Raw genomic sequence first — 57,671 nt, 5'->3', positions numbered from 1 at the left:
CGCAACGACGTTCGCGATCTGAGGGTGGCCATCAACATCTCATCGCTGGAGCTCAATAACCCGAAACTGCCAGCCCAGATCATCATGCTGGCCAACCGCCATGACATTGACCTTAACACTCTGGATCTGGAACTGACCGAAACCGGGCTGGTGAGTCACAAACCCAGCGGGCTGAAGATGCTGACCGAACTGAGGCAGCACGGTATACGCATCATTCTGGACGACTTTGGTACCGGCTATACCGCCTTTAATCAGTTACAACACTACCCCATCGATCGCCTCAAGATTGACCGCAGCTTTGTCAACGAATTGAGCCTCAGTGGTCAGGCCCACACCCGCTCATTGGTGGATGTCATTCTGAGGGTGGCTGAAATCTATGGCATTCCAGTCACTGCCGAGGGGGTGGAAACCCAGGAGCAACTGAACTATCTGGCCCAGCGCGGCTGCCACTCGTTTCAGGGCTACTATTTCAGTCCGCCGGTGGCACTCAGTGAACTCATTAGTACCCGCCGCCAGCAGAAGCAGTCCGTCGAACACGCCTGCACTATCGCAAATGCTGTCCCCGATTCAGCCTAATCAACCGATCCAGGATTCGATAACCGTCCATGCGAATGCCGTTGTGCTCGTATTCTGAGGTACGCCAGGCGTTGAGGTTGGCCACCTGCGCCAGGGTCTCTTCACTGTACGCGTACTCCACAAACATGTCTTCGGTGTACACCGCCGCCGCCACCGGCACCGGGTTCACCGCCAACCGGTCAAGATCGTACAGTTCCGGCCAATCGGCCTTAGTAGCTAGCGCCTGAGCCAACGGTTGCAGAGGCCGCAACCGGGAAAATTGCTCAAACATCCAGGGGAAAATCATCTCACCGGTAAAACACAGCGGCTTACCGGGTTGATAGCAGAATTGCGGCAACCCCTGCCGAACTCGGTGTGCGGCCCAGTCTGAGGCGCGTTGCTGGTTGTAGATGGGTTCATGCAATATCGAAAACAGCGGGTTGGTATCGTAATCGAGCATCTGCATCACCCCATGCAGGAACAGCGGGTTGATGATCTCGCCCGCCGCTGTGGGCAGCAATGCCTGCTCGAGCAGATAATACAGTGCCTCCGGCCCCTCCTCGACACCGAGGTGAAGTCCCAGCAACTGAAATCGTTCCACCGTCAATCGCTCACCATCCGGCAGGCAGACTCGGTGTTGATCCAGGTAGTCGGCGATGCGATCGGCCATCCCCTGCGCCTTGGGGAAACGCCGGAAAAAGGCTCGATTCTTATCCGCCACCCGTTGAAACGTGGCCTGATACACCTCATCGGCACTGCGCTGCAACGACGGAATGCCGCCGGTTATGTAGGCCTCGGTCAGAGACTCCGGCGCATAAGAGAGATAACGAAGTACGCAGAAACCACCAAAGCTCTGCCCCAGAATCGTCCAGGGGACATCCCCTATCAACTGCTGGCGTATCGCTTCCGCATCCCGGACGATGTTGTCGGCCCGATGCTGACTCAGGTAGGCCACCTGCTGAGGTAGGCTCATGCTGGCCAGGGCTTCCGCGTGGATCGGTGTCGACAGGCCGGTGCCGCGCTGATCCAGCAACAGCACCCGGTACTCCTGAAGGGCCCGATCGATCCAGCCACTGCGGGAAAGCGGCCGTACCGCGGCAAAACCGGGGCCTCCCTGAAAAAACACCAGGTAAGGCAGACGCTCACTGGCCCGCTCAGGGTCGCACAACTCCCGGGCAAACACCTCCAGGGTCTGACCCTGAGGCTGGGTATAATCCACAGGCAGTTGAAAGCGGTGTTCTCGGGTTATCAGACCGGCAACCGTGGTATCGCGCATCGTCCATGACTCCAAAATAGACAGGGCGATAATTGTATACAATTATCGCCCTGTACGACACCACTGCCACAACAGCTCTAGGTGTCCGTTCGCCCCGAGTGCAGTGCCAGTCGGTTACCCTCGCTGTCGAGAATCAAGGCCCGGTAGCCGTGGGGGCCGATCTGGTGTGCCCCCTCGAGCACCGTGCCACCCATCGCCGTAACCTCGTCCAGGGCCTCTCCGAGGCGGCCATCCACGTTCAGGTACAACAATGGCCCTTGCTGGCTGCTGATGCGAACCTCATCCACCACCAGGCAACCGCCATTACCAAACTCATGGGCCAGAACGGCAAACCGAAAACCGTCCTGCTCCTCAAAGCTAACGCCGACGTTCATCACTCGGGAGTAAAACGCCGCGGCCCGATCCAGATCGGCGACCGGAATGTCAAACCACACCGCCCGGTTGTAGGTATTATTAAACTCACTCATCCCTCGCCTCCAAAGCACACTCTCTGTGCGCACGCGCTCCCGGTTGGCCCTCTGGGGCCTTGATTGTCGCTATTGTTCCGGGGACGGCGTCCATCATCCATTAAAACCGGTTACATTGTGTTAAAGCATGGGCAATAATTCCAGCAACTCTTATCACAGTCGCCGGTGAATTAAGTCCGCCACAATAAGCTATTGAAATTCGCTAAACCCACGCCAGCACTGGCTTGGCTCCCTTTCCCTGGTCAAACTTACACCAAGCTGACGAGGTAAGACCACATAAAATACCGATAACTAACCGGATGAATGCACGTTATATTCGAATAATCCATTTGCAGCATGGAACGTAATAACTTCATGAATTAAACAGTTTTTTTATCTATATTAGGGTTAAGGAAGACCAAGGAGATCCGCAATGATCAAGGTGCACCAGGTCAATCTGTACCGAACTCAGGGACGCAGCCAACGGCAGATTTTGGATCACTGCGACCTGGAGGTGGCCTCCGGCGAACGGTTGGCCATCATGGGGGAAAGCGGTGCCGGTAAATCCACGCTGCTGCACCTCATCGCCGGTCTGGAGCACCCCGACAGCGGCCACATTCAGGTCGACGGTGACACTCTGGAGGGCCGCACTCCAGCCCAGTTGTGCCAGTACCGCAAACGCATCGGATTGGTGTTTCAGCAATTCAATCTGTTACCCACCCTGACTGTCGCCGACAACGTGTTGTTTCAACACCGCCTCAATGCGCTTAATAACGAACGCGCCGTCAAAGACACCATTGCCGCGCCACTGGGGTTGATGCCGCTGTGGGATCTGTACCCGGATCAATTGTCTGGCGGCGAACAGCAGCGCGTCGCCATCGCCCGCGCCCTGGCTCACCAGCCGACACTGATCCTGGCCGATGAACCCACCGGCAACCTCGATGAGCAAACCGGTGACGAAGTGATGACGCTGTTTGCCCAGCTCACCCGGCAACTGGGACAAACTCTGGTGATGGTCACCCACTCCAGCCGGGTTGCGGCCACCCTGGAGCGCACCCTTCATCTTCGCCAGGGCCGGTTACATGATTGAATGGCGCTGGGCCCAGCTTACCCTCACCTCCCACTATCGCCGCCACCCCTGGCAGTTGCTGTTTCTGCTGCTGGGCCTGGTGCTCGGCGCCAGCCTGATGGTCGGGGTAGAAACCATCAACCAGGAAGCCAAAGCCCGTTATGCCCTCAGCGAGCAACAGGCTCAGGCCGGCACCGGCTGGCAGATCGAGCCGAGGCAACGGGAGGGCTATCTGCCTCAATCCTTGTGGGTGTCACTGCGACGCCAGGGCATCGATGCCAGCCCGGTCCTCAATGCCAAACTGATCGACGCCCAACATCGACCGCTGCTGATCCGCGGCATCGACCCACTGGCGTACCTGGCCCAGTTGGGCACCGGCAACGCCACCGAACCAGAGTCATCCCGAGCCTGGGTTGACCGTCAATTTGCCAACAGCAGAGGCTGGCAGCAAGGGACACAGGTTGAGCTGGACAGCGGCGCTACTATCGGCCCCATCGCCCTGGTGCCGGACCTTGGCCCCTGGATACTGATGGACATCGCCGACGTCGCCAGTCTCACCGGCAGCCAGGACCGCGTCAGCTATCTGACCCTGCCTACTCTGGCGGCAATGACCCGAACCGAGATCCGTCAGCAACTGCCGGCCGACGCCACCCTGAAAGCGCAGGGAGAAGCCACCCAGTTCGGCCAGCTGTCGCAGTCGTTTCACCTCAACCTGACCGCTCTGGCGCTGATGGCCCTGGCGGTATCGCTGTTCCTGGCGTTTAACGCCCTGCGCTTCAGCCTGAGTCAACGGGCCCCGCTTATCGCGCAGTTGCGGAGTCTGGGCGTGAGCCAGCGGGCCATTATGACCGCGGTGATCGTCGAATTGATGCTGGTGGGTGTGCTGGCGGTTCCCATCAGTGCGGTGCTGGGCAGCTACTTCGCCAGCGCCTGGATTCCCCAGGTACAGATGACCCTGGCCTCCCTGTACGGTTTTGAAGACCAGCTCAGCGTCCAAAGCCTGTGGATCCCGCTGCTGCTGTCCGCCTTGGTGACCTTTGGCGCCGTAATGCTGGTGTTGCTATCGCTCTATTTCGACCCCAAGGTGGCCCTGAGCCTTGGCATTCGCACCCGTCAGCGTCAACAGCAGCAGCAGGGACGATGGCTGCTGGGACTGGGGCTGATCTTGCTGTTGGCGCTGGTAGTATTGGCCCCCCGGGTCAACACCACCGCTGCCGCCCTGTCCCTGTGTGGGCTGTTGTTATTCGCCGGTGCCGCCATCACCCCATCCTGGTTGCAGGCCTGCTGCCGGGCCGTGGCCACCCTTCCCCTGCCGGGAGTCATGGGCCGGTGGATCATGGCCGATCTCGATGAACAGCAACGGACCACCCGCGTCGCCATGATCGCCATTATGCTGGCGCTGGCCGCCGCCGTCGGCATGCGCATGGTGGTCGGCAGTTTTGAGCTGGCTCTGACCGGTTATCTGAACCAGAGGATCAGCGCCGATCTCTATGTGCGGCCACCGCCAGGGGAACATTCAGCGTGGTTGCAGCGGCTGAATCAGATGCCCGAGATCACCCGCATCACCCCGTTTCAGCACCAGCGAGCCCGCATCGCCGGCGTGCCTGGCAGCATCGCCAGCCTGGGGGACAGCGGCGAGCACTATGGCCACCTGCCGCTGAAAACTGCCCTGCCCCAGTGGCAGAGCCGACTGTTTGAAGGCGGCTGCCTGGTCAATGAACGCAGCGAGTTAATGGCCGGGCTGACGTTGGGACAGGCCATCAACATCGACGACAGCGGCCACCCCGAGTTTCAGTGCCAGCTGGTCGGGGTATTTTACGACTACGGCAACCTCAATGCCCAAAGCTTCATCAGTCCGGCCATGATGCAGGCACAACTCGGCGACGTGCCCTTTGCCGGCTACAGCCTCAACGTACAGCAGGGACAGATCGACGCCGTCTATCAACGATTGCTGCAGTGGCTGTCGCCGTCACAGGTAATTCAACGCAAGAACATTCGCGCCATTGCCACCAGCATGTTTCACCAGACCTTTGCCGTGACCACCGCATTGAACGTGCTGACCCTGATGGTGGCGGCGGTGGGATTGTTTGCGGCGCTGTCGTCGGTGGAGCACCACCGCCTTAACCAACTGGCCACCCTGATGGCGTTGGGCGTCAGCCGCACCCAACTGTTGCTGGCCCAGTTGGCACAGCTGCTGATCATCGCGGTGTTTGCGCTGGTGGTCGCCCTGCCCCTGGGCGTCGGTTTGGGCTACCTGTTGCTGCAACTGGTCAACCGGGTCGCCTTTGGCTGGACCATGCCGGTCCACTGGCTGGTTGGCGACTGGCCCGGGCTGCTGGCCAGTCTGTTGCTGGCGTTGGCACTGGCCGCCCTGTGGCCCCTGTGGCGTCTCTCCAACAGCCCGATATCGAAACTACTGAAGGGGGTCACCTGATGAGCCGATCTGTTTTGGGTCTGCTGACCATGGCGCTGTGTGCCTGCCAACCTGACGCATCGCCGCCACCAACAAGCCAAGGCCTTGGCTGGCATCAATCGCTGCATCCGCAACTGCGACAGGTCACGCCGGAATACCGACTGACCTTTCCCCTGGATCACGGTGCCCACCCCGAGTACGGCCTGGAATGGTGGTACCTGACCGCCAACCTGAACGACCCGCAAGGCCAGCCTCTGGGACTGCAATGGACCCTGTTTCGCAGCAAGGTCTCCGCAGACACCGACACCAGCTGGAATGACGGCCAGCTGTGGTTCAGTCACCTGGCCATCGAGTATCAGGGCCGCCATCATGCCATCGAACGTTGGGCCAGGGGCGGCAGTGGCCAGGCCGGGGTTCGCGCGGCTCCTTTCTCGGCCTGGCTGGATCACTGGCAACTGGCCTCCAGCGGCAGCGAATTTCTGCCACTGCAATTAAGCGCCGATAGCCCCATGGGCAAGCTGAGCCTGACCCTGTCTGACAGCCCGCTGGTGCTGCATGGCCGTGACGGTTTCAGTCAGAAAACCCCCAACCCGGATCACGCCTCCCACTATTACAGCCTGCCCCACCTGTCTGCCACCGGGCAGTTCACCCCCAATGAGCAGACCAAGGCGCTGGCGCTCGAGGGCCAAGCCTGGATGGACAGGGAATGGTCCAGTCAGCTGATGGCCAGCGACTATCAGGGCTGGGACTGGCTGTCGCTTCACCTTGAAGATGGACGCGCCTTAATGGTGTTCCGCATGCGCAGCCCGGCGCTGGACGACTACTTTTCCGGTAGTCTTATCGAGGCCGACGGAAGGGTGACCCCGCTCAAGGGGGAGCAGATCCGCTGGGACGCCGATGCCTGGTCGACCCTGGACGGCGTCCGCTATCCGGTGGGCTGGCAACTGAGCCTGCCCGAACATCAACTCAGCGGCCGCATCGAGACCCGCATGAGCGATCAACGTAACCGGCTGAGCATCCCCTATTGGGAAGGGCCGGTCCAGGCCGACGGTAGCCTGCAGGGCGAAGGATTCATTGAGATGACCGGTTACTGACGGAAACGGCTCTGAACCAGGCTCCAGGGCCGAGTCTGAGTCATGTCGGTCACCAATGCCTCACCACAACTTTGCCTGAGCCGATCCAGCGCCTCGGTCACCCGCGGCGGACGTTTGTCGATTCGATGGCTGTCGGTGGCCAGGTACCAGTAGCCCCCTTTGTCCAACAGCTCCCAGGCGACCCGCTTCACCGCATCGCCGAACTGCCCCACAAATGCGCCAACCGTTCCCTGCAGGTAGGCACCGGTGGCCTTCAGGCTTAGCGCCAATGGCGGATGGGCCATGATCTCACGATTGCGCTCCGGGTGGGCAATCACCGGTAGCACCCCCTGTCCCAGCAACCACCGCAGCAGTTGCTCGGTGCCCGCCGGCACATGACTGTAAGGCATCTCCAGCAGCAGCACCCGGCGGCCTTGAGGGCAAGTACCCAGGCTAGGCAGAGACTTCCAGGCATCATTGAGCAGCAACTCCGGCGCCATTCTCACCTCCGCCGCCAACGCGATCTGCAACGGGCAGCCGCTGCTATGCAAGGCCTGTTGCAAGGCCTGAAACGGTCCTTTCAAGCTGTCGAGGCTATTGGGGTAGCGGCGCAGATGAATGTGGGGCGTCATTACCACATGGGTAATGCCCTCCTCCCAGGCCATGCGCGCCATCTGCAGTGCCTCCTCCATCGTGCGGGCACCGTCATCCACTTCAGGCAGCATGTGACAGTGGAGATCGATCATCCGTTATCGCTCCCGGTGCCGTAATAGCTTTGATAGCGCTTGTAGGTGGCCAAGTCTTTGGGCACCGCATTGAGCACCACGCCATCGACCCTGGCCTGGGCCGTGAACAACCGGGCCAGTGAACGATTAATGAGGTCACTGCGCACCTTGCCGCACTTAACCACATACAGGGTGGAATCGACCCGGCGCGAGATCACCAGCGCATCACTGACCACATCCACCGGCGCAGTATCGACAATGATTCGGTCAAATTGAGGCTTGAGTTTTTCCAGCATCTGCTTGAACGCCTGCGATGCGATCAACTCCAGTGGATTGGACACCGGCGTGCCGGCAACCATCACATGCAGTTGGGTATCCGGCACCTGAAACAGGCAATCGGACAGCTTGTGGGTGCCGGTGATCAGGTTCGACAACCCCGGCTGGTAGTTCGGCAGGTTGAGCATGCCCCCCATCACCGGCTTGCGCAGATCGGCCTCGATCAACAGCACCTTTTCCAACTGCGACAGCGCCAGTGAAAAGTTGTACGAGGAGGTGGTTTTGCCCTCTCCCGGCACCGTCGAGGTGATGCACAGGGTGTGAGCTTTGTCTTCGAGGTGCGACAGCAGATAACCGGTTCGCACCGTACGCCAGGCTTCGGAAAAGCTGCTGGCCTCCTTGGTAAAGAAGTGTTCCGGATCCAGCCGCCCCCGGTGTTTCTGCAGCGGAATCACCCCCAGCAACTTGCTGGACAGCTTGCTCTCGACCTGATCCCCGGAGGTGATGGTGTCGGTGATGGCGTTGTGAACCAGGGAGATCAGACAAGCGATGATCATCGACATCGCCAGAGCCCCGACGGCAATGGCTTTCTTGTTGGGTTTAGCGGGGTACAGGGGCGGCGTGGCATAATCGGTAAAGCGGGCGTGGGCGGCATTAAAATCGGCCACCGCGCCGGTTTCCTTCATTCGATTGAGGAAGGTTTCATAGATTCGACGGTTGGACTCCACCTCCCGCTGCATCTCCCGGTATTCCACCTCAACCCGGCTCTGTTCCTGATACTTGCCTTTCACTGCCGCCATCTGCTTTTCCAGCGCCTCGGCACTGGCGGCCACGGTCTGATACTCCTGCTCGATGCCTCTCACCAGCTTTTTCACCTGACCACGCATGCTGGCACGCACATCCGCCAACTGGGCTTTGGCGGCGATCATCTTGCTGTGTTTGGGGCCATAGCGCTTGGACAACTCTGCCACATTGGCGGCGGCGGTGACCTCAGACTTGCGCACCTCCTGGATCATTCGGTGACCACTGATCTCCGCCAACCCGTCTAAGCTGTCGATGTTATTGCTGCCTTTACGGCGCACCAGGTCCAGCAGCGACTTGGCCTCTTCCCGCCGCTGACGGGCCAGCGACAATTGCTCAGACAGCTCGGTCATCTCTTTGCTGACCAGGCCAACGGTACCATCGATGTCGAGCAGGCCCTCGCGCTCGCGAAAACTCTGCAGCCGCTCCTCCGATAACCTTAATCCCACCAGCAGCTCATCGAGCCGGGCACTGAGCCACTCCGAGGCTTTGCGGGTCACCGCCAGCTTGGCATCCAGGTGGTTTTCGATGTAGATCTCGCCCATGGTGTTGGCCACCTGGGCCGCCAGGTTGGGATCGTGGGCGTAGAAGCCGATGTCCACCAACTGGGTGTTGGCCACCGGGGCCACCACCAGCCGTTTGCGAAACTCATTCAGCAGCAGTATCTGCTGGGTCGCCAGCTTCTGGGCTTCGTCCACCGGCTTAGGCGTGAGATCCATCGGCACCCAATCAAACCAGCCTCTGACCACCTCCATGGGGTCCTGGGCCGGCGCGGTGGGCACATAAGACAGCAGTTTCTGCAGCCAGGGCGCGCGCTCATCCACCACAAACTCCGGGTGACGCACCAAATCCATCCGTTCGATAACCCGCTCCGCCAGTTTGCGGGATTTGATGATCTCAAACTGAGTCTGCAGGTACTCATCCTTGGAGGAGTCCAGGCCATAAACGTCCTCGATGGACACCGCCTTGGCCTGCTCAGATTCGATAAGCAGCCTGGCGCCCGCCAGGTAGGACGGCGACACGGTCAGCAAAATGGCCACCACCACCGAAGTCACCAAGCCGGAAAACAGCAGGATGCGCCATTTGTATCGCCACAGCACGTGAAAGTACTGAGCCAGATCGATGTCCTTTTCCTGGGAAAAAGCGTTCTTTTCCATCTGAATCGCCATGTTGGACATTCGGTCTCCACTCAAAAGAAGCTGTCTTTAATCAGGATCGAGTCGTCCGGGTAGACCGTACTGGACATGGTTACCTTTAACGTCGATGCGTTTCGATTGATGGTCATGTCACTTTTAGATGCCCGCTCCGTCAGGCCGCCGGCCAGTGCCACCGCCCGCTCAACGGTCAGCCCCGGTTGATAGGGGTAACCTCCGGGCTTATTGACCTCGCCATAGATGTAAAAAGGCCGGTACTCGAGAATGCTGACATGAACGCTGGGGTTAATCAGGTAGTCGCCCTTTAAGCCGGTCACCAGCTTGCGTTCCAGCTCCGCCACGCTCAGCCCTTTGACCCGAATCATGCCCAGGTAGGGGTAGTTGATCACCCCGGACTCTCCCAGACGGGTCTCCAGGGTCAGATCCTCCTCACCATAAACATGGATGGAGATCATATCGCCAGAGCTAAGCCGATAATCGGAGCTGGCGGCCACCGCCTGCGTGGCACACAGCAGGCCGATGACCAGCAGCAGGCCTCTATAAAGAGACGCGCATCGATACCAGGAACACGTTTTTGTCATAGGTCACCAGTTGAATGTTGGAGTCCTGCTCGGCGTAACGGTACACCAGCTCCGTTGACAGCCAACGTCGCCAAACCAGGGTCGCCCCCACCGACGCTTCAAGCCGTTCATCATCACGGTCAATACCAGTATAGCTATCATCCACATAACGAATTCTGGCACTGGTGGAGAAACGCTGGCGCCACTGGTGCTGCCAGTTCACACCATAGGTTTGCTCCTCCACGTAATCGCCGAAGGTATCCGGGTCTTTGGCCCGGGCACCCGTTTCAAAGGTGAATTTGGAGTAGGTCCTGGGTAACCAGTCGATGGCCGCCTGCCAGGCCACACCGCTGAAATCTTCGCGGCTGCCGTCATCGAAGTTACGGTCTTCGTAACCGATCTTTACCTCACCGGAGGTCTTGCTGGTGGCATCCCACTTAAAGCCCGCCAGCAGCTGCTGATCGACGCTGTCTCTGGAGGTTTCGCCCACCGCGTTGCGGTCGTAGCCCTTGTCTTCACCATTCCACTCCAGCAACAGCGACGATTTGGCCCCAAGGCGCCAGTACAAGGTGGTCCGGGCTCGTATGGAGTCGTAATCTCTGAACTGAGAGATGGCCTCTAGGTTGGTGTAATCCTTATCATAGAAACCAAGCTCAAAGTCGGCATTGATGGTGGCGCTGGGCACCCCAAAGCCATAGATAATGGACGCATCGTGCAAGTTGAATTCGGCCACCGTATCGAAACTCTCACCTCGCCCTTCGGTGATGCCGGTGCCCCGGGCTTCGTGATCGCGGAAGTAGGTGTAATTGAAATCGATGCGATGGCGGCGGGTAAACTGGTGGTTCACATCCACCTTAAACCGATGATCGGTATAGTCGTCTTCACTGCTGTCGAAGTAGTTGCCGTCGGTCAGAAGGTAGCCAATCTTGTAGCCGCTGACCTCGTTGCCCGCATGCACCAGAAACTCCGGCGTGACCTCCCAAAACCAGCTGTCGATGCCAGAGCCCGATGAGTAGGCGGTGTTATCGTCGTAACCGATTCCGGCGCTGAGCTGAGGCGTGAACTTCCAGCCTTTGCCCATCTCAACATTGGCGGGTTGATAATCATTGGCGGCCGCAGACAGCGACACGCAGGAGGCCCCTGCGATCAACATGGACAGTAGAGTTCTCATTCCCTTCCCCTTCCTTAGTAAGCGTTCGAGCCAGTAAAGCCCTGAAAAACAGTCTTAAAGACAATTTTTATGTCAAACCACACAGACCAGTTACGAATGTAGGCAAGATCAAACTCCAAGCGCTTTTCCATCTTCTCAAGCGTATCGGTTTCACCACGCCAGCCATTAATTTGTGCCCAGCCGGTGATTCCCGGCTTCATGTGATGACGCAACATATAGCCACTGATCAAAGACCGGTATTGTTCGTTATGGGCCACCGCATGGGGCCGAGGCCCCACTACCGACATCTGTCCCTGCAATACATTGAAAAACTGAGGTAACTCATCCAAAGAGGTGCGCCTCAGAAAACCACCAAACCGGGTTACCCGCGGATCGTTTTTGGTGGCCTGAACCACCTTGCCGCCATTCTCCATGGTGCGCATGGTGCGAAACTTCCACACCATGATCTTGCGGCCATCCAGTCCATAACGGTGCTGCTTGAACAGTACCGGCCCGGCAGAGGTCAACTTGATGATCAGCGAGATCAACAGCATCGGTACAGACACCAGAGTCAGGATCGCACAGGACAATACGATGTCCTCCACCCGTTTCACCCACGTGGCCAAGCCGTCCAACGGCGAGTCGTACACACTCAGGGACTGAACATCGCCCACCTCGTGCCATCGAGCGTGCAGCAGGTTATAGACAAAGAAGTCCGGGATGATGTGCACCGCTGCGGTACTGTCTCCGCACAGCATCAAAATCTCGGTAATGCGCTCCTCGGCCCGCATCGGCATGGCGATGTACAAAATGTCCACCGCATTGCTGCGCGCCAGCTTAATGGCCTGATCGACACTGCCCAGCAGCGCCGGGCCATGTTCCTCTTCCAGCTCAATCCGCTCCGGTGCCCGGTCATCAAAAAAGCCAATCAACCGAATCCCCAGTTGCGGGTTGTCTTCCAGATTGCGGGCCAGTGCTACCCCGGACTTGGTGATTCCCAGGATCGCCGCAGTCTGAGTATTAAAGCCGCGCCGCCGTAGCGAAAAGATCAGGTGGCGACACACCAACCGGAACAGGCCAAACACCACAATGCCCAGCACACCCCAAATCAACATGGTCTGCCGATCGATGGCCACCTTGTTGGGCATAAAATAGGCGCAGATCAACAGAAACATCGACGCCAACATCCAACTGAGCCAGTTGGTCAGCAGCAGCTCTGCCAACCGGGTTGACCGCCAGGAACGATACAGCGCCATGGATTCGGCAAAAAACATAAAGCCGACAGTCGCCAGGATCGCCACCAACATCTCATTGCTGCCCAAATCCTTGCCACTGAACCACAGCGCCACCTGCATGGTGACCTGAACAATGGCGATGTCGGCCAACCGAAACAGCACGGCAAACCCATGAAAGCGGGAATGGACGAATCCTTGCTGTTCCGGTGCTGTCTGCGACATAACCCCTCTTCCACTCATTACTGCTCGACCAGCCTCGGGGCGCATCCCTGCCCCGGCACCGGCCTGTTATGATTGCTTACCTCGGGTTCCGTCCGTGCATTTCGGTTTTCTAAAGCGTAGTTCAAGATTCGACAATCAAACCAACAGATAACGGATAAGAAACAGCAACATTGAAACCGGTCCCGGCCCAAAACCGCCAGCTCCCCCTGCCAAAAGCCAAAATACTGGCTTTTTCATCTTCGCCAATCCAGACGGAAAGAGGGTGTCACTGTTCCTCGCTGCTCTTTGTCTCTACACCTGTAACAACCGCACCAATGCCTGGGTCTGGCGCTGCATCAACGCCTGATCGCCCCGGGCTTCCACATTCAGACGTACCACCGGCTCGGTATTGGAGGAGCGCAAGTTAAAGCGCCACTCGCCATCGCCATCACAAAAGTTCATGCTGATGCCGTCGGTGTGATCGACTTCCCGGGCAAAGGGGGTCAGTTCGGTCACCACCCGCTCAATGGCCTCGCCCGGCGCCGACAACCGAAAGTTGATCTCGCCGGAGGAGGGAAAGGCGGCGATGCGCTCCGCCACCATCTGCGACAGTGGCTGACCGGTCACCCCCATCAACTCGGCCACCAGCAACCAGGGAATCATGCCGCTGTCGCAATAGCCAAAGTCTCGAAAATAGTGATGCGCGCTCATCTCGCCACCGTAGATGGCGTCCTCTTTGCGCATCCGTTCCTTGATAAACGCATGGCCGGTCTTCGACATCACCGGTTGACCTTGCGCTCCCTGAACAATCTGCTGGGTATTCCAGATGAGCCGAGGATCGTGAATCACCTTGGCACCGGGGTGCTTATCCAGAAACGCCTGGGCCAGCAGGCCAACGATGTAATAGCCTTCGATAAACTCCCCGCGCTCATCGAACAGGAAGCAGCGATCAAAATCGCCGTCCCAGGCAATGCCCATGTCGGCCTGATGCTCAATCACCGCCTGACGGGTATCGGCGCGGCATTCCGGCAGCAGGGGATTGGGGATGCCATTGGGAAAACGGCCATCGGGCTGGTGATGAATCTTAATGAACTCCACCGCTACCCCCTGCCTGTTCAATACCTGCTCGATGGCATCGATGACATGACCGGCGGCGCCGTTGCCAGCATTCACCACCAGTTTCAATGGCGGCAGCTTGGCGGGTTGGATGTAGGTCATCAGGTGCTGAACGTACTCCGGCAACAGGTTGCGGTAGTGGTACTGGCCCTGAGTGTCGGCCGACGGCGGGGCAAACTGATTGCGCTCCGCCAGCTCACGGATGGCATTAAGACCGGAGTCACCGGAAATCGGTTTACTCTCCTCCCGCACCAGCTTCATGCCATTAAAATCAATGGGATTATGAGAGGCGGTCACTTCGATGCCACCATCGACCTGCAGGTAACGGGTGGCGAAATAGATCTCCTCGGTGCCCACCATGCCGATGTCGATGACATCGACGCCGCTGTCCATCAGGCCTCGCGCCAGCGCTTGCTTAAGCCCCTCTGACGTGGGCCGAATGTCGGCCCCCACCACCACACAACTCGGTTTCAGAAACTCGGCAAAAGCGCGGCCAATTCGGTACGCCACCGCGTCATTGAGTTCAGTGCCCAACTGGCCACGAATGTCGTAGGATTTAAAACAGGTTAAGCTTTCCATCATCATGCCCGTCCATATTTATCATCGAAGCGAACGATATCGTCCTCGCCCAGGTAGGTACCCGACTGCACCTCAATCAGTTCCAGCGGCACCATGCCGGGGTTTTCCAGCGCATGCACCACCCCGATGGGAATGTAGGTGGACTCGTTTTCGGTAACAAAAAACGTGCGCTCGCCATTGGTCACCTTGGCGGTACCGGACACCACCACCCAATGCTCGGCGCGGTGGTGATGCATCTGCACACTGAGCTTAGCGCCGGGTTTTACCGTGATGTGTTTGACCTGATAACGCTGACCAAAATCGATGGAGTCGTAATAGCCCCAGGGCCGGTACACCTTGCGATGCACCTGAACTTCCGAGCGCTCATCCCCTTTCAATTTCTCGACAATGTGCTTCACCTCCTGCGCGCGGCCGCGCTCGGCCACTAACACCACATCCTGGGTATCCACAATCACCATGTCATCCAGCCCCACCGTGGCAATCAGCCGGTCTTCGCCTTGAATCAAACAGTTGTGAGTGTCATGGGTCACGGCGTCGGCGCGAATGGCGTTGCCGTTATGATCTTTGTCCCCCACTTGCCACAATGCCGACCAGGAGCCGATGTCATCCCAGCCGGCATCCAGCGCCATCACCACCGCATCGTCGGTGTGCTCCATTACCGCATAGTCGATGGACTCATCCGGGCAGTCGATAAACGCCTGTTCATCCACCCTGACAAAATCCAGATCCTGGCTGACGTCCGCCACCGCCTGGCGGCAGATCTGCACCATCTCAGGCCGGTGGCGTTGCAACTCCTGCAGATAGCGACTGGCGCGAAACAGAAACATGCCGCTGTTCCAGTAGTACTGACCCGAGTCCAGGTACCGCTGGGCAGTGTCGGAATTGGGTTTTTCCACAAACTCACTGACCTCAAAGCCGCTTCCGCTGGCCGGGCCGCGACGAATGTAGCCGTAGCCGGTATGAGGACAATGGGGCACCACCCCAAAGGTCACCAGCTTACCGGCCTCAGCCAGAGGCACCGCCGCCGACAACACCGTCACAAAGGCCTGTGGGTCTTCGATGACGTGATCCGCCGCCAGCAGCAACAGCAGCGGATCCTCTTCATCCTGAGTCAACAAGGCCGCCAACGCCGCCGCCGGGGCGGTATTGCGCCCCACCGGCTCCAGCACAATCTGCGCATTCACCTCCAGGGCGCGCATCTGTTCGGCGACGATAAAGCGATGGTCCTCGTTGCAGATCACCACCGGATCGGTGGTGTCGACGCCATCGAGACGCCTAACCGTGTCCTGCAACATGGAGTGTTTACTAGAAAGAGGTAAGAATTGTTTTGGAAACAAGGTCCTGGAGAGAGGCCATAAGCGAGTACCTGAACCACCTGCGAGAATAACCGGGACAATGCTGACCATAGTGATTTCCATCCTGAGAAGCCGCGGCTTGCGGTGCGCCCCGGGCAATTCAAAACCTAAAGAATAGCAGCACATAGAAAAGCCGAAGGTGTCATTGGCATTTTGCGGAGCAAGATAGAGCATCAGGGTCTAAGCTAAAAAATCAGACATTTGGATTCGCACAGGGTTACATCACCCTGATCGGGGTTGTTGAGGGGCGGCAGTTGAAAACACAGGTGATCGTTTCCACTGTTGATCAAGGGATACTCAGTGCGTTTAACTTTGCCCTGAATCTGGCTCTGATTAAGCTGTGGCAACCGGCCGAGTTTGGGGTCTACTCCATTGTCTTTATGCTCAGCTATGTGCTCATCAGCCTGCAAAATGCGCTGATCAATACCCCCTACTCGGTGCTGGTACCGGCCTCCGACAACCCGGATCACCTGCGCAGTACCCTGTCTCTGAGCAATGGCCTGTTTCTCGTCAGCCTGACCCTGATCTGCTATGCCCTATTGCATCTCCCCCTATTGCAACAGGACTTTTCCGGCAACCTGGCCATTACCACCTTCTTCGCGATTCGACTGCTGAGGGAGTTTCTTCGATGCCGCTGGTCATCAGAATTGATCCTGATGCCCGTGTTGGTGGCGGATCTGCTGTTCGTGGTGTTTTTTCTTGTGCTGATGGGGATCTGGCAGTCGCAACACCCGCTGCACCAGTTCTCGCTGGAGCACCTGCTGTGGTTTCTGAGCCTGAGCCAGCTGTTGGGAATGGTCTATCTGCTTAAGCAGGAGTTTCCGCTGTTTACCCTGACCCGCTGGTCGGCGCTGCCTCGCCACTATGCGCCGATCTGGGATCAGTCCCGCTGGTCACTGGTGGGCGTCATCACCACCGAACTGCAAAACCGAGGCTACATCTTCATAGTCGGCCTGGCCTTTGGCCCCACGGTTGTCGGCTTCATTCAGGCCGGCCGAGTGTTTTTCGGGCCGCTGAACATCATCACTTCGGCCTGGACCCGCATCGCCAAACCGACACTGGCCAAGTTGCATGCCCAGGGAGAAAGGCAGCAATTCCAAACGCTCACCAACCAAGGCGCCCTGGGGTTTTTGCTGTTCAACCTGGTGTTTGGCGTGCTGCTGTGGCTGGCGTGGCCCTGGTTGCAGCCCCAGCTGTTCGGTGACCAGTATGCCGGCATCGGCTTCGTGGTCGCCCAATGGGCCATCGCCACCTTGCTGTTTCATCTGCGCTCTACCTACAGCGCCGCCATTCAGGCACAGAACCGCTTTAAGCCATTGGCCATGGCCACCATCTGGGGCGCATCGCTATCGCTGGGAATCCTGACCATTCTGGCTCTGGCACAGGCCTCTAACTGGGTCATCTTCACGGTGATCTTTGGCGAGATCGTCGCCTTTGGCTACATTCTGCTGCTATTTGCCCCTCAGCTTCAGCCTCGCTGGCTGCCGGAGCGCCGATGATACTACGGCGGCTATTGAACTGGCTGGTGGCAGACGACACCCGGCATTACACCATCAACAACCTGGTGGCCATCGTCATCATCACCCTGGTGTGTGCCTCCAGCTTCGATGTGCTGTCACCCAACATGGAAGCAGCCACACACCTGGTGGACATGGAGGTAAAAGATCATGCCGCCAGCACCTCTTCCGGCAATCTGGTCAACCAACTGTTCTGGGTGGCGATGATCGGCCTGGCCGGCTACACCATCCTGCGGGATCCTCAACGGGCCAAGCGCATCGTCGTCGCCCAGTGGCCGCTGGTGATCATCTGCCTGCTGGCCTTTGCCAGTGTTACTTGGGCACTGGCGCCCAACATCGCATTTCGTCGCTCGGTGATGCTGGTGTTCGTCATCGGTTCGGTGTTTGCCGGCGTCAGTTACCTGCGCCGCCCGGAGCAACTGCTGCTGCTGCTGTATCGCATCTGTACCCTGGCGCTGGCGTTTAACCTGATGGCCCTGGTGCTGGGCAATTTTGATAAAGACGGCTTCTTCTACGGCATTCATGGCAACAAGAACGTTCTCGGAGCCATTGCCCTGCTGGCGATACTGTTTGGCGTCGCCTCCCGTAAGTTGTTCACCACCCAGATCAATCGATTCTATAACGGCGTTTATCTGGGGCTGTGGTTGCTGCTGCTGCTCATCTCGGTCTCCAAGACCTCCATTGCCCTGTTGTTCGTCGTGCCGGCACTGGTGTTCGGCGTACAGGTAATTGCCACCAACACTCGGCTCAATGTCGGCATGCTGATGCTGCTGGCCTTCACGCTGCTGACCCTGGTCATCTATATTGTCCTGAGTCTCTACAACTGGCACATCAAAGAGTTTTTCGCCCAGTTCATGTCCGATCCCGGGCTTACCGGCCGCGACTACATCTGGGCCTTCATGCTGGATCGCATCGACACCCGCTGGTTACTGGGCCATGGCTATGGCTCATTCTGGGGGATTGGTCAGCAGTCCCCCAATGTGGTCTATGGCAGGAGTTATCTGACCCTGCTCAATCAGGGCCACAATGGCTACCTGGACCTGCTGGCGAAACTGGGGGTCATAGGGATGGCCATCTATCTGCTGGTGCTGGTGCAGTTCGCCCGCCAGTCCGGTCAGATTCAATCCACTCATCCGCTGCTTTTTTTCCTGTTTTGGATCCTGCTGGTGATTACCTTGTTCCATAATATTACCGAGAGCAGCTTAATGAGGGGCAGCCACTCCATGTGGATCATTCAACTGTTGGTGCTGACCTCGGTGGCCCGCATCTGCGCCGATAGGAGACTGCAATGACCACCTCGATCACCGTCTGCCTGTGCACCTATCGCCGCCCCCACCTGGCCGAGACCCTGAACAGCCTGCAGCAACAACAGTTGCCGGATGACGTTCATCTGTCCATCTCCATCGCCGACAACGACCTGCTGGAGTCCGGCAGGGCGTTGGTGGAGGCGTTCCAGCAACACTCCGATCTGCAAGTGTCCTATGCCGTCCAGCCGCAAAAGAACATCTCCATGGCCAGGAATACCTCGGTAGCCAATGCCCGCGGCCAATGGTTGGCGTTCATTGATGACGATGAGAAGGCCAGCCCAACCTGGCTGGCAACCCTGCTGGCCTGTGCCCGCCAATTCGATGCCGACGCGGTCATGGGTCAGGTGGATACCCGCTACCCGGAGCAGACACCGGAGTGGATTTCCGCCGGCAACTATTTCAGTAAGTCGCTGTCGCCGACCGGCACTCACATGGATGTCGGGTCCACCTGCAATGCCCTGGTGAAACGATCGGTGTTGCCGCACCCAAGCGCCCCCTTTGATGTCAGCCGCGGCACCCTGGGGGGCGAGGACACCACGCTGTTCCATGACATTCATGCTCGGGGCGGCGTCATTGTCTCCTGTCGCGAAGCAGTGGTCAGCGAGTTGGTGGAGCCGCAGCGACTCAATCGCCACTACCTGCTGCAAAAGGCCACTCGCATCGGCGAGACCTATGCCGCCATTTTCTTTACCCCATTGTCTCCAGCGGGGAAAACGGTGCAATTTCTCAAGGCTTTCGCGCAAACCGTGATTGCGGCGTTCGGCGCAGTATTGCTACGCCCCATCGGCAAGAAACACAGCTTTCGCTACGTCATGAGAATGATGTCCAACTGGGGCAAAGTCCGATATTTCTTCAATACTCCACCGGTGGAGTTGTATAAGTAAGGGAGTTTTCGCAATGCGAGTGCTGCACATCGTCCGCCAGTTTCATCCCGCCATGGGCGGCCTGGAAAATTTTGTTCAGTCACTGGTGAAAGAGCAGCGCCATCAGGGGATCGACGCACAGGTGCTGACGCTCAACCGGCTGTTTCACTGCCGTCAGCCCCACCTGGCCGATTCCGAAACCGTCGACGGCATTCCGGTGCACCGCATCGGCTATGTTGGCAGCTACAAATACCCCATCGCTCCGTCAGTGCTCAAGCACCTGTCCGGTTATGATCTGATCCACGTTCACGGGGTCGATTTTTTCGCCGATTTTCTCTCGTTTTTTCGCTGGGCTCACCGAAAGCCGCTGGTGCTGTCGACCCACGGCGGCTTCTTCCATACCGAGTTCGCCGCCTCCCTCAAGCGCCTCTACTTCGCCACCATCAGCCGGCTGGCGGTCAAAGGCTACAAACAGATTTTTGCCTGCAGCAACAACGATTTCGAGCTTTTCCGCCCTCTGTGCAGCCGCCATTTAACCCTGATTGAGAATGGCGTCGACATTACTAAATTTGCCGACGCCGGCAGTCCGATACCCCAGCCTGCCCTGCTGTTTATCGGTCGATTTTCAGACAATAAGCGACTGGACAAACTGCTGCTGACCCTGGCGCGACTGCGGCTGTTACTGCCACAGATCAAACTGACCATCATCGGCAAAGACTGGGATGGCAACGAGGCAATCCTCAGGCAACAAATTGAACACCTGGCGCTGGGCGAGTCGGTGCAGATACTCACCGGCTTGGAAGACCACCAGGTACGGCAACAGGTAGGACGTCACAGCTACATCATCAGCGCCTCCGATTACGAAGGCTTTGGCATGACACTGATCGAGGGCATGGCCGCCGGCCTGCTGCCCATCGCCTCGCCCATCCCCAGCTTCCAGCGCATCATTGAGCGAGCTCAGCTGGGGTTGTTGGTTAATTTCGATGCCGCCGATGAAGCGGCGCAGCGAATTCACACCTACCTGAATCAGACTGCCGACGACTATGAACCCCTGCGGCAGCGCGCCATGCAGGCGGCCAGCCGCTATGCCTGGCCCCAGGTGTCCCGGCAGTTTATCAACGCCTACAGCCCCATTGTCGGCGCCGAGCAGCGCATCATTCAGGGGGTCAGAATGGACAGCCGCAGCGGCGAGGCTATCGTCGCGCAACTGGATCAGGCCATCGACGACGACCAGCGCCTGACCATGGCCTACGCCAACGCCCACACCATCAACCTGGCCCACAAAGACGCCGGTTACCGCGACATCCTCAACCAGTGCCTGGTGGTCAACGACGGTTTGGGTGTCGACCTGGCCAGTAAACTGAAGTATGGCCGGGGATTTGCCGAGAACCTCAACGGCACCGACTTTACCCCCCGCTTCTTTACCCGCAGTCGCCACCGGCTCAAAGTCTTTCTGCTGGGCGCCAGTGAAGACAGCGTCAGTCGCTGCTTCGATCTGTGGCAGCAGCGCTTCCCCCAGCATCAGTGGGTCGGCTATCACCACGGCTTTCTTGAGCAAGCGGATCATCAACGGGTGTGCGAGCAGATTCGGCGCAGCGGCGCCAACGTGGTGATTGTCGCCATGGGCAATCCACTGCAGGAACGCTGGCTACACCAATACCTGCCCCAGTGCGGGGCGACCATTGGTATCGGCGTCGGCGCACTGTTTGACTTCACCGCCGGCAAGGTAAACCGAGCCCCAAATTGGGTTCGGGCGCTGCGCAGCGAGTGGATCTACCGACTGGTGCACGAGCCCAAGCGAATGTGGAAACGCTACCTGCTTGGTAACTTGACCTTTCTGTACAACGCCCTGGGAGATCAATCGTGACCCAAGCTCCCTCTCAGCTGAATCAGCAGCGGCTGCACTCTGCCACTCGGCGGTGTGTGTTGCATCTGGCGGTGGAGTACCCGTCACGCAACCGGCCGGACAACACGCCGGCGGTACGCCATTTCATTCAGGCCAACCCCCAGGTGGATTATCGGGTCATCGCCCTGCGCAGAACCGCCAACCCGTTTAAATGCAATGCGCTGGCTGGTGATGGCGAAGGAGACAACAGAGTCACCTCGATGCGCTATTGGGGACTGCCGCTGGGAATCGGCCTGTTCGCCAGCATGACGCTGGTCGCCTGGCGCATTCGTCGCCTGCTTGCCAAAGAGGGGATTCGGGTCGATCTGGTTCACGCCCACAAATTCAGTTTCGAGGGCATCGCCGGCTGGTGGCTGGCCCGATGGCGACAGTGCCCGCTGGCGCTGTCGGTCCGGGGAGAAGCCGAAGCCAAGATTCTGCGCTTCAAACCCTACTACGATCCCTTCTTTCGACGCCAACTGCAGGATGCGGCCCACATCTACTACGTCTCAGCCTGGTTCAAACCCTTGCTGAACAGCCGCTTTTCCCTGGATTCCGACAAGCAATCCCTGCTTCCGAATTTTGTCGCCGACAAACAGTGGCAAACCAGTTCGGAATTTACCGAGGACCACCTGGTTAGCATCATCGACCTGAACGTGTACCAGAAAAAGGGGCTGAATAAACTGCTGCAGGCCATGCAGGCCTTGCTGGCAGACTACCCCAAGCTGAAGCTCGACGTCATTGGCAGCGGCACCGACAAATCCCGGCGCGCCGTCGAAGCGCTGCTGACACAAATGAAGATGCAGGATCGGGTTACCCTGGTCGGTGGCCTGTCCAATGCCGAACTGCTGAACCGATTGCCGCAATACGCCGGCATGGTCATGCCCAGCGTCAATGAGACCTTTGGCATGGTCTACGTCGAGGCGCTACTCAGCGGGGTGCCGATTCTGCATTCCACCAATACCGGCATCGATGGCTTCCTTGATGATATTCCCGCCCGAGTGATGGCCGACCCGCTCGACGTCGAAGAGATCCGCACCGCGCTGGACTCCCTGCTGCGCAACCAGCATGGCTTTCGTCAATGGCTGCTGGCCAACCATCAACACATCGTCTGCCGATTCTCACGAGACCGGTACATCGATGCCTACAACCAACAATTCCAACTGCTGGCGCCGCGGCCACAGGACCGCGATAACGATCCCCGAAGCGCCTGTCAGTCTCCGGAGCCAAGGCGGCTTAAGTGAGCGCGGAACCCAAGCAAGTCTTTGGCCGCCCGCAAACCGGCATAAGCCAGGATGACCAAGGCATGCCATTGGGTGAGCTGCTGCCAGCTTAAGCCGCCGCTGATCGCCACGGCGCCCAAAAGCAAAACCAAAATCAACAGATTGAACAAGTGATTGGGCATCCCTTTACGGGAGCCACCAAAGCGATACACCACGTAGGGAATCCACTTAGCCAAACCATGAGACACACAGAACAGCACTCCGACGATGGAGGTGGAGAACAGCACCAGGTACCCGGCCGTTCTGGCCAGTTGCAGTATCAGCATCGGCACCACCCTGCCGGTCTCTCTGATGCGATTAAACCAGGCAAACACACACCGGACCACCACTAAAAAGGCCACAAACACGGCCCATACCAGCAGGGTCGCCTGTGCCCCTTGCAGCGCAAACGCCTCAGGCAACCAACTGCTTCCCTGAGCCGCCAGCCAAGCCGGGAACACCGCCAGGACCAGTGCCCACATCCAGGCAAACCAGGGCCGAAACCCGCCCGCCAGCAAACGGTAGTTGTCACTGACCTTGGGCTTGTCTTCGTAGCGCAGCCCCAGGCGGTCGTTCTCAAAGTACCCCACTTCATAGGCACAAAAATAGGCCAGGACAAAACCCAGTAAGCACGCCGCGGTCTGCCAGGGATAGGGGTTGGCGATGGCGAACACCAGCAGCAGGGTCAGGTAGTCATGCCCCAGTATCGCCCGAGTGAAATAGCTTTCAGTGGGCCGTTTCACTTTTTTTAGGTACACGAACGGCAGCATGGGGTCCAGCCCCGCCCTCTGCGCCACCGACTCTGGCCACTGCACCCAAATGCCGACGGAACAGCTCTCCAGCAGATCGCGATCCAGCAGGCTGTCGGTAACGCAAGCACTGCGCCGCACCGTTTCCCGACCGAGGGCTTCGATGGCCATCGCCCCCTTACCTTTAATGCGCAACTCGATGGCCGACCCCAGTTTCGAGGACACCACCAAAGGCCACTCGCAGCCCATGGCATCCAACAGCGGCGCCAGAATGAAATCGAAGCCATAACTCACCAGGTAGATGGGGTTGTCGCGACTGAGCAGCAGGTCGTACAGCTCGCTGTTGAGGTAGCGACCACCGGCTTCGGCCGCCTGTTTCTGCCACTGTCTTTTAGCCCACGGCGCCACAAACAGCACCACCTTGATGCGAATCAGATCCCGGTAATGACGCTGTTCCTGGCCTCCAATCCAACGCCAGGGCCTCAGCAGATCCAGCAGTTGCAGGACAATCGAAATCAGCAGTTTCGGCGCCACCGAGGCAAGAAACAGCTCGGTGCTGTTGCGCAGCCACAGCGTGTCATCGAAGTCCACCAGCAAGGGCGTTGAATCAGGAAGCTGGGCCAGATTCTGCAAAGCCTGCTCCGGGGTCTGGCGGTAGTCTTCTCCGCTGCGCTTCTTCTCCCGAAACTCATCCAACCCCAGCACCTGATTATTCGTAACATCCTTAGTCATCCTGATTCATCCCTGCAATCCAATGAATTCCGGGCCGAAAACAGCCAAAAACTTACCTGTAAGTGTAGAGGGGCGTGCTCACCTTAGCCACGTCAGATCCGTAAACGGCCTACCTGACACGGTCAGCAAAAAAATAAAAGGGCTTTTTTAGAGAAATTATCATCGTTTAAATAATGAACAACAGCAATTGAACGTGGCTCACAGAAACTGAAAGTGGCATAGCAAATATCAAAAAAATAACCTTTGAGGATGTTGCTGTTTTAGCAGTACATAATATCGAAATAACAACCAATGGCCGCTGAATATAAAAAAGACCGGTTGTTTTATGATCAACCATTGGGCATTCTTGCCGCGGGCTCAGCTTATTCAAGACTGCGCCGAGTCAACAAGGTTAATGTTGTGTTAACCAATGTAATTTGAACTACGACAGCAGACAAAGGCAAACTTAACGAAAGTTAAGGACGCAATATCTCCGGTCTAAAGGCTTTGGCCAATGATAGCGGGATTACCTCATGTCAGTGGTGAACTGTTCGCATTAACTCTATGAAATAATTGAGGGTTTAATAGTGCACTATAAAACAGCGCCACAGCAGGGCCGAGATTGTCTGCCGATTTATGAGGCTTTTCATGAACCATCGGCATCACTTTTTGGGATCGATTTGGAGAAAGCAGGAGCGACGTTCGCCATTCCTGATATTTCTATCCGTTATTCTAATTTCTTTCAGCTTTGGCGGCCAAGCTTCCAATGCCGTTGCGTTCAACGGAAAAAACGCTTACGCCGAATTTGACTCCTGGAAACCCAGCGGTCACTTCAAGGTCATTGCCTGGTTAGGCCAGGTTGATTCCAACTCAGAAAACAGAACAATTCTCCTGAGTGAACCCCAATCCACAGACTTTCTCTCTTTTACCCACCGAAATGTACAGGGTAAATGGGGATCCCAGTATCCGGGGATCTGGGGCCAGTTTCAGTTCAATGACACCCGCTATATTGAAATTGAAGTCCAACAGGGCAAACTGACTGCCACCGATGGTCAGGTCACCCGTTCGGTTCAGAACAGCGCCATCGATCCGAGCTCCGTTGACTATCAGTGGTTGTTTCGCCGCGGTAAAACCGATTACTCAGAAGGCGGCATTCAAGGCTTGGCTCTGATCGATCTCGGCAATGCCGGCAACTCCCGCGCTTATGCCTTCGACAGCAGCCAAGGCATGGTCGAAGTCGGCGGCAGCGCCTCGTTCTCGCCATTGAAAAAACTGTCTAAGAATGCATGGTTTACCGGACCTCACAGCATTGAAAACCCGGCACCCGATCACTTCGATGACGCTCAGTGGAATGCCGCCTTTGGTAATGCGCCGGTGGATCCTGTCGACCCGGTCGACCCGGTTGACCCGGTTGACCCCGTTGACCCCGTTGACCCCGTTGACCCCGTTGACCCAGCGCAAAGCTACGCCGTCAATTTTAACGGCAGCAACAGCTACGCCGAAATTGCCCCCTGGCAGCCACAAGGCAAATTCCGCGTACTCGCCTACCTGACCGGCATGGACGCAGCTCCAGATCAGCGCAACATCCTGATGAGTGCGTCTGACACTACCGAATTTCTGTCTTTCACCCACTCTGCGGTTCAGGGCCACTGGGACAACCAGTACCCTGGGGTGTGGGGCAAATTTGATTTTAATGCCAGTGGCCTGGTCGACATCACTGTCGATTACGGCAGCATGACCATCAGCGATGGTCGCATCACTCAATCGGTCTACAACAGCGCCATTAACCCCAGCTCTGTGGGATATGATCTGTTGTTCCGTCGGGGCAGCAGCGACTTTTCTCAGGCCGGCCTGCAAGGCCTGGTTCTGATGGACCTGGCCAATAGCAGCAACTCACGAGCCTATGGCGTCAGCCCGGATCAAGGGCTGGTGGAAGTCGGCGACAGCAGCGGTGCCACCAAGCTGTTCGGCATCGACAGCAGCGATTATGGCCAGGGTGTCCACGTTATCACCAACCCGGACAGCAGCGTCTTCAGTGACGACGAATGGAATGCCGTATTTGGCACCGATGCGCCTGTGGACCCGGTAGACCCAGTCGACCCGGTTGACCCAGTCGATCCGGTAGACCCTGTCGACCCAGTAGACCCCGTCGATCCTGTAGACCCCGTCGATCCGGTAGACCCGGTGGATCCCGTCAGCAACCAGGCCGTGCGTTTTGACGGCAACGGCAGCTACGCCCAAATTGCCCCGTGGAAACCGCAAGGCAAATTCAAGGTCATCGCCTGGCTGGCCGAGGTTGACGCGGACGCCGGTAACCGAACCACCTTGATGAGCTCGTCTCAAACTTCCGACTTCATCGGCTTTACCCATCACAACGTGCAGGGCAAGTGGGGCAGTGACTATCCTGGTGTCTGGGGCAAGTTTGATTTTGCCGCCAGCCATTACCTGGAAGTCACCGTTGAACACGGCAAGCTGACCGCCTTCGACGGCACCAATTCCGGCTCGGTGAACGCCAGCAGCATCGACCCCACCTCGGTCAGCTTTGACTGGCTGTACCGCCGCGGCAACGGCTACTCCAAAGGCGCGCTGCAGGCACTGACCCTGATCGATTACACCAACCCGAATAATTCGCGCTCCTACGCCTTTGATCCTGAGCGTGGCATTGTCGAAGTGGGCGGAGACAGCGGCCACAATCAACTGCACCAGATCGATAGTGGTGACTGGGTTCAAGCCCAGCACACCGTCACCAACCCGGATCCCCAGCACTTCCCTCAGGACCAGTGGGACGCCGTGTACGGCTCCGGCTCTGATCCGGTCGACCCCGTTGACCCGGTAGACCCCGTTGATCCGGTAGACCCCGTCGATCCGGTCGACCCCGTTGATCCGGTAGACCCTGTCGATCCGGTAGACCCCGTCGATCCGGTGGACCCGGTAGACCCTCCTCAGGGAGGCCCGCTGCTGGGCAACGACGCTCGAGCCATTCGCTTCAACGGCAGCAATGCATACCTGACGTTTTCCCCTTGGAAGGCGCAGTCTGAGCACCGCATCATTGGCTGGTTCTCGGCACTGGACAGCAACCCGGATGCCCTGACCTATGTGGCCAGTACCGCCAATCAAAGCAGCTTTATCGCCGTCTCTCATCGCTCAGTGATTGCCCGCTTCAACGGCAGCGAGGTACGACTGGAAAACCGCTTTGCCTTTAACCAGACCGGCTACGTCGAAGTCAGCATCAGCAATGGTCGCCTGACCGCCTCCGATGGTCAAAGCAGCGCCAGCATCAGCAGTGGTGCCATTAGCGCCATCAGCTACGACCAGGCCCTGCGCTTCGGCAATGACTACAGCGCCGCCACTTTGCAGGCACTGGCACTGATCGACCTGGGTAACGACAACCAGGTTCGCGGCTACACCTTCAATGATCAACACCAGATCATCGAGTCCGGTGCCCAGCCCAGCGACAACAACCAGCTGTACAATGTGGGCAACAATGACTGGCTGACCATCGACACCAACGTGGTCACCCCCAAGGCACTGATCGCCTCCCAGGCTGAGTGGGACGCCGCCTTCGAAGGCAGCTACGGCAACGCTCACCCGCTGCTAGACTCCACCAACGGCAACGACCAGAGCCAACTGGCCTGGGAAGGCCACTACTGGTTGCGGGCTTACGTCACCATGGCCAAGGCCTATAACGACGACAAGTACCTCGACTACGCCATCGAACTGATTGATCACATGATCAACTACACCGATGACAAACGCGTGGATCGTAATGAGCTGAACCTGAGTGGACAGCCCTACAGCATGGCCCCCAAGGCCTACCTCAACGACCGCTCCATGGCGGCCGCGGGTTGGCGTCGTCCCTTTGATGGCTGGCGCATCGAGGTGTTGTCCGACGGCCAGATCCTCAACGCCATCATGCGCACCGTGGATTACATCAAGTCGGCCAATAAGACCGCGTACATGGCCAAGGCCGACCAGTACCTGGCGCTGACAAAAGCGATCATTGCCACCCACGAATCGTCTTACAGTCAGACCAAGAACGGCGCCATTCAAGGCTCCTACTTCTACGTCAACGTCAGTAACAGCGAATTCGGCGACTCGGGCCTGTACTCCAACCCCCTGCCCTACAACCACAATATGACCATGGGCATTGCCATGATCTATGTGAACAAGTGGACCCAGGGCGGCGATGCGGCCATGGCACAGAAAGTCACCGACATTCTGGGCTTCTTCACCGATAACCTGCGCTACAACAACGACGGCAGCTGCAGCTGGGACTACGCCTACAACACCAGTGGCAACAACAAGCTGGAAGACGTTAACCACGCTCACCTGGACGTTGGCTTTGTGGTTACCGCCCACAACGAGGGCTACACCAACGACGACAGCGAAGTGCAGTGCCTGGCTAAGACCTTGACTGAAAAAGTCTTTATGGCACCCGCCATGCTGCACTACGACGTCGAGGGCAATGGCATCAGCAGCCGCTGGGATCAAGTGGCCACCGGCTACGACTGGTCTGATTTACAGCAGTTCGACTCACGAGTCGTGGACATCAACACCCACGTGCTTCGTCAGTACGGCCAGCCGACCTGGTCACGGCCCTTCCTGGCCTGGGCAGAAAGCCTGTACTGGAAACAGCAGCAATAACCTTACAGGGCGGCCACTAGGCCGCCCTTTTTATTCTCGGTTCGGCTAGTGGCCACAGTATCGCTATCGCCTCTTCAACCCTCAGCGGTAGCATCGTGGCTGCTGCCATTCCCATTTCCCCACCACCGCGCTAAGCTGTGGACATGTTTACCTTTTTCTCCAATTGGCGCCGCCAACGGCTACTGGCCCGCTTCGACAGCGAGCGGCGGGCACGCTGGCAGCAGAACCTGAATGCCCTGGCCATTCTCGATGGCCTAACGCAGGATGAGCAAACCCGGCTGCTGGAACTGGGCTGGTGCTTCTTGCACCACAAGCGGTTTACCCCGGTCATGGGCACCGAATTAACCGACGATCATTGCATCGACATCGCCCTGATGGCGGCCCTGCCGGTGCTAAACCTGGGCCTGGAAGCCTATGGCGTATTCCACGAACTGCTTATCTATCCTGAAGAGTTTGTCACCGACCAGCCGTTCATGGACGACAACGGTGTAGAACATCAAGGGAGAGAGGAGCTCGCCGGTGAAGCCTGGGAGCAAGGGCCGGTACTGCTGTCGCTGTCGAAACTGGCCGACAGCCGCCAATGGAATGGCTATAACCTGGTGATTCACGAGTTGGCACACAAGCTGGACATGGCCAACGGCGGCATCGCCGATGGCCTGCCGGCGCTGCCTGCAGCGCTGCAGCCCGACTGGCTGCAGGTATTCCCGCAAGCGTACGCCGACCAAAGCCGCCAAGTCAGCCAGGCGCACCTTCTGGATAGACGCTCAGCCGAAGCCATGCTGGCCTGGGACAGGATCTGGATCGACCCCTATGGCGCCGAGAACCAGGCCGAGTTCTTCGCTGTCTGCATGGAAGCGTTTTTCACCGACCCCATCGCCCTGAATCTGGCCTACCCGCCGCTGTACCAACTGCTACGCCAACTCCTGCAACAAGACCCCATAGCCCGGGCGCCGCATTGGCAACCCCTGCCCCACCTTCATTGACTCCGACGACCTCGCTGGCCGGTATCCGGCCATGGGTGAAGTGCAAAGCCTTTACTGGCGCCAATGTGAAGCCGGTCACCTTTATCCTGACGCTACGGAAAACCACTATATTGCCCCCAGAAGCAATTAATTAGTCTGCTAGTCAAAGGTCAACTCCGACCCGGTCAACGAGTTACAAACGAGTTAGGAGCCATCGATGGCAGCACATAACAAGACACGCCGCTACGCACTTCCCGCCGCAACTCTGGTTGCCCTGGCCATTTCCGGCTGCGCCAGCCAGGGCCCACAGGGCAAATACGTCGACGGCACCCATGAGGTTTCCGGTAAGGGCAAGAAGAGCAACATCACCCTGCAGGTGCAGGTTGATCAGGGCAAGATCCAGCAGATCACCACCCAGTCCCACAAAGAGACCGAATCGCTCTATCTCAACGCCGAGCGCCTGTTCCCGAAGATTGTCAGCAACAATGGCCACGAAGGCATTGATGCGGTGTCCGGTTCCACCTTCTCCTCCAACGGCATCCTTCAGGCGATTAACAGCCTGCCCCGCACCAATGGGGCCACGCCTGAATACCAGCCCGTAGGCTCCTCTGAGGGCAAAAGTGACGAGTTCAAGCTCAAATGGTCCATTCAACCCAAGCTGGGCCTGCTCAAGGGGGATTACTACTACGAGGAAGCCCGCTTTCGCCAAGGGCACATGGGCAGCATGACCATCGTGCTGGACAGCAGTAACCCCAGCGATGTGATTCTGGCTGAGTTCAATGAGAGCGGCCGCCCCAACTACTACACCCGCCTCTATCAGGACGTGCCCAAACGGATGTCCGAGTACAACTTCTCCATGGGCAAGAAGAAGGGCACCGCCTGGGTGCAATCCGCTCTGACCATGGAAAAACTGATGGTGGAAAAAGACCAACTGATCTTTGAAGCCAACCCGGACTACGACCCCAAGCTGGCCAACAAACTGAACCAGCCCAACCGCCTCAAGTATCAGGGGCTGGACATCGTCGCCGGCGCATCCAACTCCATTCAGCAGTCGATGGTGCCACTGACCGCAAAGATCCATCATCGCATCGAGGGTGAAGGCACCCACCTGAAGATGTACCAAAACGCCGAGCGCCTGACCGACGCCAAGGGCCGTTGGACCGGCGTCACTTCGCTGCTGCGCTTCGTGGTGGACACCGACAGCAAAGAGATTGTCGACGTGTATTACGACGAGATTTTCGCCGACTCCAAACAGGAGATTCGCGATGCCTCACTGAAGAAGCACTACCGCCAATCCAAGTACGACTCGGTGAACTACGTTGAGCCGGCCCGTATTGGCTTCAACGTGATGTTCGACGCTTTGAATGAACATGTGAAAAGCGGCGGCTCCATCTTCGACATCAACGATCTGCCCGCTACCGGCGATACCGGCAGTTACGCTCAAACCGGCTTCACCAAGCGATCCGCCTCTTGGAATACCTATTTGAAACAGGCCGATCTCCTCTACAAAGAGATGCGTACCGATCAGGTCGTCCGTAGCTACCAATAACCCCCCTGCCGAAGCCCGCCTCCGGGCTTCGGCGTTATTCACTCTACCCTGAGGCCCAGCATGCATTCATCGACCCTCCGCCTCGTCCGGTTACTGATTCTGGCCCTTTTGCTACCAGGCCATGTCACCTGGGCTAATGCCGCAAACAGCAGCGCGGACTCCGCCTTTTGCCAGCAGCACGGGCTGATTCAGTCAGAGCCAAACCGCAGTGTGCTCTACACCCTGGACTACTTCGGCACCTCCATCAGCGTCGAGGTACTGGATGATGGCGGCGAAGATGCGGCATTGGCACTGTGCGAATCGCTGAGGCTGATTGAGCACTACCACCAACTGGCCTCTGACTACGACACCTATCCAGGCCTAGTGAACATCAAATCCATCAACCTGGATCCCACCGCCACCCATAGGGTTGACCCCGAGCTGTTCGAGCTGATTCAGACCGGAGTGGAGTGGCATCGCCTCTCCGGAGGCTACTTCAACATCGCCATCGGCCCCGTGGTGCAATTGTGGCGACAGCATCGGTTTCAATGCAACCAACAGGGGGCGGGCCCCGACGACTGTTCATTGCCCTCAAACGAAGCGCTCAAGGCCGCCGCCACCCACACCCGCATCAACAATATTCATCTGAATGCGGCCAATCACAGCATCACCATGGCAGAGGGGATGAGCCTGGATCTTGGCGGCATCGCTAAAGGCTGGATGGTGGAAAAGGTGCTGGATCAACTCAAGCAGCGAGGCATGCGCTCTGTGGTGATCAACGCCGGCGGCAACATCCGCCACTACGGCCGTCACCCCGAGGGCCGCCCCTTTGTGACCGCCATCGAGAACCCGGTATGCCGTAAGCACGACTTCCAATTGCCGGGCTGTGATCAGATGGAAACGCGTTACACCGAGGTGGTGACCGGCGAAAACCTTACCGTGGTCACCAGCGGCAACTACCTCAAATACTTTGAAGTGGGTGGCAAGGAGTACCACCACATCATCGACCCCACCACCCTCTATCCCAAACAGGGCGGCGTGGCCACCTCTGTGGTGCTCTCAAACAACCACATCTACGCCGATGTGCTCTCCACCACCCTGTTCCTGATGCCCCTGGACCGGGCAAAAGCCCTGGCCGAAAAGCTCAATTACCTGGAGGGCGTCTGGGTACTGGATGAGAATGGCAGGCGAGTCTACAGCTCGGGGTTTGAGCGTTTAAGCCGTCACTAGACCACAACTCTTGCCGTCACCCAGCCTCCCCTATGTTCGGCACTGGGGAGGTTCTTTGTTTCTCCCCCTGTGCCAACATCACCTTAAGTCACCTCAGCCCACAGGATGAATGGCCGCTTTGGCGCCAATTGCAGTCATTGGCTCCATACCCAAAACGTCAGTAACTACGAATGCGCACTTTCACCGGTAAAAATTCTCACTTTTACCTACAACCACCTGGTATCCATTTGATTAGGGAAGAAAAATTTTTAGCTAACTGTGTTTATGTAGACCCCACTATGTATTCATGCGCACTTTCCACACCAATTGCCAGTTGAAAATTTCGGCAACTCTTAGCTAACCTATTGTTTGTATGTGAGAAAATAGAGTAGAGTAAACCAATTGCTGAGGTGTGGATTTCGGGCTTAGTGCGAATTCGCACTAATACACTGTTATAGCGATTGTTGAGTTAGGAGTACAGAATTGCAGTATTTTGAGTTATCAGAATTAAGTAATAATTTGCTAGATAAACTAGGTGTCGAAGATTTAAAGATGATTCCTGTTCAACCCGAACCGAGTGCCAAGCCACTTAATTGTCTAAACAATGTCACTGCTTACATTGAAAAATATGGCGGTAGTGTGCAATTTGGCTGGGTTTTTTCGTGTTTAGGGAATATTTCAATCAAAATGACAGCTCATGCTGTCGTCAAAATGCCTGACAATTCATTAGTCTGCGTAACACCGAATGAATATAGGACGGGGCTATTGAAGTTTGCTCCTGACAGTTCGGTCGAAACTCTCGTTAAGCATAACTTTCTTCCGACAAAATTTGTGCCTTTGATAAGTGACCAATCATTATCTGAGTACATTGCTATAGAAGTTGAGCAAGACAAATTACGTATGGATAATCAAGGTATTGTTGCTCAATCTGATCTGAATCAGTTCCAAATGAGAGCATCGGTACTTTATCCAGCTATCTTGTCTCTCGCTAAAAAGTACACTGGAAGAAACGATCAGTGTTACTGTGGTTCAGGAAAAAAGAACAAGAAGTGTTGTGGCTAAATCGCTATAACAAAGCGTTTAAGACAGATTCCCAACGCATGGCATTTTTCATTTCATCGTTGGGTTTAGTGTTTACGGTGGTCTGGTTAAGTTTCGTGGCTGCGTTGCTCACTACTTAACGCGGCGTTACACCCCAACCTCCTGAACGACTGCAATGTGGCGTGCGCTGCCTGTCAACCAGGCTGCTCCTCCAACCCCTGAGGCATGCTCCCGTGATAGCTCGCTTCAGGCGCCACACTCGTTCATTGAGCCTGTACGCAGATGACTGTGGACATGAACTCTCAGTTTCACTATAGGAACAGCGAAAATGCCGAGTTAAGTCATTGATTAAGTGAGATTAGCTTGCTAACGTGTTCTCATGTTCGCCAGTGTTAGTACGAATTTTCACTTTCACCCAGCTATGCGGAATTCACACTAATATACTTTTATCCATCGTATGAGGAATCGCGGTACATGAAAAAGATAATTAGCCGTTTCCTTGTAAACTTTGGAGCTACGATATTTTACCTTTGGCTAACCGTAAAGGTGTGCGGACTTGCTATTTCTTACTTTGAAGTTGATTTTCCCGATTTGTGTGAACACGAAGAAATCGATGAAGTTATATCTCCAAACGGCAAATTGATAGCTAAGTACGGCTCATCAGATTGTGGTGCTTTCTCATCCACAGAAAGTGGTGTGTTGATTGAGAATATAGAAACTGGTGAAGTGTATCGCGGATTGCTAGGAATAAGAGGTACCCCAAATGAATTTAGAATCGAATGGGAAACAAATAAACGGCTCATTTTCCATAATGTACCCATAGATAAGTTGATTTGGTTTAATCAAAAGTACGAATCTGGTGTTTCACTAGTTATAGAAAATGACTGATAACAAGCCACTGCAAACGGGTCAGGATCAGTCAGGATCAAAGCAACGGGTTTGGCTGTATGTTGCTCGTTCCTCGCAGAGTATAGCCAACCGCTATGCACCACAGAGTTGTGGCGTTATATTTATCGAATGCAAGGAGTGAGTTAATGTTACCGCGCTGCCAAAAATGTTCAAAAAAACTGTCTTTACGTTGGTTTTTGACTTCATTTGTCGAAACAAAGTGTAGATGCACCAAGTGTAATACCTTACATGAATTCACACGCCGCCGCGGATTTGTCACTTTTTATTGTGCTGTAATGATAATTTTTTGCATGCAATTATTTGATGAGACTATTCAAGATGGCGAACTTAGATTTTTACTCTTTACTGTCGTAATACTTGCTATTGGTTCACTTGTTCCTGGTCAGTATAGATTAAGTAGTCACCAGAGTAGTGAATAAATGAAACAAGGTGCGCAGATAGTGGATGAAGCTGCCCCATTTTACATTACGCCAAAGCCAATGACCGCAATGTGGCGGTCGGAGCCCTAGGGCCGAGCCAGCCTGGCATGCCGAGTGCCTGCTTTGACTCTTTAATACTCGCTACGTTTTGCCTATTTGCAAAGACCGTTGAACACACCTTAATACACTGATACTTTGCGATAAGCTCCGAATGTAAGTCACTGCTGCTGCATGCAGATGTTCGGCAAGGGAGTCCAGGTGACAGGCGGTGATTTGGCGTATAAATGGTCTGGGAAGGATATGAACGTAGAACAAGAGTTGTACGAGGCCGCAGTAGAGTTGATTGAGCGTAGATACCCAACCGGATTTGGTGGAGCCGCTGCTGTGCGCACAGACACGGGCCGCATTCTGACGAGTGTTGCACCGGACGTTAAGAACGATGCTTTGTCAGTGTGCATGGAAGTCGGCGCGTACCTTGAAGCTCATAAATTGCAGGAATCGGTAACGCATTCGTTGTGCCTATGTCGTGAAGACGAATCTAGTACATTCCTAATTTTGTCACCTTGTGGTATCTGCCAAGAAAGGTTGGTCCATTGGGGAGGTGATGTTTTGGCGGCTGTGTCGAATGAGCAGAATGAGCTTTGCTTTAAGCCGTTGCGAGACTTGATGCCGTATCATTGGTCAATTGTAAATGGTATGTCGTTATAGCAAGGCGGTTCAATTTCACACCATTCCCTGGACTGTAGTGCCCCCCTAATGACCGGTATGTGGCGCTTACAGACAAAAAAGCCCCCGCCGCAGGAGTCGGCAGGGGCCTTCAGGAGTGACGCTTTACAGGCTTAGAAGTCGTAACGCAGACCGACGCTGGTGATGGTGTCGTCGAACTCGCTGTATTCATCCACGGTGAACTGACCCAACTCGGTGTGGAATCTCAGCTGCTTGGTGAAACGGTACTCGGCGCCCAGGGCCCACTGGCTGACGGTCGGTACGTCGCCAACTTGATCACCCAGCTTGCCGTACACCCGGCCAGCAATTTTACCGGTGCCGGAGTCATCTTCACCGTATTGGGCTTTCAGTTTCCAGCCGCCCATCTGGTAAGTGGTACTGACGATAAAGCCAAAACCATCGCGATCCTGATAGTCGGCAGCATTGGGGTTCACCAACTCGGACTGCTGCATGATGGTACCAAAGGTCCAGTCGTTCAGCTTGTAGTGAGCGACGATACGGGCGGCTTCAACATCCTCGATGCCATCGCTGTAGGCGGCGGCCAGGTAGAGGTTGCTGTGGCGGAACTGCTTGTCACCGTAGGTCAGCGCCAACTGGTAGTTACCATTGTCCTTACGGAGATCATCCTCACTGTAGTAGTCATCCTCCAGCAGATAGCTTACTCCAAGCTGCAAGCCGCTGAACTTGGCGGTGCGGTACTCCAGAGAGTCGCCATGGCGCTTGTCTCCGGCAAACAGGCGGTCATGCTTGAGGCTGTAGTTGTCAAAGGCATCGGCAAAGCCCTTGGACATCTTGAATACCGGGTCGATGCGACCAAACGCCACGGAACCGAAGGTGTCGTGCTTCAAGCCCGCATAGGTGGGGCGGGAAGAGACGGTCTTGCCGTCCTGGTCATCACCATTAAGGCCGACTTCGGCACGGTAGAAGAACGCCAGGGCATCATTGATGGGCACCTCGCCGCGAATCCCCACACGGGTAAAGTTGTTCTCCAAAATGGTGCCGGACTTGCCATCGTGCGTCGCGGAGCCGGAGTCACTGTTGGTGACCGAGTAGTCGATACGGCCGTAGAACTGCAGTTCGCTCGCCTGAACGCCTACACTGGCCAGACCGGCCAGCAATCCTAGTGTAACTGGTGCTAGTTTCATCACTCATCCTCTGCGGGCCAGCGGGCCCGGGCTTAGGTCATTTAGTTATCTGTTTGCAAATTGACTGTGCTTAAAACGGCTTGCCGGCGTCCCTACCAGGTCCGGTCGCTCCCCCTGCAATCACAGCTGGAGCCAGCGCCCTTTGCCTGATAACAGTTCACCAAAGCCCCCCCGGAGTCGATATAGTGGTTTTCCGTATGCCGGCCCTTAAGGTGAGCCAACTCACACTCACTCCCGCTTGCTGCAACTACACTGTGCCTGTCGACAATCTGCTGCGAGACACCGTGACTACCCGATTGATAACCCTTGTTTGTTTTGCCCTGTTACTGGCTGCCCCCCAGGCCATGAGCCGCGAGCCGGTGCGCATGGCAGTATTGGCGTTTGACGCACCGGATAAGGTGCGCCAACGCTGGCAACCGACAGTGGACTACCTCAATGCCCACTTGGATGAGCACAAGCTGGTTCTGCTGGCACTGCGGCCCCACCAGGTAGATCGTTTGGTGCAGCACCAGTCCTTTGATTTCTTTATTGGCAACGCCGTCAAATCCCTGCAGCTCAAACAGGGTTATGGCTCCAGCCAGTTACTGAGCCTGAAGCCTCTGGGCGGACGAGATCCGGCCTTTGCGGTCGGGTCGGCGATTGTCACCCGCCAGGGCCACCAGATGGACAACCTGCAATCGCTGCGCTCGCAGCGTCTGGTGTCGGTCAGTCAGCAGGCGTTTGGCGGCTTTATCGCTTTCTGGCGGGAACTGGATCAACAGGGGCTGCACCCCCTGAGTGATTTTCCCTTCCTGAAGTTTGTCGGTTTCCCCCAGTCCAAGCTGCTGCACCAGGTCGCCAGCGGCAACGCCGATGCCGCCATAGTGCCCACCTGCCTGCTGGAGCGAATGGAAAGCAGTGGTCAGTTGCCGAAAGGCAAGCTGGCCGTGGCCCTGCCCCTCGATGTAGCCGGGCCCTGCGTCAGCAGTACCCGGCTCTACCCCTACTCATCCCTCTCTAAGATGGGCCATACCAGCAACCGTCTGGCGCGGCAGGTTGCCCGGCTGCTGCTCGATCTGGAACCCGGCAGCCCAGCCGCGAACATTGGCCGCTACGAGGGCTGGACCGTGCCGGTGGATGACAGCCATGTGTATGCCCTGCTCAAGGAGATCCGCCTGTGGCCCTTCAATGCAGACTGGCGCGAACTCTGGCCCGAGATAACGCCCTACTTGCTGGGGCTGGCGTCCCTGCTGATACTGGGGTATGTCCACCACCTGAGGGTCAGGGCCATGGTGACCCGGCGTACAGCCCAACTGCAGCAGGAGATGGCCGACCACCGCCAGACTCAAGAGGATCTGGAGCAACAACAGCGCGGGTTTTACAAAGCCCAGCGGGTACTGCTGACCGGCGAGATGGCTTCCGGCATCGCCCATGAACTGAACCAGCCACTGGCTAGCATTCGCTACCTGACTCAGGGGTGCCAGTACCGGCTGGAGTCAGAGAGCCTGGACAGGGGCGCACTCAATCAGGGGCTGGATCGCATCGCCGATCAGACCGACCGTGCCCGGGATATCATCCGCAAACTGCGGGAGTTCTGCGCCCGAACCAGTCAGCAGGAACCGGTTGAACTCTCCGCTCTGGTTAAGGAAACCCTGGCGCTGATGGCCCCGGACTGCCGCCATAACCGCTGCCAGATTGAGCTTAAGAAACCGGTATCGGCGGGGGTGATTACCGGCGACCCCACCCTGCTGCAACAGGTGCTGGTCAATCTGATGCGCAACGGCATGGAGGCGATGCTGAGTCTGCCGGAGGCGCAGCGGCGGCTGGAGATCGGCCTCACCCACTCCGGCGACGAGCTGTTCCTGTCGGTACGCGACCGGGGCCCCGGACTCAGCGACGCCAAGCTGGCCCGACTGTTTCTGCCGTTTGAGAGCGACAAACCTGACGGGCTGGGACTGGGCATGACCATCTGCAAACGCATTGTCGAAGAGCACAACGGCCGCATCGAAGCTCAAGGTCAACAACCCGGCCTGGCGCTTGTCTGCCATTTTCCCCTGAGGAGTACACCATGAACGCCATCTTCCTTGTTGATGACGACAACGACGTCAGGGAATCCCTGCAGTGGATGCTGGAAGCCAAGGGGAAGAGTGCCACCGGCTTCGACAGTGCCACGGCCTTTCTCGACGCGGTAGAGCCGGATCAAACCGGGGTCGCAATCCTGGATATTGAGATGCCCGGTCTGGATGGCCTCGCCTTGCAACAGGAACTCAACCGGCGCGGCAGCCTGCTGTCGGTGATCATTCTCACCGGCCACGCCAATGTCCCCCGGGCGGTTACCGCACTGAAGGCCGGCGCCCTGGATTTCCTGGAAAAACCGGTGGACGGCGATCGGCTACTGCCACTGATTGAGCGTGGCCTCAAGGCCTCGCAGGAGCGACAGCAGGAAGACAGTCAGGCTGAGGACTGGGAGGCCAGAGTCGCCCAGCTGACCGAGCGAGAGCGCCAACTAATGCAACTGGTCGTCGAGGGCACAACCAACAAAGAGATCTGCGATAAACTGTTCATCGCCCAGCGCACCGTGGAGATCCACCGACATAACTTACTGAAAAAAATGGGGGTAAAAAACGCCGCCGAACTGGCATTTCTGGTAGGCCGAAACCGGCGTTGATCCCCACAAGGCCCTGCCCGTTAAAGCGGGGCCTTCCTTGTTGGAACCCCCTTAATGCCGTCGGTCATTTGAGCTTTGCGCACGCCTTAACTAAGCTTGCCCATCGTCGCCCCGTTTATGCCACATGGGATCCTGTTGATGCCGCATCGATCACCGCCATGCTGTAGGCCAACCACACAGCGGCTACTGCTGGCGTTACTGCTGTTTCTCTGTGCACCGGCATTCGCCTGCCCTCAGGCCAAGAAGTCAGGGACTCCTGCCTCAACAGCAGCCAGATTCGATGGCGTCGACGCCTACCTGAGCCTGCCTGCCTGGTCGCCAAAGGGCGCGTTTACTCTGGTGGCCTGGGTGGCCAAGGTACAACTGACTACGCCACTGTTTTTACTGAGCGATCCCGGCAGCGACAGCCATCTGGCACTGACTCAAGAGGGACTATCGAGCCGCTGGCACGGCCAACAACTCGACCTGGCAATACCGTTATCCGCTGACGCCATCCGCTACATTGAGCTTCGCATCGAACCTGGCTTATTGACCCTGTCCGACGGTATCCAGCAGCGTCAGCTCAAGCACCCGGCGATACTCGAAGGCAAAGTCCAATGGCAGGAAGTAATGCGCAGCGGCAACCTATTCAGCCACGCCACCCTGCAGGCTCTGGCCCTCATCGACATCAATGACATCCCCTCCTCCCGCAGCTACAGTTTTGACCACCTGTGCCAACTCAAGCAATCGGCCGGTACCGCCCCTAAAACCGCCAGCCTGATGGGCAATGTGTCATGGCAACTGGGGATGGCAATGCCACCGGCGCCGGCGCCCTTAATTGGCAGCCAGCAACAATGGGACGAGGCGTTCGCTCAAAGCTTTGACACATCTCGACCACTGCTCGCAGAGAACAACGGCAATGACGAGGCCAAGCTGGCCTGGCAGGGGTACTACTGGCTGCGCGCCTACATCACCATGCACCAAACCTTTGGCGACGGCCGCTATCTGGATTATGCGATAGAGTTGGCGGATCACATGCTCGGCCACACCGATCAACAACGCTGGCAACAGAGTCGGTTAGATCTGGCTGCACAACCTTATGCCTCGGCCCCCAAGTACTACCTCAACCAGCCAGAAACCGCGGCCCCCGGCTGGCGACGGCCCCACAGCGGCTGGCGCATCGAAGTGCTCAGCGACGGCCAGATTCTCAATGCCATAACCCGATTGGCAGACCACATCAAATCCAACTCTGAATTGCCGCATCAGTCGCGGGCTGATCATTACCTCAGTCAGGCTAAAATCATCATCGACAGCCACGACAGCAGCTTCAGCACCAGTAAAAACTCGACCATCGGCGGCGCCTACTTTTACGTCAATACAGACAATCGCGCCATGGGAGATTCCGGGCTGTACGCCAACCCGCTGCCCTATAACCATCAATTGACCCAGGCCAGCGCCATGGCGCGGGTCAACCGGTGGCAGCCCGACCCTCAGCTCCAAAAAAAGGTGTCTCAGATCCTGGCGTTTTTTGAGGCTGGCGTCCGCTATCACCAGGATGGCAGTTGCGAGTGGGATTACGCCCTGAACCCGACCCGCCCCCGGCGCTCAGAGGATCTGAACCATGGCCATATGGACATTGGGTTTTTGCTGACAGCCCGGGATCTGGGGTATCCATTAGACCCTCGGTTGCTGCCCTGCGCCGCTCAAACGCTCAGTCAGCGCACTTTTCTCCCACCGGCGATGATGGCTCACGATCTCAAAGGCGAGGGCCTCAGTACCCGCTGGGATCAGGTGGCCATCGGTTACGACTGGTTTGAATTGCGGGAATACGATGCCGATATCGCCCTCATTAGCCAGCATGTGCTAAGGCAATTTGGCTCGCTGACCTGGGTAAGACCGTTCCTGGCCTGGGCCAACCAATTGCGCTGGCAACAACAACATCAGCCTCAAACCCTCAGGGGCTGGATTCTCCCCGAAGCGCCGCCGGCTAGCACGAGAACCGAAGATAGCCGCTAACCACGCTGTGCTATACTCAACCCCTTGGTTTCACCAAAGAATGTCGAGTTGTTTCAGTACGTCAGTCTCCCTCTCTGACCCTGTTTAGGCGTCAGTGGTATCACTCAACCTGCGTCAAACTGCCCTTAGAACGTTCCGGCAGGCTGACGTACTGATGCTAAGGATACGCCAACCATGTACTACAAACTGGAGTCATTGCGAGGCGTTGCCGCCTGCCTGGTGGTGCTGTTCCATTCGCCGTATCACTTCGGCACCGAGCCCCTCCAGTTTCTCCACAACAGCTACCTGTTTGTGGATTTCTTCTTCGTCCTGTCCGGTTTCGTGATGGCCTTTTCCTACAGCGAAAAGATTGGCCGTACTCTGACCTTCAAACCTTACATTCAATTGCGCCTGGGGCGCATTTACCCGTTGCATCTGTTTATGCTGGTCGCCTGCATCGGCTATTTTGTGCTGAAACAGGGGCTGTTCATGTTTGGCTATGGCAACACCGATCTGTATCAGGGAGACGAGCTGTACACCATCTTAACTAACCTGCTGTTGCTGCAGGCCGCCGGCGCCAACGACGCCCTGAGCTGGAACACTCCCAGTTGGAGTATCGGCGCCGAGTTTTTTGCCTACATGGCGTTTTACGGTTTTCTGATCACCATCGATCGCCACAAAGGCCTGTGGGTGCCGCCTGTCATCAGCCTGGTCTGTTATGGCTTTATCCTGTCGCAGGGGCGGCCAAACCTCGACATCACCTACGACTATGGCGTTATTCGTTGTCTGGGGGCCTTCTACCTGGGGGTGTGGGTGTTCCGCCTCAACGCCTTTGAGGCCACCCATCGCTGGATCAGCCACCATATAGGCAAACTGGAATGGTTGCTGGCCATCGCCACCGTCGCCATCGTGACCGTGGCCGAGGAGCACATCTACCTGAGCCTGACGGCAATCGGCATCTTTACCCTGTCGATACTGGTATTTGCCAACCCGGCCAATGGGACGTTGGGCCAGGTGCTGAACAGCCAGCCACTGAGACTGGTGGGCCAGTGGTCCTACTCGATTTACATGCTGCACTACCTGATCATTCTGGTGTTCAACAACGTCATCGCCGCGCTCATCCCGGCCGAAGCCGTGCTCACCGGCCCGCCATCGTTGCTGCTCAATACCCTGATTGTGCTGCTGACACTGGCCGGCTCCTACCTCACCTTCGAGCAGGTAGAAAAACGCTATCGCGACAAGGTCAAAGCCTACGTCAAGCAGCGCCGCCAGGCCGAACAATCCCGCGTCAACACCGAAGTGGGCTAACCGATTCTGGTGACCGAAATTCACTCGGTCACCTACCCTCAATCAGTCACGACAGCAAGACTAAATCACTAATAAACATAAATTAAACATCTTTACTCCTCTCTCATGCGCGTCTAATTTATCGACATGACTCTTGCCAAAGATCAGTGTTGCGTTACAAATTTAGAGTATAAGCTCTATTTTTGGCGCACGGGACGATTCCCAGGCAGCCAAACAACTACAACAGTGGCGCCGCTTTCACAATACAACGGAGATGTAATGATGAAACGACTTCTAGGCTCGCTGTTGCTGGCCGCGTTGATGATGCTTCCAGGCATCGGATCTGCCGGCCAGCCTGCTCCTACCGCAACCGATACCGAGGCCCCATTCACCATGGGCCGCTGGCAGATCATCACCGAGGGTCCGGTGGGCTCGGGTGACGGCCTGTATCTGCTCGATTTTTTCAATGATGGTCGAGTGCAAGTGGAGCTGCAAAACTCCGACCGTAACGTCATCGACCAGAAACGGTGGTCGATGCAAGACGGTGCCTTGTTTATCCATACCCAACCCGGTGATGCAATTCAGGAATTCATCGATCAGCCCATTCGCTTAGTGGATGCCGATACCATGCGTCTCACCGTTGAAGGGGGCGAGGTCAACATGACCAAGCACTATGCGCTGGCCTCCTGGGTGCACCTGATCAGCTTCTTTATCGGCAGCATTCTGGTGTACGAACTGGCCCGAAAGTCCAAGCTGTTTATGATTGCGCTGTTCGCCGTCGCCCCGGTGGCACTGCTGCCCTACTGGCTGGACTCGGGCATCGACGCCTGGTTTAAATGGGCCAAACTGTACTCGCCCATCGTTCATGGCCTGTTCTTCATTCTGATGTCCTGCACCCAGATGTTCCGAAAAAACTGGGTTCGCTTTACCATCGCCGCGCTGTTCATTATCAACATTCTCGAGGCCGTGGGACAGGACTTCTCCATCGGTCACCTTCCCAACATCCTCAATGGCTTGGCGGGGATTTTCTGTGTTCTGGCGGTCACTCGCTGGGCCGGCATCAACCCCGATGACTCCAAAGAGAAAGACGTGCTGTGGCCCGGCATGACTCTGAGCTTCATTCTGGTGTACGACATGTGGAACATCACCTTTGTCTACCTGAGCTTCCCGGATCTGACCTCCATCCAGATCGCCGTACTCGCCGCCGCCACCCTGCCGGCGATTTTCATTAAGAAAGGCACCTGGATGCAGGCGCGGATCTTCACCCTGTCGATCTTTATGATGTACGGTTTCTCCTTCAAAACCTTTGTCGAGGTCCACACCGTCGCCACGCCCCGAACCGACGGCCTGATGTTGGCCGTGGCCGCCTTCAGCTTTGCCGTCAACCTGGCCTACCTGCTGTACTACTGGCGCTGGAAGTACCTGGGCAAAGCCCCCAAACGAGTCGAAGTCGGCCAGCACGAAGTGGCCTATTAACGGCTGCTCACCGACATAAACAAAAAAACGCCCCCTTTCGGGGGCGTCTTAACGTCGTTAGCCGCACTAACCAGACACCCATAATAAGACCTCAGTGATTCAGATAGTTGTCGGTTTCCGCCCTCACAGAAGCACCGCCCCCTTTCGCATCATGACTCCGATCGCACTAACCAGACACCCATAATAAGACCTTGGTGATTCAGATAGTTGCCGATCTCCGCCCTCTCGGAAGCACCGCCCCCTTTCGAGATCGCACTAACCAGACACCCATAATAAGACCTCCGTGATTCAGATAGTTGTCGGTTTCCGCCCTCTCGGAAGCACGGCCCCCTTTCGCATCATGACTCCCATCAGCACCAGTCACCAACAGGAAAGGCACACAACCATAGCCCCGCGCTCAGACCTAAATCCAACAGGCTCCTTAATGCCATCGACCAATAATCAGGCATAAAAAAACGCCCCCTTGCGGGGGCGTCTTTAAGGTCGGGTTTTATTCTCGTGCGTGTGAGAATGAGAGATTAAAACTCTACCTTTGTTGGCCACTCTTTCTGGACGCGTTGTTCCAGGAATTTCTTCTTCTGAGCGTCCATCTTAGACTTGTCCAGACCTACGATGGCTTGCGCCTTGGCCTTGGTGGAGTAGTCAGGGTAGGTCACCTTGTTCACGCCGTGCTTGGCCAGAATGGTCTTCAGAGCAGCACGTGCTTCGGCACCGGTCTCTTTGGCCTTAGCCAGTTGCTCCAGACCCAGTTCTGGGTTGTGGGCATAGATACCGTGAGAGGCAATCGCGTAGTCCCAACGCCACTGAGCGTGACGGATGAGCTTCAGAGCGCCCTTCATTTCCGCTTCGGTCGCACCAGCTTCCCAAGCAGCACCAGCGTCGAAGTGAGCTTTAACAATCACGTCTTCCGCAGCCAGTTGAGCTTCGTGAACCTCTTTCTTGGCAGTCGCCAGGGCGTCAACCAGTTCAGCCTTGGTGTCGTGACAGTTAGAACAGGTCTGGTCGAATGCGTCGATGGCGTTGCCAACGTTGTGCTTGGTGAACTCTTTACCAGCAGCGTTGGTGGTCTTAGGCATGTGACAATCGATACAGGTCACGTCCATCTCATAGTGAGTGCTCTGCTGCCAGGTTTCCCACTCAGGGTGCTGGGCCTTCAGCATAGGCGCTTTAGAGATTTTGTGAGTCCAGTCTTTGAAGCCCAGGGCATCGTAGTAAGCCAGGATGGAGTCAACGTCCATGCCGCCGTCCCAAGGGAACTTAACGTTCTTGTGGTCGGTACCGTCGAAGTAGTACTCAACGTGGCACTGACCACAGGTCATGGCAGCCTGAATGTTAGGCTCTTGCTCTTCGAACTTCTGGCCAGAAGCGGCAAATGCACGCATGGCGAAAGGACGAGCCGGAGTTGGCTTGCCGGTTTCGGCATCGTGACAGTCGGCACAACCGATGGAGTTAGCCATCTCATGGCCCCAAGCGCCCCACTTCTTCTCAGAGAAGTTGCCTTCGCCAACCTGATCGTACATACGCTTCAGGTCAGGAGTCTTACAACCCCAGCAAGAAGCCGCCATTGGGCCTTCGCTGTCGGTCATTGGACCACCGGTACGCAGGCTGCGGATGTTATCGATAACCGCAAACTGGTGACCACGTGGCTTGTTGTAGTCTTTCGCAAAACCGTAACCGCCAAACATCAGCACAACCATAGGGTCGGCTTCCAGGATGTCGGCTTTATCGGTAGATTCAATGGTGCTGGCCCAAGAAGCATACTGCTCAGGATACTTCTCTTTCCAGGTCAGGTTATTAGCGTCTTCTGGGCTGTTCTTAGCAAATGCAGAACCGCTCAGTGCAGCGATGGTTACAGCCAAAGCAATTTTATTCATAGGTTTCATCTCATCCTCTCCGAGGCTTTTTTTTATCTCTCGAGTTGCATGATAGTTAACTGCCCAAAAGACAGGCATACCCCTTTGGGGGTATTCCCCCAAAAACTTATTTTGGATCAAACTTTTGAGAAAAGTAAGAGCCAAGATTGAAACATTTTCCCGAAAAAATGCCACATTCTAGACTTGGGTCACCCATGAATTTAGCGCCAAAATTTGACAATTTTACAAAACCGCAACCGTACGGCTGGCCTTACGATAAAAAATCCGCCACCCCTGCCAACGCGGTAACTCCCAGCGCTTTGGCCCCGCTTTGCGGCTACCCTGTTCATAAACAACAGTGACCCGCTTACGGGAACAATCGTACTCCACCGTGAGCTTCAGCTCCGCCAGGGTGAGCCGAGACGGAAACCGCTCATCAAACTCCTGCCGCTGCCATTGGGGTATCCCCTCAAACACCAGCTCCTCCTCTTCGATAAGCTCAAGATCCTCGACGGTCTCCACCCCCAACGACTGCAACCGCTGCCGCAGCCAGTCCGCCGCCGATGCCGGCAGCTCGCCTTGCCCCTGCCCCAGGGCCAGCCACAACTCCCAGGCCCACAGGTCCCGGCGCAGGCGTGTTCCGACGTCGACAAAGTGCTTACCACTGAGGATCTGTTCCACCAACAGATCCAGGGTCAAATCGGCGCTGTCGGTGCATTCCGTCTCCCCCAGGGTTCGGCCAGCGTAGATCACCGACGCCATCAGCGTGACGCCATCCTCCTGCAGCACCGGCGCCTGCATCTCCCCCAGGCCGGCGGCCAGCAGGGATTTCAGAGTCACCGGCGCCATGCAGGTGGCCAGGTTCAGCGTCTGGCGGGTGCCTCGTCCCGGCAGGGAAAACTGGTCAAACACCACCGCCGCCTCATCGGCGTCATCGAAGCGGCTGTCGCGCCCTTGCTGAACCTCGGCAAAACCATTACCCAGAGCCTGACGACGTTTCTGCCGCCGCACAAACACCAGATCTGGCTGGGCACGAATCACCGCCGCCAGCCACTGTGCCCGATCAACCGGGGTAGCCGCAGACAGCTGCGGCAGGCTCAACGCTTGCCGAATCTGATTGGCCAGCAACCGCGCCTCAGCCAGCAGCTGAGGGTCACAGCTCAGCGCTTCCGGCAGTGGCCGTCGCAACAACTGCACCAGGGTCATGGCGTCGCACGCCAGCGGCTGCCAGGCTTTCAGGGCCTTCAGTCCCGCTTCCGAGGTGGGCGGCTGCCACAAGCGGGCACCGATACTCAGCGCCGCCGCCAGATCCACCATGGCTTCGCGACAGCCCTTGTCATCCATGGCGGTAATAAGATGAGCAAACTGGGTGTCGATGGGCAACGGATACAAACGCCGACCATGGTCGGTGACCCGTCCCTGGCCATCGATGGCCTGCATCTGCAGCAGCTTGTCCCGGGCCAGAGTCAGCGATTTGTCCGGCAAGCCATCCACAAACTGCAGCGACGCCATGACCTCACCAGAGCAAGCCGCCGCCAGCATCGGCTCCACCAGCTCTTCACGCTGCAGCTCTGGCGGCGTTAACCCTTCCAGGGGCGCATGCTGGCCCCACAGTCGATAGCAGACGCCGGCCTCAACCCGCCCGGCCCGGCCGGCACGCTGGGCGGCGCTGGCCTTGGAGATGCGGTGCAACCCTAACACCGTGCGGCCGTTGCGCTGATGGGTTCGCCGCTCCAGCCCCGAGTCCACCACGCAGGTCACCCCGGGAATGGTCAACGAGGTTTCCGCCACGTTGGTGGCCAGAATGACCCGCCGCCGCGGCCCCTGCTGCAGTGCCGCTCGTTGAGCGTCGTTGCTGGCCGAGCCATGCAGCGGCACCAATTGCACGTCCAACTCGGTCAGCGCCGACTGACACTGCTGAATCTCACGCTTGCCCGGCAGGAACACCAGCACATCACCGGACGTCTGCGCCAACCCCTCAACCACCGCTTCCTTTACCCGCTGCGACAGGTTGCGATCGTCCGCCAGTTGCTGACCATCGCGGGCACGGTGCTGAATGGTCACCTCAAACTGGCGCCCCTGCGCCTGCAAGCGCTCCCCCTGCAGGTACTCACACAGGCGGGCGCCGTCGATGGTGGCCGACGTCAGCACCAACCGATGGGCGGCGCGTTTTTTCAGCAACGCCAACAGCAGATCGGTGTCCCAACGGCGTTCATGAAACTCATCGATGATCACCGTCTCAAATCCAGACAAACCGGTTTCGCTGAGCCAGCGCAGCGCCACTCCCGGAGTGACAAAGGCCACCCGAGTGGCCTCGTCCACCGTGGATTCAAAACGGATGGCATGGCCAATGGCCAGCGGTGACTGCCGATTCAGAAACTGCGACAACGCCACACAGGCCACCCGCCGCGGCTCCACCACCAACACTCGGCCGCGTTCGGCCGCCCACAGTGGCAAACGGGTGGATTTACCGGAGCCGGTTTGCGACTCCACCACCAGGTGGTGGTGCTCAAGCTGGGAGACAAATGAGTGGTGCAGAACATCGATGGGCAAAGACATGAAGGCGAACAAACAGAGGGAGTGATCCACGCAGTGTACCGCAGTTAACGCTGTGGCGCCCAGCCTGGTGACGCCCCTCGCCTCCTGGTGATCCCTGTCTACACTTAATAGGTTCGATCCTGACCGTGGCCAACGCCACTGTGGAGTACGTTATGCGTCTGGCTTTACTGCTTGCCTGGGCCACCGTGGTGGCCACTGCCCCGCTGCAGGCTGACGAAACCTGCATGTCGCCCTACATGGCCAAAATCACCGGCCAGGAAGATCTGGTGTACGTCTGGACTCTGGGCGTTGAAGGCGTAGGGGACGGCCAGGACAAACTGGTCACCATAGATGTCAACCCGGCCTCTCGGCAATACGGCACCGTTATCCACTCCCTGTCGGTGGGAGGCCGCCATGAAGCTCACCACAGCGGCTTCACCGACGACCGCCGTTTCCTGTGGGCCGGCGGCCTCGACAGCTCCAAGATCTTTGTCTTCGACATCTACAGCAATCCGGCCAAGCCTAAACTGCACAAGGTGATCGACGATTTTGTCAGCGCCTCAGGCGGCGTGATCGGCCCGCACACTCATTACGCCCTCCCCGGTCGCATGTTGCTCACCGGCCTGTCCAACAACAAAGATCAGGGCGGCCGCACCGCACTGGTGGAATACAGTAATGGTGGTGACTACATCGCCACCCACTGGATTCCGGATCAAGCCTCGCCAGACTCCCTGTTCAGTGGCGCCGATGGCTATGGCTACGACGTGCGGGCCCTGCCCCGGCTCAATGTGATGGTCTCCAGCTCCTTTACCGGTCACGACAACTACATGGCGCCACTGTCCGACGTGGTGTCCAGTCCGGAGCGGCTGGCCCGGTTCGGCAACACCATGGTGGTGTGGAACCTGCACACTCGCCAGCCTCAGCAGGTACTGGAGGTGCCGGGGGCGCCGCTGGAGATCCGCTGTGCCTGGGATCCCTCCCATAACTACTGCTTTACCACCACCGCCCTAACCTCGAAATTGTGGCTGGTGTCCATGGACGCCAAACGCCGCTGGCACGCCGCCACCGTCGCCAACATCGGCGATGCCGCCGCCATGCCGCTGCCGGTGGACATCTCCATCTCCAGTGGCGATGACCAGTTGTGGGTCAACACCTGGAACGACGGCACCACCCGCCTGTTTGACATTCGAAACCCCAAGGCCCCCAAACAGGTGTATCAGCTCAAGATTGGCGAGCAGGTCAACATGGTGTCGCAAAGCTGGGACGGAAAGCGCCTGTACTACACCTCATCGCTACTGGCCAACTGGGACAAAACCGAGTCCGCCAGTGGTGAAGACCTGCAATACTTCAAGGCCTACCACTGGAACGGCAAGGAACTGCTACCTCAGTTCAGCATCGATTTTCACCAGCAGAAGCTCGGAAGCCCGCATCAGATGCGGCTGTCGGCCTACGCTCTGTATGGGGCCAACCCCCAAAACGCGGCCACCACTGCCGAGGTAAGCCCATGAGCATTGTCTCTGTCGGTCTAAAATGGCTGCTGCTGGCCACCCTGGTCCTACCCGCGAGCCTCTGCGCCAGTGAAGATCCACATCGAGACCATCAGGGCGCGGCCAAAACCGCCCCCGGCTACTTCCCACTGGCGTTCCCGGCTCCCGCTGCTGGCAGCTACTCCCTGCCGGTCATCGGCAGCGCCGCCGATGGTGAGGTGCTGCTGGACACCGGTCAGCGCCGCCGTTTGCACCAGATTTTTGACGACAAGCTGGTGGTACTGAGCTTTATCTACACCCACTGCCCCGACCCCAACGGCTGTCCGCTGGCCAGTTACGTACTGGCGCAGTTGCAGAAACAGATCACCCAACACCGCAGCCTCAGCCAACGGGTCAAACTGGTGAGCCTGAGCTTTGACCCGGACAACGACCCGCCTCACATTCTGGCAGCCTACGGCCGCCATTTCCGGTCCCCCCTGGGCCAATGGGAGTTTGTCACCACCGAAGGCCATCAACAGCTGCAGCCGATTCTGGACAGCTACAACCAGTGGGTGACCCCGGTGATCGGCCCCCAGGGTCAGGCCACCGGCATGCTGTCGCACCTGCTGCGGGTGTACCTCATCGACCCGCAAAACCGAATCCGCAATATCTACTCCACCAGCTACCTGCACCCCAGGTTGCTGCTGGCCGACCTGCAAACCCTGGCAGCGGAAAAACCGTATTAGCTCAGCCGTAGCAATAATTTACAGGGCCTTCGTTAGCCATTATCCTGTAGTCAATAACACCCAGCACCAAGTTCTGAGACCATGGTTCACGCAACAAAGGAAGTCCTGTTTATGTCACGCTGGCAACTGCTGTTCTGGGGAGTACTGCTGGTGGCAGTACTGTCCCTGATGGCAATGCTACTTACGCCACAGACCAGCTTCGCCCATTGGTGTTTGCTGTCCATCAGCACCCTGTTGATCTACCCCTGTTTCGGCTTCGCCTACCAGGTGCCGATTGGTGCGCTGTGGATGGCGAGGCTGAATGCCGGACTGGTGATCGTCAGCTTTGCGTTCATGTTGCTGATGGGGTTGATCTACACCTTTGAGAATCTTGATTTACTGCATATCGCCGAATTTATCGTCATGTTCGCCGCGGTATTGCTGCTGATGCACCCACCTTACCAGTACGCGTTCCGCAGCCCGCACCTGTGGAAAACCAAGGGCATCGTGGTCGCATTCTGATGTCATTGTGGTCGCTCTACCTGGTTCGAACCCGCAGTGGCAGCCTGTACACCGGCATCACCACCGATGTCCCCCGGCGCTTCAATCAGCACCAAAATGGCACCGGCGCCAAGGCACTGCGAGGCAAAGGGCCGCTGACCCTGGCGTTTCATACCGAAGTGGGAAACCGCTCGGAAGCATCGAAGTTGGAATATAAGATCAAGCAACTGAGCAAACCCTGCAAAGAGCGCCTGATTCAAACCGGTGTACTACCGGAACCCTTGCTGGCTTCACCCCCCTCCTCTGAGGATGACTAGGGAAGACAACGCTATGATGAAACCCGTTTTACTGCTTTTACTTTGCCTTAGCCTCAGCCCTCAGGCGTTGGCGGACCGATTTGACCTGTCCAGCTACCACAACAGCAATCAGCTGGTATGGGACAACCACTTCCGTCAACACACCCAGGCCTTTTTTGGCGACCACCAGCAGCAGTATTTCTGGCAAGCGCCGACCCAAGAGCAGTTTCTGGCTGGCTTGGGGGGGCCACCGGAGCCGCTGGTGATGCTGGACAAACACACCTACCTGGCCACCGCTTGTCGGGCCCACTCCTGCTTTGAGAAGTCCGCCTACATCAGCAATGCCACTCAGGAACTGTACGCCATGCTGGCGTATCAGTGTCCTGATGGCGAAGGCCAGACCGACTACCGCCAGGCCGGCTGTTTATTGATCTTCTACCGCGACCAAGAGGCCCTGGCCAAGTTAAAGGCGCCACTGCTGAAATGGCAGGCCAGTCACGCCAAAGAGGCCAGCCTGCATGAAATCGCCCTGGGTGAGTAGCCCACACAAACGGACTGGATGAAACGGAACGTCAACGGCATGGCCCAATCACTGACTCCCCTATTGCTCTTGCTGTGGATCGCAGGAGCCATCGCCGCACCAACCACCGTCATCGACTCGCGGCGGGGTCGGGCGATCCCCATTGAGGTGCACCAGCCTGTCGCACCCCAACAATGCCGGCAGTCCGCCCTTTGTCCGGTGGCCTTGATTAGCGCTGGCTATGGTGTCTCTCATCGGGACTACCAGTTTATGGTGCAGCCTCTGATTAACATGAACTACCTGGTGATTACGGTTGGCCATGAACTGGCATCGGATCCGCCGCTGGCAGTCAGCGGTAACCTGTACCTGCAACGACAGGAAAACTGGATTCGGGGAGCAGCCACGCTGGAATTCCTGCGCCGGTCTTTGCAGCCCGACTATTCAAGCTTCGATTTTGACCACCTGCTGTTAATTGGTCACTCAAACGGTGGCGATCTGTCCAGTTGGCTGGCGGCCCATCAGGGTGGCTACGTTAAGCAACTGGTTACTCTGGACCACCGCCGAGTGCCCCTGCCCAGAGATCCAAACATCGCCGTTTTGTCTATTAGAGCCAGTGACTTTGCCGCCGATGAGGGGGTACTGCCAACCACTAACGAGCTGCCCTCAAGCCACGCCATTGAGGTGACCACCATTGCTCACGCCCGCCACAACGACATGACCGACCACGGCCCACTGTGGCTCAAACAGGCCATGACCACTCGCTTAGAGCGCTTTTTGCAGCCAGCAGAACGAACCTACGGAGTGGAATAGCCACAAAAAACAGGCAAAAAAAAGGCACCCTCCGTGGTGCTTTGGCCTCCCATGGCAATGGCTGCAACGGCAACCAGCGGGAATGAAGTACAGACATCCAGTCTTACAAGGGTTGATGAAATCGCCTTCCTAAATCCTTAGCTGACAGGTCAGATAAGCAGTTACGGCTCGGACTGCCTGGCAATCCGTACGCCTATCTTACCTTGCGCTGTTAAAACCTGTAGTATCAACAAACTCAAAACAATTTAAACCACCAGTTAAAAGCAATGAACATTGAACTGAGCCGCTACCTGCCGGCCTTCATCAGCGCCGCCCAGACCCACAGCTTTTCCGACGCCGCCCGTAAGCTTGGCGTCAGCCCCGCCGCCATCAGTAAAAGCATCAAGTCTCTGGAAGTGGCATTGGGGGTACGGCTGTTCCACCGCACCACCCACGACTTGTCGCTGACCGACGAGGGCCGCGCCTTCGCCCGAAAGGTGGCACCGGTGGTGAATGAGCTCAGCGACATTCTGGCGACCGCTCAGTCCTTTACCGAACGTCCCAGTGGCCGCTTGCGGGTCAGCCTGCCCTACAGCTATGGCCGCGAATACGTACTGCCCTTGGTTCGCCCCTTCCTCGACCGCTACCCCGAGATTGAGCTGGATCTGCGTTTCGAAGATCGGGTGGTGGATATGGTCAAGGAGGGCATCGATGTGGCCATTGGCAACCACCTTCAAGCCGACAGTCGCCTGGTGGCCCGCACTTTGGGGCCGGTGAAACTGGTCACCCTGGCCTCACCGGATTTTCTGCACCGCTATGGCATCCCCACCCACCCGGACGATCTGGACCGCTTTAACTGCGTCCGCTATCGCATGGCCTCCAGCCAACGACTGGTGCCGTGGACTTTTTGCAGCCCCGATGGTCAGGCGTTCAGCAAGGATCAGATGAAGTCCAATGTCTCCACCACCAATGTGGAGCTGGGACTGGAGTTGGCCAAAGACGGCATCGGCATCACCCTGGCCGCCGCCAAGATTGCCCAGCCCTATCTGGATAACGGTTCGCTGGTGCAGATTCTGCAAGACTACTGTGCCGACCGACCGCCGTTTATGATCTACTACGCCTCCAACAAACAACTGGCGCCTAAAACCCGGGTGTTTATCGACTACATTATTCGCCACATGCAAGCCGCCTGAGGCGACGACTGGCACCCGTCTCGGCGCAAACAATGTTCGACAGCCACAAAAAAAGCCAGCCCCGAAAGGCTGGCTTTTCTTTTGTCAGAGTCTCAGTCCAAATCGGACAGATCCTGCTCGTCACCGTCAATCACCGGTGCAAACAGGTACAGTGACGCCATGATGGTCTCAACCAGAGTACGCATGGTCAGTCTCCCGCAGTCTTGGGATTTGGCGGCTAACAAGCGGCCGCCCCAAAAGTGACTCTGAGTATAGTCAACTCTGCCTTGACCGCAGCTGACCAGCCTTGAGCTTGGCCACACTATTTCTTCAGCCCCAGTCGTCTGGCCAACCGGTGCAAATTGCCGCTGTCCATCTGCAGCCGCCTGGCCGCCGCCGACCAGTTGCCCGCCTCGGCGGTCAGCGCCTGCTGAATCAGGCGAGTCTGGAACTGATCGGTGGCGTCGCGCAACCCGCCGGCCTCAGTCACCTGCTGCTGCATCGCCTCCGGCTGTGGGCTTGCCGAAGCCTGCCCCAATCGCAGCATCGCCGGCTCAATGACAATGTGATCACCACTTTGGGCCGAACGGGCCACCACCGCCGCCCGGAACAGGCAATGCTCAAGCTCGCGTACGTTACCAGGCCAGGTGTAGCTCCGCACCGACTCCTGGGCAGCGTCGGTCAAACTCAATCCCGCCAGACCCAGCTTGCTGCGATTGCGTTCGAGAAAGAAGCCGCACAACAGCAGCACATCCTGACCGCGGCTGCGCAATGGCGGCACCCACAGCGGAAACACACTGAGGCGATGGTACAGATCGGCACGAAAACGCCCGTCGCTGACCTCCTGTTTCAGATCGCGGTTGGTGGCGGCAATAATCCGCACATCCACCTGAACCGGCTGGTCGCTGCCCACCCGCTGCAGATCGCCGTACTGCAGCACTCGCAGCAACTTGGCCTGCAACGACAGCGGCAACTCGCCAATCTCATCCAGAAACAGGGTACCGCCATCGGCCATCTCAAACTTGCCCTGGCGGTGGCTGATGGCACCGGTAAAGGCCCCCTTCACATGACCAAACAGCTCACTTTCGGCCACCGATTCCGGCAGCGCGGCGCAGTTGAGGTACACCAGAGGTTGGGCAGCCCGAGGAGACTGAGCATGAATCGCTTCCGCCACCAGCTCTTTACCTACCCCGGTTTCTCCGGTCACCAGCGCGGTCAAATCCGTAGACGATACAATGCCAATCTCTCGCTTCAAATCCAGCATCGCCGCCGATTGGCCGATGATCTCACCTGGCGGTGCCGACTGAGGCCGGCCGACGCGTTCACCGCCACCGGCAGACAACAGCTCCAGTTCCTCCACCAACAGCGCGTTGTTAAGGCTGGCGGCGGCCAGCGCCGTCACCGCCCGTAACTCGCGGTCACTGAAACCGTCAAACTGATTGGGGTTGAAGCCGTCGATGGTCACCGCCCCTATCAAGCGTTGATTCACCAGCAGCGGCAAACCGATGCAGGCGTGCACTTTCAGATCGCTGGGGTGGTTGGCAATCAGGCCATCGTAGGGATCCGGCAACTGGCTGTCGGCGGGAAAACGCACCACATCGCCGGCACGGGCGATGGCCTCGAGCCTGGGGTGATCGGCAATGACAAAACGCCGCCCCAGCACTTCGGCCTCCATGCCATTGGTGGCCAGGGGCTCAAAGTGATGGTCACTGAGCTTTAGCAGCGCCGCCGCATCGCAGGCCACCAGATCCCGAATGGTGGTCAATAGCCGCTGAAACCGGTCGGCATCGGAGAGGCCAGAGGTCAAATCCAACGCCAGTTCGGCAAACTCATCCAACTGCAAACTCATGGGTACCTTTCCTATGTCAAAATGACAAGACACTGTCTTAATGACACTAGTCGATTAGTGTCGAAATGACAATAACAATTTTAAATACACATTAAATTCAATCAGTTAATTATTGGCACGGACACTGCAATAACTCAGACAAGCAAACCACATTTGATTGAACTCTGAGGCTACACCATGGCAATTCACGTTAAGAACAACATCCACTGGGTCGGACAACGGGACTGGGAAGTGCGCGACTTCCACGGCACCGAGTTTAAGATGCCAAAAGGCACCAGCTACAACAGCTACCTGATTCGGGAGGAGAAGACCGTACTCATCGATACCGTCGATCACCGTTTCAGCCACGAATTTGTCCATAACCTCAGCCAGGAAGTGGATCTGAACAGCATCGACTTCATTGTCATCAACCACGCCGAAGAAGACCACGCCGGTGCCCTGGCCGCCCTGCTGGAGAAGATCCCCGGTACCCCCATCTACTGCAGTGAAAATGCCATCGATTCCATCACCGGCCACCATCACCGCCCGGACTGGAACTTCCACACCGTGAAAACCGGCGACAGTGTCGACATCGGCAACGGCAAGCAACTGGTGTTCATCGAAGCGCCGATGTTGCACTGGCCCGACAGCATGATGACCTACCTGACCGGCGACGCGGTGCTGTTCTCCAACGATGCCTTCGGCCAGCACTACTGCGACGAACACCTGTTCAACGACGAAGTGGATCAGGCCGAACTGGAGGAGCAGTGCCTGCGCTACTACTCCAACATTCTGACTCCGTTCAGCGCCCTGGTCACCGCCAAGATTAAAGAGGTGCTGAGCTTCAACCTGCCGGTTGACATGATCGCCACCTCCCACGGCATCGTCTGGCGTGACAACCCGATACAGATCATCGAGAAATACCTGAAGTGGGCGGACGACTATCAAGAGGATCGCATCACCCTGTTCTACGATTCCATGTCCGGCAATACTCGAATGATGGCCGATGCTCTGGCCCAGGGCATTCATGATATCGACCCGAAAGTGGCGGTAAAAGTATTCAACGTCTCCAAACACGACAAGAACGAGATATTGTCCAACCTGTTCCGCTCCAAGGCGGTGTTGGTGGGTTCCTCCACCATGAACAACGTGATGATGCCAAAAATCGCCGCCATGCTGGAGGAGATCACCGGCCTCAGATTCAAAAACAAACGCGCCGCCTCCTTCGGCAGCTTCGGCTGGAATGGCGGCGCCGTCGACCGCATTCAGGTGCGGCTGCAGGACGCCGGTTTCGACACCGCCGCCAGCCTGAAAGTGAAATGGAAACCCGATGGCAACGCCCTCAATGAATGCCGCGAACACGGCCGCCAACTGGCACGCCAGTGGGCACTGGCCCCCGTCGAGCAACCTGCTCCTAAATCCGTCCCCAACGACGTCGTGCCCCACCCGGCCACCCCGGCTCAGGCTGAAGTAAACAGCGAAGCCCAAACCGAGGCACCCACCAAGCAATGCGGCAACGACGAAACCGACATGCTGTGCACCGTGTGCCAGTGGGTCTACCGCAGCGCCGACGGTGAACCCAACCAAGGGGTTGCGCCGGGCACGCCCTGGTCACAGGTACCGGATCACTTCCTGTGCCCGGAATGCGGCATCGGCAAGCAGGTGTTCGAAGCGGTGAAAAAGGAGGACGCAGCATGAGTGCCCCATTGGTGATTGTCGGCAGCGGCTTTGCGGCCTA

The 57,671-nt window shown here is 57.3% G+C and carries 44 protein-coding genes and 1 riboswitch (2 of these 45 cut by a window edge); of the genes, 30 read left to right on the top strand and 14 right to left on the bottom strand.

Annotated elements, in window-relative coordinates; genetic code table 11:
* A protein-coding gene (locus H598_RS0103390; RefSeq protein WP_028111745.1) for a putative bifunctional diguanylate cyclase/phosphodiesterase crosses the window boundary here: on the top strand, positions 1-576 show its end. The gene continues 1,278 nt to the left of window position 1, outside the view; only the last 576 of its 1,854 coding nucleotides appear in the window; its start codon lies off the left edge, out of view; the stop codon is at positions 574-576.
* Here the strand turns inward: H598_RS0103390 and H598_RS0103385 are convergent.
* The gene (locus H598_RS0103385; RefSeq protein WP_028111744.1) at positions 545-1,831 is read right to left on the bottom strand and encodes an alpha/beta fold hydrolase; all 1,287 of its coding nucleotides are present in this window, start codon (positions 1,829-1,831) and stop codon (positions 545-547) included. The genes H598_RS0103390 and H598_RS0103385 overlap by 32 nt on opposite strands.
* A gap of 77 nt (positions 1,832-1,908) precedes the next feature.
* Positions 1,909-2,298, bottom strand: a complete 390-nt coding sequence (locus tag H598_RS0103380) for a VOC family protein (RefSeq protein ID WP_028111743.1) — start codon at positions 2,296-2,298, stop codon at positions 1,909-1,911.
* Between the two features lie 412 nt (positions 2,299-2,710).
* Here H598_RS0103380 and H598_RS0103375 point away from each other — a divergent pair, with 412 nt between their 5' ends.
* The 3 genes from H598_RS0103375 to H598_RS0103365 are packed head-to-tail and all read left to right on the top strand — an operon-like array spanning position 2,711 to position 6,853.
* The gene (locus H598_RS0103375) at positions 2,711-3,367 is read left to right on the top strand and encodes an ABC transporter ATP-binding protein (RefSeq protein WP_028111742.1); all 657 of its coding nucleotides are present in this window, start codon (positions 2,711-2,713) and stop codon (positions 3,365-3,367) included.
* Positions 3,360-5,780 carry an FtsX-like permease family protein gene (locus H598_RS0103370; protein ID WP_028111741.1) on the top strand — a complete coding sequence of 807 codons (2,421 nt, stop codon included), beginning with the start codon at positions 3,360-3,362 and terminating at the stop codon, positions 5,778-5,780. The genes H598_RS0103375 and H598_RS0103370 overlap by 8 nt, the downstream gene beginning before the upstream one ends.
* On the top strand, positions 5,780-6,853 hold the full coding sequence (locus H598_RS0103365) for a lipocalin-like domain-containing protein (protein WP_028111740.1): 1,074 nt from the start codon (positions 5,780-5,782) through the stop codon (positions 6,851-6,853). Before H598_RS0103370 ends, H598_RS0103365 begins: the two co-directional genes overlap by 1 nt.
* On the opposite strand, the gene H598_RS0103360 is transcribed toward H598_RS0103365, so the two are convergent.
* The 7 genes from H598_RS0103360 to H598_RS0103330 all read right to left on the bottom strand — a co-directional run bounded on the left by H598_RS0103360 (position 6,847) and on the right by H598_RS0103330 (position 16,035).
* Complete coding sequence (locus H598_RS0103360) at positions 6,847-7,578, bottom strand: tyrosine-protein phosphatase (protein WP_028111739.1); 732 nt, start codon at positions 7,576-7,578, stop codon at positions 6,847-6,849. The genes H598_RS0103365 and H598_RS0103360 overlap by 7 nt on opposite strands.
* Complete coding sequence (locus H598_RS0103355) at positions 7,575-9,812, bottom strand: GumC family protein (RefSeq protein ID WP_084144302.1); 2,238 nt, start codon at positions 9,810-9,812, stop codon at positions 7,575-7,577. Before H598_RS0103355 ends, H598_RS0103360 begins: the two co-directional genes overlap by 4 nt.
* Before the next feature lie 11 nt (positions 9,813-9,823).
* The gene (locus H598_RS0103350) at positions 9,824-10,369 is read right to left on the bottom strand and encodes a polysaccharide biosynthesis/export family protein (protein ID WP_028111737.1); all 546 of its coding nucleotides are present in this window, start codon (positions 10,367-10,369) and stop codon (positions 9,824-9,826) included.
* Positions 10,326-11,519, bottom strand: coding sequence for an outer membrane beta-barrel protein (locus H598_RS0103345; protein WP_084144301.1), 1,194 nt, complete (start codon positions 11,517-11,519; stop codon positions 10,326-10,328). The genes H598_RS0103350 and H598_RS0103345 overlap by 44 nt, the downstream gene beginning before the upstream one ends.
* Positions 11,520-11,533: 14 nt before the next feature.
* Positions 11,534-12,955 (bottom strand): undecaprenyl-phosphate glucose phosphotransferase, encoded by a 1,422-nt coding sequence (locus H598_RS0103340; protein ID WP_028111735.1) that lies wholly within the window; start codon positions 12,953-12,955, stop codon positions 11,534-11,536.
* A 291-nt stretch (positions 12,956-13,246) separates the two neighbouring features.
* Positions 13,247-14,629 carry a phosphohexomutase domain-containing protein gene (locus tag H598_RS0103335; RefSeq protein ID WP_028111734.1) on the bottom strand — a complete coding sequence of 461 codons (1,383 nt, stop codon included), beginning with the start codon at positions 14,627-14,629 and terminating at the stop codon, positions 13,247-13,249.
* A gap of 2 nt (positions 14,630-14,631) precedes the next feature.
* Positions 14,632-16,035, bottom strand: coding sequence for a mannose-1-phosphate guanylyltransferase/mannose-6-phosphate isomerase (locus H598_RS0103330; RefSeq protein ID WP_035415196.1), 1,404 nt, complete (start codon positions 16,033-16,035; stop codon positions 14,632-14,634).
* 203 nt (positions 16,036-16,238) lie between these two features.
* Between H598_RS0103330 and H598_RS0103325 the strand changes: the two genes are divergently transcribed.
* Genes H598_RS0103325 through H598_RS0103305 form a run of 5 tightly spaced genes read left to right on the top strand, consistent with a single transcriptional unit; the run spans position 16,239 to position 22,800 of the window.
* Complete coding sequence (locus H598_RS0103325) at positions 16,239-17,483, top strand: lipopolysaccharide biosynthesis protein (RefSeq protein WP_028111732.1); 1,245 nt, start codon at positions 16,239-16,241, stop codon at positions 17,481-17,483.
* The gene (locus H598_RS0103320) at positions 17,480-18,793 is read left to right on the top strand and encodes an O-antigen ligase family protein (RefSeq protein ID WP_028111731.1); all 1,314 of its coding nucleotides are present in this window, start codon (positions 17,480-17,482) and stop codon (positions 18,791-18,793) included. Before H598_RS0103325 ends, H598_RS0103320 begins: the two co-directional genes overlap by 4 nt.
* A complete protein-coding gene (locus H598_RS23210; protein WP_051252344.1) occupies positions 18,790-19,692 on the top strand; it encodes a glycosyltransferase family 2 protein in 903 nt (300 codons plus the stop codon). Before H598_RS0103320 ends, H598_RS23210 begins: the two co-directional genes overlap by 4 nt.
* Positions 19,693-19,705: 13 nt before the next feature.
* Positions 19,706-21,538: a WecB/TagA/CpsF family glycosyltransferase gene (locus H598_RS23205; RefSeq protein ID WP_051252342.1), complete on the top strand. Its 1,833-nt coding sequence runs from the start codon at positions 19,706-19,708 to the stop codon at positions 21,536-21,538.
* Complete coding sequence (locus tag H598_RS0103305) at positions 21,535-22,800, top strand: glycosyltransferase (protein WP_028111730.1); 1,266 nt, start codon at positions 21,535-21,537, stop codon at positions 22,798-22,800. The genes H598_RS23205 and H598_RS0103305 overlap by 4 nt, the downstream gene beginning before the upstream one ends.
* On the opposite strand, the gene H598_RS0103300 is transcribed toward H598_RS0103305, so the two are convergent.
* On the bottom strand, positions 22,770-24,299 hold the full coding sequence (locus H598_RS0103300) for a haloacid dehalogenase-like hydrolase (RefSeq protein ID WP_028111729.1): 1,530 nt from the start codon (positions 24,297-24,299) through the stop codon (positions 22,770-22,772). The genes H598_RS0103305 and H598_RS0103300 overlap by 31 nt on opposite strands.
* Before the next feature lie 428 nt (positions 24,300-24,727).
* Positions 24,728-24,812: riboswitch (cyclic di-GMP riboswitch) on the top strand.
* Positions 24,813-24,926: 114 nt separating this feature from the next.
* On the opposite strand from H598_RS0103300, the gene H598_RS26960 reads away from it, so the two are divergent.
* From H598_RS26960 to H598_RS27155, 7 genes are all read left to right on the top strand, one after another.
* Positions 24,927-28,922, top strand: coding sequence for a hypothetical protein (locus tag H598_RS26960; RefSeq protein WP_028111728.1), 3,996 nt, complete (start codon positions 24,927-24,929; stop codon positions 28,920-28,922).
* A 143-nt stretch (positions 28,923-29,065) separates the two neighbouring features.
* Complete coding sequence (locus H598_RS0103290) at positions 29,066-29,905, top strand: M90 family metallopeptidase (protein ID WP_035415193.1); 840 nt, start codon at positions 29,066-29,068, stop codon at positions 29,903-29,905.
* Between the two features lie 196 nt (positions 29,906-30,101).
* Positions 30,102-31,433, top strand: coding sequence for an FMN-binding protein (locus H598_RS23200; RefSeq protein WP_035415191.1), 1,332 nt, complete (start codon positions 30,102-30,104; stop codon positions 31,431-31,433).
* A gap of 60 nt (positions 31,434-31,493) precedes the next feature.
* A complete protein-coding gene (locus tag H598_RS23195) occupies positions 31,494-32,642 on the top strand; it encodes an FAD:protein FMN transferase (RefSeq protein ID WP_084144299.1) in 1,149 nt (382 codons plus the stop codon).
* A gap of 462 nt (positions 32,643-33,104) precedes the next feature.
* Positions 33,105-33,683, top strand: a complete 579-nt coding sequence (locus tag H598_RS26350) for a YecA family protein (RefSeq protein ID WP_028111726.1) — start codon at positions 33,105-33,107, stop codon at positions 33,681-33,683.
* A 453-nt stretch (positions 33,684-34,136) separates the two neighbouring features.
* A complete protein-coding gene (locus H598_RS0103270) occupies positions 34,137-34,550 on the top strand; it encodes a hypothetical protein (protein WP_028111725.1) in 414 nt (137 codons plus the stop codon).
* Between the two features lie 671 nt (positions 34,551-35,221).
* Positions 35,222-35,698, top strand: coding sequence for a cytidine deaminase (locus H598_RS27155; RefSeq protein WP_425402344.1), 477 nt, complete (start codon positions 35,222-35,224; stop codon positions 35,696-35,698).
* A 131-nt stretch (positions 35,699-35,829) separates the two neighbouring features.
* Here the strand turns inward: H598_RS27155 and H598_RS0103260 are convergent, their stop codons facing one another.
* Positions 35,830-36,861 carry a porin gene (locus H598_RS0103260; RefSeq protein WP_035415188.1) on the bottom strand — a complete coding sequence of 344 codons (1,032 nt, stop codon included), beginning with the start codon at positions 36,859-36,861 and terminating at the stop codon, positions 35,830-35,832.
* Positions 36,862-37,157: 296 nt separating this feature from the next.
* Between H598_RS0103260 and H598_RS23190 the strand changes: the two genes are divergently transcribed.
* The 5 genes from H598_RS23190 (at position 37,158) to H598_RS0103235 (ending at position 44,245) form a co-directional block, all read left to right on the top strand.
* Positions 37,158-38,912, top strand: coding sequence for a sensor histidine kinase (locus H598_RS23190; protein WP_169629204.1), 1,755 nt, complete (start codon positions 37,158-37,160; stop codon positions 38,910-38,912).
* Positions 38,909-39,508 (top strand): response regulator transcription factor, encoded by a 600-nt coding sequence (locus tag H598_RS0103250; RefSeq protein ID WP_028111722.1) that lies wholly within the window; start codon positions 38,909-38,911, stop codon positions 39,506-39,508. Before H598_RS23190 ends, H598_RS0103250 begins: the two co-directional genes overlap by 4 nt.
* Positions 39,509-39,646: 138 nt before the next feature.
* Positions 39,647-41,503 (top strand): hypothetical protein, encoded by a 1,857-nt coding sequence (locus tag H598_RS0103245; protein ID WP_156896916.1) that lies wholly within the window; start codon positions 39,647-39,649, stop codon positions 41,501-41,503.
* A gap of 174 nt (positions 41,504-41,677) precedes the next feature.
* The gene (locus tag H598_RS0103240; RefSeq protein ID WP_028111720.1) at positions 41,678-42,790 is read left to right on the top strand and encodes an acyltransferase family protein; all 1,113 of its coding nucleotides are present in this window, start codon (positions 41,678-41,680) and stop codon (positions 42,788-42,790) included.
* A 258-nt stretch (positions 42,791-43,048) separates the two neighbouring features.
* Positions 43,049-44,245: a DUF5692 family protein gene (locus H598_RS0103235; protein WP_028111719.1), complete on the top strand. Its 1,197-nt coding sequence runs from the start codon at positions 43,049-43,051 to the stop codon at positions 44,243-44,245.
* Positions 44,246-44,763: 518 nt separating this feature from the next.
* Here H598_RS0103235 and H598_RS0103230 read toward each other — a convergent pair.
* Complete coding sequence (locus H598_RS0103230) at positions 44,764-46,119, bottom strand: ammonia-forming cytochrome c nitrite reductase subunit c552 (protein WP_245595546.1); 1,356 nt, start codon at positions 46,117-46,119, stop codon at positions 44,764-44,766.
* Between the two features lie 222 nt (positions 46,120-46,341).
* Entirely contained in the window at positions 46,342-48,687 is a 2,346-nt protein-coding gene (locus tag H598_RS0103225) for a helicase-related protein (protein WP_245595545.1), read from the bottom strand.
* 122 nt (positions 48,688-48,809) lie between these two features.
* Here H598_RS0103225 and mtoX point away from each other — a divergent pair, with 122 nt between their 5' ends.
* The 7 genes from mtoX to H598_RS0103190 all read left to right on the top strand — a co-directional run bounded on the left by mtoX (position 48,810) and on the right by H598_RS0103190 (position 54,126).
* Positions 48,810-50,144, top strand: a complete 1,335-nt coding sequence (gene mtoX / locus H598_RS0103220; RefSeq protein ID WP_051252338.1) for a methanethiol oxidase — start codon at positions 48,810-48,812, stop codon at positions 50,142-50,144.
* On the top strand, positions 50,141-50,848 hold the full coding sequence (locus H598_RS0103215; protein ID WP_028111715.1) for an SCO family protein: 708 nt from the start codon (positions 50,141-50,143) through the stop codon (positions 50,846-50,848). The genes mtoX and H598_RS0103215 overlap by 4 nt, the downstream gene beginning before the upstream one ends.
* Positions 50,849-50,959: 111 nt before the next feature.
* Complete coding sequence (locus H598_RS0103210; RefSeq protein ID WP_028111714.1) at positions 50,960-51,349, top strand: hypothetical protein; 390 nt, start codon at positions 50,960-50,962, stop codon at positions 51,347-51,349.
* On the top strand, positions 51,349-51,645 hold the full coding sequence (locus H598_RS0103205) for a GIY-YIG nuclease family protein (RefSeq protein ID WP_035415184.1): 297 nt from the start codon (positions 51,349-51,351) through the stop codon (positions 51,643-51,645). The genes H598_RS0103210 and H598_RS0103205 overlap by 1 nt, the downstream gene beginning before the upstream one ends.
* A 13-nt stretch (positions 51,646-51,658) precedes the next feature.
* Positions 51,659-52,165 (top strand): hypothetical protein, encoded by a 507-nt coding sequence (locus tag H598_RS0103200; protein WP_028111712.1) that lies wholly within the window; start codon positions 51,659-51,661, stop codon positions 52,163-52,165.
* A gap of 18 nt (positions 52,166-52,183) precedes the next feature.
* Positions 52,184-52,954, top strand: coding sequence for an alpha/beta hydrolase (locus H598_RS0103195; RefSeq protein WP_245595544.1), 771 nt, complete (start codon positions 52,184-52,186; stop codon positions 52,952-52,954).
* Positions 52,955-53,220: 266 nt separating this feature from the next.
* The gene (locus tag H598_RS0103190; RefSeq protein ID WP_028111710.1) at positions 53,221-54,126 is read left to right on the top strand and encodes a LysR family transcriptional regulator; all 906 of its coding nucleotides are present in this window, start codon (positions 53,221-53,223) and stop codon (positions 54,124-54,126) included.
* Between the two features lie 301 nt (positions 54,127-54,427).
* Here the strand turns inward: H598_RS0103190 and norR are convergent, their stop codons facing one another.
* Positions 54,428-55,954 (bottom strand): nitric oxide reductase transcriptional regulator NorR, encoded by a 1,527-nt coding sequence (gene norR / locus H598_RS0103180; protein ID WP_028111709.1) that lies wholly within the window; start codon positions 55,952-55,954, stop codon positions 54,428-54,430.
* Positions 55,955-56,131: 177 nt separating this feature from the next.
* On the opposite strand from norR, the gene norV reads away from it, so the two are divergent.
* Both norV and norW read left to right on the top strand, forming a co-directional pair.
* Positions 56,132-57,631 (top strand): anaerobic nitric oxide reductase flavorubredoxin, encoded by a 1,500-nt coding sequence (gene norV, locus H598_RS0103175; RefSeq protein WP_028111708.1) that lies wholly within the window; start codon positions 56,132-56,134, stop codon positions 57,629-57,631.
* Positions 57,628-57,671, top strand: the 5' portion of a protein-coding gene (norW, locus tag H598_RS0103170) for an NADH:flavorubredoxin reductase NorW (RefSeq protein WP_028111707.1). Its footprint extends 1,093 nt past the window's final position; only the first 44 of its 1,137 coding nucleotides appear in the window; it begins with the start codon at positions 57,628-57,630; its stop codon lies beyond the right edge, outside the window. Before norV ends, norW begins: the two co-directional genes overlap by 4 nt.

The sequence above is a fragment of the Ferrimonas kyonanensis DSM 18153 genome (assembly GCF_000425405.1).
In the GTDB taxonomy this organism is placed as follows: domain Bacteria; phylum Pseudomonadota; class Gammaproteobacteria; order Enterobacterales; family Shewanellaceae; genus Ferrimonas; species Ferrimonas kyonanensis.
Note: the sequence above shows the minus strand (reverse complement) of the source record. Positions and strands in the feature narration are given on the sequence as shown.

What these genes read in the sequence shown, in the direction of transcription:
- norR (WP_028111709.1), bottom strand. Translation starts at nt 55,954, where the DNA reads ATGAGTTTGCAGTTGGATGAGTTTGCCGAACTGGCGTTGGATTTGACC.
- H598_RS0103365 (WP_028111740.1), top strand. Translation starts at nt 5,780, where the DNA reads ATGAGCCGATCTGTTTTGGGTCTGCTGACCATGGCGCTGTGTGCCTGC.
- H598_RS0103330 (WP_035415196.1), bottom strand. Translation starts at nt 16,035, where the DNA reads ATGGTCAGCATTGTCCCGGTTATTCTCGCAGGTGGTTCAGGTACTCGC.
- H598_RS0103210 (WP_028111714.1), top strand. Translation starts at nt 50,960, where the DNA reads ATGTCACGCTGGCAACTGCTGTTCTGGGGAGTACTGCTGGTGGCAGTA.
- H598_RS0103250 (WP_028111722.1), top strand. Translation starts at nt 38,909, where the DNA reads ATGAACGCCATCTTCCTTGTTGATGACGACAACGACGTCAGGGAATCC.
- H598_RS0103240 (WP_028111720.1), top strand. Translation starts at nt 41,678, where the DNA reads ATGTACTACAAACTGGAGTCATTGCGAGGCGTTGCCGCCTGCCTGGTG.
- H598_RS0103205 (WP_035415184.1), top strand. Translation starts at nt 51,349, where the DNA reads ATGTCATTGTGGTCGCTCTACCTGGTTCGAACCCGCAGTGGCAGCCTG.
- H598_RS0103260 (WP_035415188.1), bottom strand. Translation starts at nt 36,861, where the DNA reads ATGAAACTAGCACCAGTTACACTAGGATTGCTGGCCGGTCTGGCCAGT.
- H598_RS0103370 (WP_028111741.1), top strand. Translation starts at nt 3,360, where the DNA reads ATGATTGAATGGCGCTGGGCCCAGCTTACCCTCACCTCCCACTATCGC.
- H598_RS0103355 (WP_084144302.1), bottom strand. Translation starts at nt 9,812, where the DNA reads ATGTCCAACATGGCGATTCAGATGGAAAAGAACGCTTTTTCCCAGGAA.
- H598_RS23195 (WP_084144299.1), top strand. Translation starts at nt 31,494, where the DNA reads ATGCATTCATCGACCCTCCGCCTCGTCCGGTTACTGATTCTGGCCCTT.
- H598_RS0103320 (WP_028111731.1), top strand. Translation starts at nt 17,480, where the DNA reads ATGATACTACGGCGGCTATTGAACTGGCTGGTGGCAGACGACACCCGG.
- H598_RS0103270 (WP_028111725.1), top strand. Translation starts at nt 34,137, where the DNA reads ATGAAAAAGATAATTAGCCGTTTCCTTGTAAACTTTGGAGCTACGATA.
- H598_RS0103235 (WP_028111719.1), top strand. Translation starts at nt 43,049, where the DNA reads ATGATGAAACGACTTCTAGGCTCGCTGTTGCTGGCCGCGTTGATGATG.
- H598_RS0103350 (WP_028111737.1), bottom strand. Translation starts at nt 10,369, where the DNA reads ATGACAAAAACGTGTTCCTGGTATCGATGCGCGTCTCTTTATAGAGGC.
- H598_RS0103340 (WP_028111735.1), bottom strand. Translation starts at nt 12,955, where the DNA reads ATGTCGCAGACAGCACCGGAACAGCAAGGATTCGTCCATTCCCGCTTT.
- H598_RS0103290 (WP_035415193.1), top strand. Translation starts at nt 29,066, where the DNA reads ATGTTTACCTTTTTCTCCAATTGGCGCCGCCAACGGCTACTGGCCCGC.
- H598_RS0103360 (WP_028111739.1), bottom strand. Translation starts at nt 7,578, where the DNA reads ATGATCGATCTCCACTGTCACATGCTGCCTGAAGTGGATGACGGTGCC.
- H598_RS23200 (WP_035415191.1), top strand. Translation starts at nt 30,102, where the DNA reads ATGGCAGCACATAACAAGACACGCCGCTACGCACTTCCCGCCGCAACT.
- H598_RS23210 (WP_051252344.1), top strand. Translation starts at nt 18,790, where the DNA reads ATGACCACCTCGATCACCGTCTGCCTGTGCACCTATCGCCGCCCCCAC.
- norV (WP_028111708.1), top strand. Translation starts at nt 56,132, where the DNA reads ATGGCAATTCACGTTAAGAACAACATCCACTGGGTCGGACAACGGGAC.
- H598_RS0103385 (WP_028111744.1), bottom strand. Translation starts at nt 1,831, where the DNA reads ATGCGCGATACCACGGTTGCCGGTCTGATAACCCGAGAACACCGCTTT.
- H598_RS0103245 (WP_156896916.1), top strand. Translation starts at nt 39,647, where the DNA reads ATGCCGCATCGATCACCGCCATGCTGTAGGCCAACCACACAGCGGCTA.
- H598_RS0103195 (WP_245595544.1), top strand. Translation starts at nt 52,184, where the DNA reads ATGAAACGGAACGTCAACGGCATGGCCCAATCACTGACTCCCCTATTG.
- H598_RS23205 (WP_051252342.1), top strand. Translation starts at nt 19,706, where the DNA reads ATGCGAGTGCTGCACATCGTCCGCCAGTTTCATCCCGCCATGGGCGGC.
- H598_RS27155 (WP_425402344.1), top strand. Translation starts at nt 35,222, where the DNA reads ATGCAGATGTTCGGCAAGGGAGTCCAGGTGACAGGCGGTGATTTGGCG.
- H598_RS0103380 (WP_028111743.1), bottom strand. Translation starts at nt 2,298, where the DNA reads ATGAGTGAGTTTAATAATACCTACAACCGGGCGGTGTGGTTTGACATT.
- H598_RS0103375 (WP_028111742.1), top strand. Translation starts at nt 2,711, where the DNA reads ATGATCAAGGTGCACCAGGTCAATCTGTACCGAACTCAGGGACGCAGC.
- H598_RS0103190 (WP_028111710.1), top strand. Translation starts at nt 53,221, where the DNA reads ATGAACATTGAACTGAGCCGCTACCTGCCGGCCTTCATCAGCGCCGCC.
- H598_RS0103300 (WP_028111729.1), bottom strand. Translation starts at nt 24,299, where the DNA reads ATGACTAAGGATGTTACGAATAATCAGGTGCTGGGGTTGGATGAGTTT.
- H598_RS0103345 (WP_084144301.1), bottom strand. Translation starts at nt 11,519, where the DNA reads ATGAGAACTCTACTGTCCATGTTGATCGCAGGGGCCTCCTGCGTGTCG.
- H598_RS0103335 (WP_028111734.1), bottom strand. Translation starts at nt 14,629, where the DNA reads ATGGAAAGCTTAACCTGTTTTAAATCCTACGACATTCGTGGCCAGTTG.
- H598_RS26960 (WP_028111728.1), top strand. Translation starts at nt 24,927, where the DNA reads ATGAACCATCGGCATCACTTTTTGGGATCGATTTGGAGAAAGCAGGAG.
- mtoX (WP_051252338.1), top strand. Translation starts at nt 48,810, where the DNA reads ATGCGTCTGGCTTTACTGCTTGCCTGGGCCACCGTGGTGGCCACTGCC.
- H598_RS0103230 (WP_245595546.1), bottom strand. Translation starts at nt 46,119, where the DNA reads ATGAATAAAATTGCTTTGGCTGTAACCATCGCTGCACTGAGCGGTTCT.
- H598_RS0103215 (WP_028111715.1), top strand. Translation starts at nt 50,141, where the DNA reads ATGAGCATTGTCTCTGTCGGTCTAAAATGGCTGCTGCTGGCCACCCTG.
- H598_RS0103200 (WP_028111712.1), top strand. Translation starts at nt 51,659, where the DNA reads ATGATGAAACCCGTTTTACTGCTTTTACTTTGCCTTAGCCTCAGCCCT.